The sequence below is a fragment of the Pseudomonas sp. SM4 genome (genome assembly GCF_051913165.1).
Lineage (GTDB): Bacteria > Pseudomonadota > Gammaproteobacteria > Pseudomonadales > Pseudomonadaceae > Aquipseudomonas.
On record NZ_JBODOE010000001.1, the window covers coordinates 284547 to 342217 of the forward strand.

A 57671-nucleotide genomic window follows, 5' to 3' on the forward strand; every position below is an offset into this window, starting at 1 on the left:
GGAAGCCTTCGCTGGCGCCGATGTAGTGGCCGAGGAAGGATTTGGTGATCGCCACCAGCGCAATCAACGGCGCGGCGTAAGCGATGACCGGGGTCTGGAAGTGGTTGGCCAGGTACGACAGAATCGAAATGTTCTGCGCCTTCGCCGCTGCCAGATCCGCCGGCGACAACGCCAGCACACAGCTGAAGCAGAAGAACATCACCGTAACGACCATCATGCCGTGCGCCATGGCGAGGATGCCGCTGCTCTTGCGTTCGGCCTGCTCACCGTAGCGCTGCTTCTGATCAACCGCGAACGCCGAGATGATCGGCGAATGGTTGAACGAGAACACCATCACCGGAATCGCCAGCCACATGGTTTTGAAGAACACCGACATCGGCATCGCTTCCTGAGCGCTGGCGAAGAACGCGCCGTTCCAGTTCGGGATCAGGCTAAGGGCAAGCAGCAACAAGGCTGCGACAAACGGATAAACCAGCACGCTCATGGCTTTGACGATCACCGTCTGGCCGCAACGGACAATCGCCATCAGACCGAGGATCAGCGCCAGCGAGAGGATCGCCCGTGGCGGCGGGGCGATGTGCAGCTGGTGTTCGAGAAAGCTGCTCAGGGTGTTGGTCAGCGCCACGCTGTACACCAGCAGGATCGGGAAGATCGCAAAGAAATACAGCAGCGTGATCAGCTTGCCGGCGCCGACGCCGAAGTGTTCTTCCACCACTTCGGTGATGTTCCCGGAACGCCCGGACAAGACGAAACGGGTCAGGCCCCGGTGCGCAAAAAACGTCATCGGGAAGGCCAGTACCGCCAGAATCAGCAACGGCCAGAAACCGCCGACACCGGCGTTGATTGGCAGGAACAAGGTACCGGCACCGATGGCCGTACCGTACAGGCCCAGCATCCAGGTGGTGTCGGATTTGCTCCAGCCCTTGTGGGCCGTTTCTGTTTTGGTTGTGCGGTCTACAGCGGGATTTTCGGCAGCAGGTGTACGTACATCGGTCATCGGTATCGCCTCGTTATTATTCTTGCTCGGGCTCACGGTTGGCAGACCGTCGAATGCGGTCTGCCGGGGCGGTCAGGGAATGCGCCTCAGCACTCCACCCAGCTCACGGCCAGGCCACCCCGTGAAGTCTCTTTGTATTTGTCATGCATGTCGGCGCCGGTATCGCGCATGGTGCGGATCACCCGGTCGAGGGAAATGAAGTGGTTGCCGTCGCCGCGCAGGGCCATTTGCGTGGCGTTGATCGCCTTCACGGCGGCGATCGCATTGCGTTCAATACACGGCACCTGCACCAGGCCGCCGACCGGGTCGCAGGTCAGGCCGAGGTTATGTTCCAGGCCAATTTCGGCGGCGTTTTCCAGTTGCTCGGGGGTCGCACCGAGCACATCGGCAAGGCCGGCTGCGGCCATGGCGCACGCCGAACCGACTTCGCCCTGACAGCCAACTTCGGCGCCGGAGATCGAGGCATTTTTCTTACACAGAATGCCGACCGCAGCCGCACCGAGAAAGAAAGCGACCACGTCATCGTCAGACGCATCCGGGTTGAATTTCATGTAGTAGTGCAGAACCGCCGGGATGATCCCGGCTGCACCATTGGTCGGCGCGGTGACCATGCGCCCGCCGGCAGCGTTCTCTTCGTTGACGGCGAGGGCGAACAGATTGACCCATTCCATCGCCGACAGTGTTGAACTGATCACGTTCGGCTTGCCTATTTCCAACAGGCTGCGGTGCAATTTCGCCGCACGGCGCGGCACATTCAGACCGCCGGGCAGGATGCCTTCGTGGCGCAGACCCTGTTCGACGCACTCGCGCATCACCGACCAGATGTGCAGCAGGCCCTGGCGGATTTCGGCGTCGCTGCGCCAGGCGCGTTCGTTGGCCATCATCAGTTCCGACACGCGCAGGTTGTTCTTCTTGCACAGTGATAGCAGTTCGGCTGCGCTGGAAAAGTCGTACGGCAACACCACGTCGCCAGCGGGGGCCACACCGGACTCGGCTTCGGCCGCTTCGATGATGAAACCGCCGCCCACCGAGTAGTACGTCTGCTTGAACAGCTCGGCCGTTTCGCCAAAGGCTGTCAGCGACATGGCGTTGGGGTGGTAGGGCAGGCTCTCGTCCAGCAGCAGGAGATCGCGCTGCCAGTTGAAGGCAATTTCTCTTTGCCCGGCGAGGGACAGTTCGCCTGTCTCGCGCAGTTGCTGGATGCGTGGATCGATGGTCGACGGATCGATGCTGTCCGGCCATTCGCCCATCAGACCCATGACGGTTGCGCGGTCGGTGGCGTGACCGACGCCGGTGGCCGACAACGAGCCGTACAGGCGGATCTCTACACGGCGCACATCGTTGAGCACACACTGGTCGATCAACGCCTGAGCGAAGGTCGCAGCCGCCCGCATCGGGCCGACGGTATGGGAGCTGGACGGGCCGATGCCGACTTTGAATAGATCGAAAACACTGATAGCCATGCTAAACCCTTACAAGCAATGGAGTGGGAATCGCTGCCATTTTTTGTAGGACAAGCGCAATGTCGGCGATACTGCCTACCTCAGTCCTACGTGACTAACGAAACTTCCTAAGTAAGCCTTTAGCAGGACTAAACAATGAGTCGTCAATTGCATGCGCAGACCTACGTCTGGCTACAGGTGTTTTCCTGTGCCGCGCGGCATCTGTCGTTCACCCGATGTGCCGAAGAGCTGCACATCACCCCCGGCGCGGTCAGCCAGCAAATTCGCCAACTGGAGGAGCGCCTGGGATTTCGCCTGTTTCATCGGCGTGCGCGCGGTGTGGAATTGAGTGCAGAAGGGCAGCGGCTGGCCATTACCGTCAATGAAGCGTATGGCAGCATCGATGCGGAATTGCGTCGGCTCGATGCCGGGATGATCAGCGGAATCTTGCGTGTGCGCTCGATTCCGTCTTTTCTCAGCAAGTGGCTGACGCCGCGCCTGCCACGTTTGCAACAGCGCTATCCGGACATTCAGCTACGGCTGGTTGCCGAAGACAGCAGCGTGCCGTTGCACGAGGGTGACTTTGATCTGGCGATCGATCTGAACGACGGTAGTTATCCGGGATTGTTATCCACAGCCTTGCTCGACGAGCAGATTTTCCCGGTGTGTGCGCCAAGCCTGTTGCGCGGGCGACCGCCGCTGCACGGGCCGGCGGATCTGGTGCATTTTCCGTTGCTGCACGACATCACCGCCTGGCGCGGCAGTTATGAATACGCGGAGTGGGAGTTTTATTTGAATGCGATCGGCTTTGAAGGTGCCGATGTAAGGCGCGGGCACACCTTCAACCGCAATCACCTGACCATTGAAGCGGCGATTGCCGGCATGGGCGTGGCGATTGCCCGGCGCACATTGCTTAACGATGAACTGGAGCGCGGCACGCTGATTGTGCCGTTCGGCCTGTCGGTGCCCAACCATAAACGCTATGTGTTGCTGTACGCGCCAGGTGCGTTGAGCCATCCGGGCGTGCGTGCGGTGCATGATTGGCTGGTCGAAGAAGCGGGGATATTTCGCAGTCTGCACCCGTTGAACGACGGGCAATTGTGAGCAAATTTTGCCGGATGACGGGGCGACCCAACTCCCGACCTTACCAGCGCTTTGCTCGGTTGTCCGGCTTTTTTTGCGAATGAATATTTATCTTTTTTCAGGGGTTGAAATGTTCGCCGGTCGGGCCGATTGTTGTAACCAAGGGGTCAGGAAATTCAATTCAAGGCCCCTCGCGAGCTAGCTGAAATAAGGGATGAACTATGCAAATCCAAGTCAACAGCGATAACCATATTCAAAGTAGTCAACGACTGGAGGAGTGGGTACGTACAACCATTGAGAGCACGCTCGAACGTTATGAAGAAGACCTGACCCGTGTCGAAGTCCACCTGAGCGACGAGAACGGTGACAAACCAGGTCCGCATGACATGCGCTGCCAACTGGAAGCGCGGCCAAAAGGCCATCAACCGATTTCCGTGACCCATAAAGCCGATTCGCTGGAACAGGCGATCGACGGCGCTGCCGAAAAACTCGAGCATGCTTTGGAGCACCTCTTCGGCAAACTGCGAGGTAAACCACGCGCCGCTGTAGTGCCATTCAGTGGCAAGGCCAACGACAAGCTGTTGGCGGAAGAGTTTGACGAGAATGAACAGGCAGCGATCAACAGTTGATGCGCTGATTTTATAAGCCACCCGATGAGAACGGGCCTGCGAAAGCAGGCCCGTTTTTGTTTGTGCAAGATGATTTCAAGTTGATATCAAATAAACGAATCACCGCATTTGTATCAGCGTGATTACACGATTGTTTTGGTTTTCCCGCGCGTCAGTTCGTTTCAAATGCTAGTTCAGTCAAGTTTATCTAGAAGTTGTACAAATCAAGGATGATTGTAATGGAGTTTGTTCTGGCCCCTTTTCCACGGTTTATTCTTTCGGCATTGGCCGGGGCAGCGATCGGCATGTTCAGCGCCCAGGTTCAAAGCTGCCCGATTGATATCAGGGAACTGACCATTACGCAGATTCAACAAGGTTTCGAGGACGGGCGCTACACGTCGGAGCAACTGACAAAAGCCTTCCTGTCTCGCATTGATCAATACAATCCCTATTACAACGCCTTTACCGTGATGAACTCGAAGGCGCTGGATGAAGCGCGTGATATTGATCGGCGGCGCAAGTCCGGAGAGAAACTTGCGCAGATGGCGGGCGTTCCTGTGGTCGTGAAGGACACTATGGACATGGCTGGATTTGCCTCCACCGCCGGTTATGCCCCTCTCTCCTCCAAAGCCGGTGGCATCGACCTGATTCCGGAAAAAGATTCTGCCGTGGTTCAACGACTGCGGGCTGCCGGCGCGATCATTCTGGCGAAAACCAACGTGCCGGTATTTTCTGGAAGCCCTGCCAACGCCAATGACAGCTGGGCGGGCGTGACGTATAACGCGCTCAATCGCGCGTGGTTGCCGGGTGGCTCTTCGGCAGGCTCTGCCACCGCTGTCGCGGCGAACTTTGCCGTGGTCGGGCTGGCCGAGGAAACCGGCGGATCGATTCAAAATCCGGCAGCAGCGCAGAGTCTTGTCGGGATCAAACCGACGTTCGGTTTGATTCCAAATTCTGGCGTGATTCCGCAAGCGGGTTCAACCCGCGATGTTGTCGGACCCATCGCCCGCACCGTGCAAGACGCGGCCATTACTTTGGACGTATTGGCCGGTTACACCCTGGACGATCCTAAAACCACCGCGGCCTTTGGCAATATCCCGCAGACGGGGTATGCGACCGATTTGCGTCCGGGCGAACTCAACGGCAAGCGTATCGGATTATTCGGCGCGGGCTGGAACAAGGCGTTTGCCACTTTACCGGCAGAAACAAAAACACAGTATCGCAAGGCGATAAGTCAGCTTCAGAAGCTCGGCGCTGTGGTGATTGACGACCCGTTCAGCGGGTCCGGCCTGGTTGACCTGGCGCCGGTTGACGGCAGTTATGACGCGCGCGGATCGGATGCCCATGCGTATGATCTTGATCGTTATCTGCGCAAGCTGGGTGCCAGTGCAGAGGTTCATTCGCTTGAGCAATTGCAGGAGCGAATCGGCGTAAAGCTGTTTGAATCCGATGGCCCGCTTGAGTACTACGTGACGCAGTTGCCCGTGCTGGCGCGGTCATACCAGACACCGGCCATCGCTCCCGACCTGTCCGAGTTTGCCGATCTTCGCGAGCACTATTTGCGCATCATCAACCGGGTCATGCGTGAGCATCAGCTCGATGCGCTGGTATTCCCGCAAATGTTCGAGCCCGTGGGTGATGTATATGGGGGATTCATGGACGCGACGACCTCTTCGGTCATCAATATTGCCGGCATTCCCGGTGTGGTGGTGCCCAGTGGTGCGTACCCCGGAGGACAGCCGTTTTCGCTGATCTTCGTCGGTCGCATGTGGAGCGAGCGCGAGCTGATCGGCTACGCCTATGACTACGAACAGTTCGTCAAAGGCCGACTGGTTGCCGGTGATCTGCAAACGACGCCCGGGCCCATACCTGAATCCTGAATCCTAAGGTGTGCCGTCGAACTCGGCCCATTGCACCGGGCACGGGTTCGACGGGCTATCAATCAAGGTGCCAACAACACTCAGAACGCTACGGATGTCTGCACATACACGGTGCGTGGCTCACCGACATATTTACCCTTGTTGTTGTCATCAAACGAGCGCGTGAAGTACTGCGTGTTGAAGATGTTCTTCACTCCCACCGCCACGTTCAGATCCGCCAACTGCGGCCCGAAGTCATAACCCGCGCGGCTACTGAAAAGCATGTAACCCGGAATCTTGCCGGTACTGCCGTCGGCGCTTTCTTGTGAGGTGTTGGCGTTGTCGGCGAACTGGTCACTCTGGAAACTGCTGTCCAGATTCAACTTCCATGGCCCTTCGGTGTAACCCACGCCGATCGTGCCTTTGTGCTTCGAGGCGAACGGCACCCGATTACCTTTGTTCGGCCCGTCTTCACGAATGGTCGCGTCAACGAAGGCGTAAGTCGCGTAGACATCGAAACCGGCCAGCGCCGGGCTCAAGTCATCCAGCGCGTAATTGACGCTGGTCTCAATGCCCTGATGACGGGTTTCGCCACGGGCGATCACCGAATCGTTGGTCTGGTTGCTTTCGTACTGATTGTCGAAGTTGATCAGGAACGCGCCGATTTCCGCGCGCAACGCGCCATTGTCATAGCGGGTGCCAAGTTCCCAGGTACGGGCCTTTTCCGGTTTCACTTCGCCGCTGCTGACGCGGTTGGGCATCTGGCTGTACTGCACGCTGCCGAACGAACCTTCGGTGTTGGCGTACAGGTTCCAGCTGTCGGTCAGGTGATAAAGCACGTTCAACGCCGGCAGCGCGGTGTTGTAGTCGCCCTTGTATTTGACGTTGGTCAGGTTGTTGGTCTGCTGCGACTCGATCATCTCGTAGCGCACGCCCGGGGTGATTGTCCATTTGCCGATGTCGATGCGGTCGTCGACGAAGAACGCATTGGCCTCGGTGCCGCCACGGGTATCGCGGTCGTTGCGGCTGTTGGTGGTCGGGTATTCGTTGCTGGCGATCGGCGTGCGATAGCGCAGTTCGTGGCCGGCCTCGTTGATGTAGCGGTAGCCGACGCCGACTTCATGGCTGGTCGGGCCGAGGTCGAAGCCTTGGGCGAATCGGGTTTCCAGACCGCGCACCCAGTATTCGCGTGGCGACAGCGAAAGGAAGCTGCCCTGATCCAGATAACCACTGCGCAGGGTTTTGGTGAAGAAAGTATTGGCAGTGAATTCGCGGCGATCTTCCTGATAGCGATAGCCGAAGTTGAACATGGTGCGACGGCCCCAGAACTGATCTTTCGGGCGCGTCGACTGATACGGATCGGCATCGTAATCGGCGACGTTCAGACCGCCGGGCATGTCGGCGTTGCCTTCGTAATATTGGGCCATGGCGTTGAAGCTGTTGGCCTCGTCGAGCTGGTATTTGCCCTTGAGAATCAGGTCGTCGATTTCGGTGTCGCTGTGTTCGCGCCAGTCACCGCCACGGGTGCCGGAGTACAGCAACGCGCCGCCGAGACCATTGGCATTGGTGCCACCGGCCAACAGGTTGGCGCTGGTCTTGAAGCCGTCGTGACTCGACGAAGGGCTGGTTTCAGTCTGGAAGCCGCCCTTGACGGTTGGCTCGTCAGGAATCGCGCGGGTCACGAAGTTGACCACGCCGCCGACGTTCTGCGGACCGTAGCGCACAGCACCGCCGCCGCGCACCACGTCCACCGCATCCATGTTGCCCATGCTGATCGGGGCGAACGACAGCTGCGGTTGGCCGTAAGGTGCGAACGGCACGGGAATGCCGTCCATCAACACGGTCGAGCGTGCGGCCAGGCGCGGATTCAAACCGCGAATGCCGAAGTTCAGCGCCATGTCATGGCTGCCAGTGCCGTTGTTTTCCGGGGCGTTGACGCCGGGGATGCGGTTGAGCACATCGCGCGCTTGAGTCGCGCCCTGACGTTCGAACTCTTCGCGGCGGATCACATCGCGAGCGCCCGGATGTTCGAAGACGTTGACCTGTTCGGCTTCACCGAGCCAGTCGCCGACGACTTTCGAGGTGTCCAGTTCCAGTGCTGCATCGGCCACCGGTTGCAGGCTGAAGGCGTTATTGCCTTCGGCGCGTGCTTGCAGACCGGTGCCTTCGAGCAGCGCATTCAGACCTTGCTCAGGCGTATAGCTGCCTTCCAGACCACGGCTTTGTACGCCGCTGGTGACTTGTGAACCGAAAGAAATCAGCACACCCGCTTCACGGCCAAACTGGTTCAGGGCGTTTTCCAGCGACGACGGCGCGATGTGATAGGCCTTGGCGTCGGCAGCCATCGCGGCGGGCAGGGCGCTGAAGCTCAGGCTGGCGCCGAGGACGAGGTTGCGCAGGGTGCGGGCCAGTGGCGTGAGGCGGGTGGGGTGCATGGTGGGTGATCCTGAGAAGGTGGAATCAAGGGGCTTTCCTTCTCTGTCACGCCAGATCTGAAAAACGGCTCATTTATTTTTCAAGGATCAAAAGATCGCAGCCTGCGGCAGCTCCTACATCTGGAATGCTTATCTCCTGTAGGAGCTGCCGAAGGCTGCGATCCTTTGATCTTGTTCCTTACACCCGCGCCTCAACGGTCACCCAATAGCGGGTAAAACGCTTAACCTTCACCGGCAAACTGATTTCCAACAGATCGAGAATCCGCTCACTGTCGTCCAGCGGATACGTCCCGGAGAGCAACAGGTCGGCGACATCTCTGTCGCACTTGAGCTGCCCACGACGATACCGACCCAGTTCATCGAGAAAATCGCCCAGCCGCATGTGCGCCGCGACCAACATGCCATCGACCCAGGCACCACTGTTGGCGTCCAAGGGTTTGGCTTCACCAACGGCGGTCGCGGTAAAACTCAGCTGTCGAGCGACCGCCAGCAACATCGGCGCACCTCCATCGGCGGTCAGCTCGACCCGACCTTCAAACAGTGCAACCTGCGTGCGATCGGCAAATTGCCGGACATTGAGCCGTGCTCCCTGAGTCCTCAGCATTCCCTGCGCCGTACGCACTTCAAACGCGTGCGATGCGGTCAGGGACATTTCGCCTTCAAGCAAACGAATCAGGCGCTGATCAATCCGCACGTCAGCCGCACTCGCCGTGTTGAGATGCAATTGATCGCCCGCGCCCAACGCCACTTTGCGCCGTTGGCCAACAGGGCTGCGGTAGTCGGCGAGTAACGACGGCAGCGGATTATGTTCGCGCATGCCCCAGGTGGCGGCCGAACCCGCGCCGAGAATCAGCAGCAGTTTCAGTGCGTGACGTCGACTCGCGGACTTCGGCGCGTTCAACGCCGCATGCGCCAATGGCGAAGACACACCGCGCAGTCGCTGGTTGACCCGCTGAATGTGTTCCCACGCCCGACGGTGTTCGCTGTGCGCATCCAGCCACTGTTGCATCGCCATTTGCTGGCGCGGACTCAGTGCGCCTTGCTGCATTTCCATCAGCCAGTGCACCGCTTGTTCGGCGACCTGCGAGGAGAAATCCGGCGCGCGGTTCATAGGGAGAAATAGCAGCGCATCGCCGCCTTGTTCAGATGACGTTTGACCGTGGCCACGGAGATGCCGAGTTCAGTGGCGATCTGTGGATACGTCAGGCCATCGACCTGCGCGAGCAAAAACGCGCGTTTGACCTGACGCGGCAAGCCATCGAGCAGCTCATCCAGTTCGATCAAGGTTTGCAGGATGATGGCTTTGTGTTCTTCCGACGGCGCGACCATTTCCGGCATTTGCGCGAGCGTGTCGAGGTAGGCGCGCTCCAGGTCCTGACGGCGGTAGTGATTGAACACCACCCGCTTGGCGAGGGTGGTGAGAAAGGCGCGCGGTTCGATGATCACCGGCGGCTCGCGCGCGGTCAGTACCTTGATAAAAGTGTCTTGCGCCAGATCCGCCGCGCTGTCCGGGCAGCCGAGCTTGCGCCGCAGCCAGCCGGTAAGCCAGCTGTGATGGGCCTGATAAAGCGATTCGACGCAATGGACGGACGACAACGGTATTACTCCGGGCGCTGTGATGACGCGGTAGAGAGCATGCGTTAGAGAACAAGAACTGTTCGCATTGTAGGGGCTGGTTATACTTCCCGGCAATCAGATGCTTTTGCATATGAGAATATTTATCATTAATATTGCTCGCCTATTGGTTCGGCTTGTCGGCCGGACGTTTTCGTTTCAGGGTCGAAACATGAAAGCCAAACTCGCCGCACTCCCCATGTCCTATCGTCTGGCCGTCACCTCACGGGTGCTGGCCGCGGTGTTTGGCGGTTATCTGGTCGCGGCGCTGGCCAGTGTCACACTGACGATGTGGTTGCCATTGAGCCGTGCCGAAGCCGTGGTGACCGGCATGACCGTTTCGTTTCTGGTCTATCTGGTGGCTGTGCTTTGGTGCTTCGCCTGCCGCACCGCATGGTCGGCGTGGGTCGGTCTGCTGGTGCCGAGCGTGATTCTGGCGACCATCTCCGGCGCCGCGCGCGGGTTGGGTTTTGCATGAAAGAGGGCTTTCGCCAAGCGATGGCCTGGTTGCACACCTGGACCGGATTGGTGTTCGGCTGGCTGCTGTTCGCGATTTTTCTGACCGGCACCCTGGCCTATTTCAACGACGAAACCACGCACTGGATGCAGCCGGAAATCCCGGCGCGGCCGATCAATGCCGAAACAAGCCTGAGCCTGGCGCAAGATTATCTGCAGCAACATGCGGCCGGTGCTTCGCGCTGGTTGATCGACTTGCCCGATGCGCGTGACCCCGGCCTGACCGTGCGCTGGCAACAGGCGCCCGCGCAACCCGGCGTGCGCGGCCGCTTCGAATCGAAAACCCTCGACGCCCAGACCGGCGCCGAAGTGCAGGGCCGCGAAAGCATGGGCGGCGAGTTCTTCTACCGTTTCCACTTCCAGCTGCAGATGCCTTATCCGTGGGGGCGCTGGCTGGCGACCATCGCCGCGATGGTGATGTTTGTCGCGCTGATTACCGGGATCATCACCCACAAGAAAATCTTCAAGGACTTCTTCACCTTCCGTCCGCGCAAAGGCCAGCGCTCGTGGCTTGACGGGCATAACGCGGTGGGCGTGCTGGTGTTGCCGTTTCACCTGATGATCACTTACAGCAGCCTGGTGATTTTCATGTCGATGGTCATGCCGGCGAGCATTTTGGCGTCGTACGGTAGCGACGTGAACAAGTTTTATGATGAGGTTTTTCCTGCATCCAATACCCCGGAACGCGCCAACATTCCGCAGGCGCTGGCGCCCATGACACCGCTGTTGGCCAAGGCCAGTGAGCAATGGTCAGGCGGCCATACGGCGCGACTGTCGGTGAACAATCCGGGCGACGCCAACGCGACAGTGGTGCTGTCGCGTGCCGGCGATCGCGTGGTGCATGATTTCGGCCGTGCGGTGACGTTCAACGGGGTCAGCGGGCAGATGCTCGGCAGCACGCCGGATCAGCCGATGGCCATGGCCGTCGGCGGCGCGTTCTACGGTTTGCACATGGGCCACTTCGCCGGCCCGGTCTTGCGTTGGCTGTACTTCATCTGCGGGCTGGCCGGCACCGCGATGATCGGCAGCGGGCTGGTGATCTGGCTCGGCAAGCGTCAACTCAAACATGCCAAAAGCGGCGTGATGCCATTCGAGCTGCGCTTGGTGGAGGTGCTGAACATCGCCTGCATGGCCGGGCTGGTGACGGCGGTAGCGGTGTTTTTCCTGGCCAACCGTCTGTTGCCGGTGAGTCTCGCCGGGCGTGCGGATTGGGAAGTGAATGCGTTCTTTATCGCTTGGGGTTTGAGCGTGGTGCACGCGCTTTTGCGTCCGGGTCGCAAGGCCTGGGTCGAGCAACTCGCGTGCGGCGCGTTGCTGTTTACGACCGTGCCAGTGATCAATGCGCTGACCACGCCGTGGAATCTCGCTGCGACCCTGATGCAGGGCGACTGGACGCTGGCCGGTTTCGATCTGACCTGCCTCGCCACCGGCGTGTTTCTCGCCTGGGCCGCGTGGAAAATGCAGCGAGCCGGCAGCACCGTCAACGTGAAAAAAACCCGTCGTGAAAAGACTCGACCGATCACCCTTGAGCAGGGAGCAAACTGATGCTGTTGGCGCTGCTGCTGTGTTACGCAGGGTTCACCGCGTTGTGTCTGTCGATGCCGCGACATCACGATGAATTGCTCGGCCACAAACCTTCGGCCGTACGTCGTCAGGCGCTGAAAATCGCTGGCTGGTTGTTGCTATGTTTGTCGCTGTGGGCGGCGGTGACGGTCAATGGCTGGAGCTTTGGCCTGGTCGACTGGTTCGCCGTGCTGATGCTCAGTGCGCTGACGCTGGTGTTGCTGCTGCCCTATCGCCCGCGTCTGGCGTTGGCGCTCGCCGGGCTGAGTCTGTTGGCCAGCCCGGTGGCGGCATGGGCGCAGTGCTGACGTGCTGATCGGTCTCCCTCCGGAATCGCGCGACGACGAACCGCGCGGGGCGCGTGCGCATTTTCTCCAGGTATTTCTGTCCCAGCGTTCGCAGATGGAGGCGCTGGTGAACCGGCGTGTCGGCTGCCGGGCGACAGCAGCGGATCTGGTGCAGGATCTGTTTTTGCGTTTCTGGCGCCGGCCGCTGGTGCAGGTCGAAGAGCTCAGCACTTATCTTTTACGTTGCGCCGGCAACATCGCCATCGACCATTTGCGCAGCGAAGGCACGCGTACGCGGGTCAACGAAGGCTGGCAACCGGATGAACCGGACAGCCACGGCAGCGAACCGCAAGCCGCGCTTGAAGCCGGCAATGATCTGCGCCATGTCGAAGCCGCGTTGCGCGCGTTGCCCGAGCGCACTCGGCAGATCTTCTTGCTCAATCGCATCCACGGTCGCAAGTACGCAGACATCGCCAAGGCCATGGGCCTGTCCCAAAGTGCCGTGGAAAAACATATGATGCGCGCCCTCGAGGCCTGCAAGGCCAGCCTGCGCGAACCCGCGCCACGCACGCCAGGGAAAGCACCGTGACTCACATCGACCGCGTCAGCCCGACGCCCGCTCAGGAACAGGCTGCCTTCGCCTGGCTGAGCCTGTTGCATGATCGGCCAAGCGCGGGCGATCAACTCACCTTCAGCCAATGGCTGCGCGCCGATCCGGCGCACGCCGAGGCGTACGCGCAGGCGCAAGTGGTCTGGGAATTGAGCGAAGGCCCGGCGCAAACCCTGGCCGCTGAAGATGACGTGGCGTTGCAGGGTTACCTCAAGGCAATGGACCGACCGCGTGGTACGCAGTTGAAACGCTGGTCGGCCGCGCTGGCGCTGGCCGCATGCCTGCTGCTGATGGTCAGCCTCGGTACGGGCTGGCAACCGCAGCGCTGGGTCGATGATCTGGGCGCCGATTATGTTTCCGCGCCCGGCGAAATCCGCACGCTGACCCTCGCCGACCAATCGCAAGTGACCCTCGATGCCGACAGTGCGATTGCCGTGGATTTCAGCCGTGGCGAGCGCCATGTGCAGCTACGTCGCGGCGGCGGTTTTTTCAGCGTGACGCACACCGGCGATCCGTTTGTGGTGGCGGCTGATCAAGGTGAAGCGCGGGTGCTCGGGACGCAATTCGAAGTGCGTCTGCAGCCGCATGGCGCGCAGGTCACGGTATTGTCAGGACGCGTTGGCGTGAAGGCGGATCATCTGGGCGAACAGCAGATTCTCACGGCCGGGCAGCAGGTTGCTTATGCCGATGGCACAGCGCAAAAACTCCATGCAGTGGACAGCGAGGCGCAACTGGCCTGGCGTCAGGGCTGGCTGACTTACTACAAGTCGACATTGGCGGAGGTGGTCGAGGATTTGCGCCGGTATTACCCGGGGCGGATTATCGTGCTCAACGATGAGTTGGCGGCGCGCAAGGTCAGTGGCAGTTTTCCGAGCAAGGATCCGCAGGCTGTTCTGAATTCTCTGCAAGGGGTGTTGGGGTTTGAGCAGCATCAGGTGTTGGGGCATTTGATTATTTTGCGTTGAGGCGACGTCAAAAGATCGCAGCCTGCGGCAGCTCCTACATTGAAATGCGATCCCCTGTAGGAGCTGCCGAAGGCTGCGATCTTTTGATCTCGAATAAATATTTTCAAATAGTGATGAGGTAAACCCGAACCCCATCCGTGTAGTGACTGAAACTGCGAGTCATTCGCATCCGTTGCGGTTCTACACAGGTCATTGAGCAATGAAGTCCAGGGCAAAATCGGGTTCGGTCAAACAGTGGTTAAGCGTGTCGGCATTGAGTTTTTCGGCTTTGGCGTTGTTGCCGATGAGCATCGCCCTGGCCGCTGAAACCGTCAGCAGCCCGACGCAGAAGCAGTTCAATTTCGCCTTGGCCGCCAAACCGCTGCCGCAAGCCCTCAGCGACTTCAGCCGCGTCACCGGGCAAAGCGTGGTCTATACCGATGAAGCGCCGTACGGTCTCACCGCGCCGGCGGTCAGCGGCCAGATGAGTGCGGAACAGGCGCTGCAGAAGTTGCTCACAGGTTCCGGTCTGAACTTTCGCCGCACCGACAGCCACACCCTGGCGCTGGAACCCAAACCGACCGAAGGCGCACTGAACCTCGGCGCCACCACCATCACCTCGCTGCGCGACGAATCGACCAGCTACCAACCGCCGCCAACCAGCTCGGTAATGCGCTCGTCGGCCTCGCTGCAGGAAGTCCCGCAGACCGTCAACGTCATCCCGGCGCAGGTCATCCGCGATCAGGCACCGCGCAACCTCGACGACGCACTGGCCAACGTCAGCGGCATCACCCAAGGCAACACCTTGGGCAGCACCCAGGATTCGGTGATGACCCGCGGTTTCGGCGACAACCGTAACGGCTCGATCATGCGCGACGGCATGCCCATCGTGCAGGGCCGTGGCATGAACGCCACGGTGGATCGCGTCGAAGTGCTCAAGGGCCCGGCCTCGTTGCTCTACGGGATTCAAGACCCCGGCGGCGTGGTCAACATGGTCAGCAAGAAGCCGGAACTGACGCCGTACAACGCATTGACCCTGCGCGGTTCGACCTACGGCGACGGCAAGAATGGCAGCGGCGGCACCTTCGACAGCACCGGCGCACTGGGCGATTCCGGGCTGGCCTATCGCATGGTGCTCGATCACGAAGACGAAGATTACTGGCGCAATTTCGGCACCCACCGCGAAACTCTGATTGCTCCGTCGCTGGCCTGGTTCGGTGAAAGCACCAAGCTGTTGTTCGCCTACGAGCATCGCGAATTTCTCACGCCGTTCGACCGTGGCACCTTGATCGATCCGCGCACCAATCATCCGCTGGACATCTCGCGCAACGAGCGTCTCGACGAGCCGTTCAACAACATGGAAGGGCGGTCTGATCTCTATCATTTCGAAGCCGACCACGAACTCAACGACGACTGGAAAGCCCATTTCGGCTACAGCTGGAACCGCGAGACCTACGACGCCAGTCAGGTGCGCGTAACCGCCATCGACACCAAAAAAGGCACGCTGACCCGCAGCATGGACGGCACGCAAAACGCGATCAGCACTGACCGTTTCACCACCGCCAGTCTCGAGGGCAAAGTCAATGTGCTGGGCATGCAGCATGACCTGGTGTTCGGCGTCGACGACGAGTACCGCAAGATCTACCGCGCTGACCTGATTCGCCAGAAAAGCCTGAGCACCTTCAGCTACGTCAATCCGGTGTATGGCCGTGAAGTCGAAGGCACCACGGTCAGTGCCGCCGACAGCGCGCAGACCGATGAACTGCGCAGCGATTCGGTGTTCATGCAGGACTCGATTCACCTCACCGATCAATGGATTCTGGTCGCCGGCGGGCGCTTCCAGGAGTACGACCAGTACGCCGGCAAAGGCGTGCCGTTCAAGGCCAACACCGACAGCAACGGGCAGAAGTGGGTGCCGCGCGCCGGCCTGGTGTATCGCTACACCGACGCCTTGTCGTTCTACGGCAGCTACACCGAATCGTTCAAACCCAACTCGACCATCGCCCCGCTGAGCGGCAGCAGCACCGTGCTCGACGGCAGCATCGCGCCGGAAGAAGCCAAGTCGTGGGAGCTGGGTGCGCGTCTGGATATGCCGGGCCGCATCACCGGTAACATCGCCTTGTTCGACATCAAGAAACGCAACGTGCTGGTGGCCAACGCCGAGGGCCCGACGACGATTTACAGTGCGGCCGGCGAGGTGCGCTCGCGCGGTCTGGAACTGGACTTGACCGGGCAACTGAGCGAGCACTGGAGCATGATCGGCAGCTACGCCTACACCGACGCCGAAGTTACCGAGGACCCGGACTACAAAGGCAAACGCCTGCAAAACGTGGCGAAGAACACCGGCTCGTTGTCGGCGGTGTATGACTTCGGCAGCGTGATCGGCGGCGATCAATTGCGCGTCGGCGCCGGGGCGCGGTATGTCGGTGAGCGGGCGGGTAACGCGGTGAATGATTTCGATCTGCCGAGCTACACCGTGGCTGATGCGTTTGCTACCTACGACACCAAGGTTGAAGGGCAGAAGGTCAAGTTTCAGCTCAACGTGAAGAACCTGTTTGATCGCACTTACTACACCTCGGCGGCGAGCCGGTTCTTTGTGTCGATGGGCGATTCGCGGCAGATCTCGCTGTCCAGCACCCTGGAGTTCTGATTCGCAACCGCGTCATCGTTCATCGCTGGCAAGCCAGTTCCCACAGGTTATTGGTCGAACACAAACTTTGTGAACGACTGAAGAATTTGTGGGAGCTGGCTTGCCAGCGATGAGGCCCTGACAGGCAACAAGAATTCCGCTCTACCGCAAGAACGCCTGCCGATACTCCCCCGGCGTCCCGCCCAACACCTGCTTGAATCGATTGGTAAAGTGGCTGGCACTGGCAAACCCACAGGCCAGCGCAATCTCTCCCAACGGTAGCGAAGTGTTGCGCAACAATTCCCGTGCGCGACTCAAACGTCGCGCCAGCAGGTACTGGTGCGGCGGCAGGCCGAAGCTCACGCGGAACATCCGCGCAAAGTGGTATTCCGATAAGGCACACAATCCCGCCAATTGCCCGAGGCTGATCGGCTCGGCCAGCTGACTGTCGATGAACTCCACCAACTGCCGGCGTTGATGCGCGGCCAGCCCACCCTTCAGACGCAGACCCTGACGCGCGCCGACCTGGCTGAGCAAGGTGTGGCTGATCAGTTCATGCGCCAGGCTGCTGGTCAGCAAGCGTTCGGCGGGCTCTTCCCAGTTCAGGGTCAGCAAATGCCGAAAGCGCTGCGCCTGCTGCGGGTCTTCGAGAAAGGTCTGTTCGCGCAACTGCATTTCCCGTGGCTCGCGATCAAGCAAGGTGACGCAACCAAGGGCAAATTGTTCAGGGCTGAAATACAGGTGCGCCAGACGGATATCGCCATTGATGACCCAACCGGACTGGTGATCAGCCGGCAGGATGCACAGTTTGTCCGGCCCGCCCTTGTTGCCTGGCTGGCCGCGACGAAACGTGCCCGTACCGCCATCGATGTAGCACGAGAGGGTGTGATGGCTCGGCGCTTCGTATTCCTGGGCGTCGTGGTGGTTGGTCCACAAGGCTGCAGACAAGCCGTCACCGAGCTCGGCGCTGTGCACCAGGCGTGCATTCGGCGAACGGTTAAGCGCTTGAAAGACTTGCAGGGTATCGATGGCGGCCATGATCGGTTCTCTTCAACGCCTTGCATCCTACTCCGTAGACGCCGCGCTGCCAGCCTGCCGCCAGACAAAAGCGCAAGAATCTGCAAGCGCGCCGACGCTGGGTGCATCACGCTCAATCCCTATCCAACGCAAAACCTGTAGCGAGGGAGATTGCTCCCGCCTGAGTGCGCAGCGCTCACAACAATGTGCAGGCAGCCAGATTCTTGGGGCCGCTTCGCAGCCCGGCGCGAGCAAGCTCGCTCGCCACAGAAAAGCGTTCGGCGTTATCTCCAGGAGCTTGCACCATGAATCTGTCGTTGTATTTGCTGACCGTGCTGATCTGGGGCACCACCTGGATTGCCTTGAAATGGCAACTGGGCGTGGTCGCCATTCCGGTGTCGATTGTCTATCGCTTTGGTCTCGCCGCGCTGGTGCTGTTCGTCTTGCTGTTGCTCAGCCGTCGCCTGCAGCCGATGAACCGGCGCGGGCATCTGATTTGCGTGGCGCAGGGGTTGTGCCTGTTTTGTGTGAACTTCATGTGCTTTTTGACCGCCAGCCAATGGATCCCCAGCGGTCTGGTCGCGGTGGTGTTTTCAACCGCAACGCTGTGGAACGCGTTGAATGCACGGGTGTTCTTTGGCCAGCGCATTGCGCGCAATGTGCTGATGGGCGGTGCGCTGGGGCTGTTTGGCCTGGGCATGCTGTTCTGGCCTGAGTTGGCCGGGCATCAGGCCAGTCCACAAACCCTTCTGGGGCTGGGTTTGGCACTGTGTGGCACCTTGTGTTTCTCGGCGGGCAACATGCTTTCGAGCCTGCAACAGAAGGCCGGGCTCAAACCACTGACCACCAATGCCTGGGGCATGGCGTACGGCGCGGCGATGTTGTCGGTGTGGTGTCTGGTCAAAGGCATCCCGTTCGACATGGACTGGTCACCGCGTTACGTCGGTGCGCTGCTGTATCTGGTGATTCCGGGTTCGGTCATCGGCTTCACTGCTTATCTGACGCTGGTCGGGCGTATGGGCCCGGAGCGGGCGGCTTACTGCACGGTGTTGTTCCCGGTGGTGGCGCTGAACGTCTCGGCGTTTGCCGAAGGTTATCAATGGACAGCGCCGGCGCTGATGGGACTGGTGTTAGTGATGCTGGGTAATGTACTGGTGTTTCGTAAGCCGAAAAGAGTGGTGGTGCCGGTTCAGGGAAAGTTGGCTTGAAATAAACGAGTGCTGAACTTCAGTGCTCGACTTTCAAACTGATGTAAATCATCACCGGGAACATGAAATCGACAATATGCCGTGCCCAGTCTTTGGCATTCCATGATTGCGAAGTGTCCATGTCAAACCACTCCACTCCCACGGTTTGCAGGCAGACGTAATAAATGAAGATTGCCGCAAGTATGCCCATGATCGAGAACTTTTTTGCCTCGTGGAATACCTCGGCGGGTGCGTTGATATGGCGCAGCAACTGGTAAGTGCCAATCAGGCAGAGCACGGTGTAGGTGACTTCCATGGTGATGATGAACCAGTAGATCCGGTGATGAATCATCGGCGTCTCAATGGCTCGATACTTGATGCTTTCACTGGCCGTGGTGGTGTCCATGCTCAGGATGTGAGCCACGTAGGTGTAGTTTGCATTGTAGTCGGTGAAGTTGTGGATGATCACCAGCAGGCCAAAGAAACTGATGTAAGCCATCAGTATCACTTTGCTGTAGCGGATAAGTTTGTCGGTGTTCAAGATGTTCACAGCTTTAGCTCTCCATAGCGCTTGTCGATCATTCGGCAGCCGGGCAGAGCTTATAATGCTGTTGTTTGATTTTGTCTCTTGTTCGATTTCAAGTTATGTATAGCGATAACGAACGGGCAAGTACGATGTCGCACTTGCCCGTGCTCTTTTATCCGCGCCAGACTTGCGGGTTCACCAAGTCTTGCGGGCGCTCACCGAGCAGGGCGCTGCGCAGGTTGGCGAGGGCGCGGTTGGCCATGGCTTCGCGGGTTTCGTTGGTTGCGGAGCCGATGTGCGGCAGGGTCACGGCGTTTTTCAGTTGGAACAGTGGCGATTCGGCCAGCGGTTCTTTTTCGTAGACGTCCAGACCGGCGCCGCGAATGCGGTTGTTTTGCAGGGCTTCGATCAGGGCGGGTTCGTCGACGACCGGGCCGCGGGAGATGTTGACGAGGATTGCACTTGGTTTCATCAGGGCCAGTTCGCGGTGGCTGATGAGGTGGCGGGTTTTGTCGCTGAGTGGCACCACCAGGCAGACGAAATCGGCTTCGGCGAGCAGTTGGTCGAGGCTGCGAAATTGGGCGCCGAGTTGTTGCTCGAGTTCGGTCTTGCGGCTGTTGCCGCTGTAGATGATCGGCATGTTGAAGCCGAGGTGGCCACGGCGGGCGATGGCGGCGCCGATGTTGCCCATGCCGACGATGCCGAGGGTTTTGCCGTGAACGTCAGAGCCGAACAGCGGGGCGCCGACGCTGGCTTGCCATTGGCCGGCCTTGGTCCAGGCGTCGAGTTCGGCGACGCGGCGGGCGCTGCTCATGATCAGGGCGAAGGCGAGGTCCGCAGTGCTTTCGGTGAGGACGTCGGGGGTGTTGGTGAGCATGATGCCGCGTTGGTTGAAGTAGTCGAGGTCGTAGTTGTCGTAGCCGACGGAGACGCTGGAGACGACTTCGAGTTTGCTCGCGGTTTCGAGTTGGGCCTGGCCGAGTTTGCGGCCGACGCCGATGAGGCCGTGGGCGTGGGGCAGGGCTTCGTTGAATTGGGCGTTGATGTCGCCGGTTTTTGGGTTGGGGACGATGACGTCGAACTCTTGTTGCAGGCGTTCGATCATTGGCGGGGTGATGCGGCTGAAGGCCAGGACAGTCTTTTTCATTGCTGAGGGCTCGACGGGCTTGATTGCAAGCAAGCTAACATTTTCTCGCTTTGATTGTCTCGGGGGGCTTGGCGGCCTTTGGGCCGACCATGTTCTTGGGGTTTTGGGTGTATATCCGTTTTTTGGGTGATGGCGGCTTAGGGTTTCGCCCTTACGGCGAGTCACCTTTTCCAAACGCCGAAAAGGTAACCGAAAAGGCTTTGCTCCTGCGTTCGGCCCGCTCGCTGGGGCTCGGGGTTCCTTCGCTCCGGTATCGATCCGGGGGCAGCGCCTACGGTTTGCTTCGCTGCACCTCCTCTCGCTGTGTTTGGCTGCGCCAAACGGTCGCTGCGCTCCCACCCCCGGATCAATCCCTCCACTCAGCCTTCCGACGTCGCTCATGGATCAAGATCAAGAGCTTTGTCGAGCTTGCGCTCATCCTGTGTAGGAGCTGCCGCAGGCTGCGATCCTTTGATCTTGCTTGTGCTTTTGTAGGAGCAGAGCTTGCTCGCGATAGCGGCCTGACAGCCGACCAATTCCTGCCAGATGTACTCAATCCAACTGTAGGAGTGAGCCTGCTCGCGATGACGTCCTGCCGGCCTACCAATATCTCTCAATTGTACTCAACCCCTGTGGGAGCCTGGCTTGCCAGCGATGGCGGCCTGGCAGCCGACTATCGTCCTGTCGATCGCCCCAATCCAACTGTGGGAGCGAGCCTGCTCGCGAAAGCGGTATGACAGCCGATCATTTTCTGTGAGGTTGCAAAAGGTTTGACTCGGTTTTCCAATTTTTTATCGCAACTCGTACTTAAAAACTGTCATTTATATCAGGTGTTAATTGCCCGAAGAGAAGGAAGACTTCTGTTAATGGTAGGGCCAATTAAATTTCTTGGAAGGGTTAAAACATGGAGCATGACGAGTTTTTTACAAAGGATCATCCCCGGTCGGCGGTACAAGGTACCGGAAATGCGCTAATAGGTGACTTTGCACCGTTTTCCGGGAAAGTCGTAAAATTCATAGTAGGTAGGGTCAATAAACTGGTGGTGCTGAGTGCAAAGCAGGAACTTAGTCCGACTAAGTGGCTGGATCTTAGTCTCTACTTCAGCTTGGATATTGAAAATGGAAGGCATCCATTTGTAAAAGGTGGAAAGGTTTCTCACATGATCTATTCAATCAATGAAAAGGTAGGCGGTGGGCATAGCTTTAAACCTTATTCTGCGCTGCATGGAACTGGATACGTTGACGTGAACTTTGATATTGCCAAGGGGACGTTTGACGGTGGTTTTGAACTATTGTTCGAAGGCAGTACGTCAACTACACGCAAAGATCATGGCGGGTTCAGAGGTGTTGCAGGCTTGGAATACGAGACTAACCCTGATGGTGATCAATTGTAGGATTGAGCCTGCTCGCGATAGCGGAGTGTCAGACACCGTAAATGTTGAATGTGCTGACGTCTTCGCGAGCAGGCTCGCTCCCACAGGGGAATCAGTTGTGGGCTGGGGTTTGGGATATTTCGTGGTTATCCAGCGCGCGATTCACGGCCAGTTCGGCGAGCATGATGATTTGCTGGATCGCCAGAATCGTTCTTCGCTGCGGGAGTTCGATGTAGGCGGCGATGTCGCTGGTCATGAGGCTGGCTTGTGCCAGTGATTCGCAGGCGTGGACCAGCAGGCTTTCGTTGTCCTGATTGGGGGCGACCTGGAACATGGTGCTGGGTTTGTGGAAGCGCAGGGTGAGTGCGTTGGGTTTGAGGTAGTGGTCGAGGGCGCGTTCGGCGGCTTCGTGGAATCTTTTTGAACCGGGGAATTCGTAGGGGGTTGTGTCTTCGAGTTCCGGGGGATTCGGTGTTGGTTTGATCATGGTGAAGCTCCATTCGGGAAGTGGAGTTCGCCAAGCACTGCGACCAAGCAATAGGGTGGCGAACCGTACGCGGGTTGGTCGACCAGGGAATGGAAACCCGGCAGAGCCGAAGCTCTCCCACGCACGGCTCGCCATTAAGCAAGCTTGAAAAGTGCGCCATTCTAAACCCGAGCGACCAAGCCCGGTCGCTGATTCGTCAGCGACACCCAAAGCCTATCCACCTCACTTCCGACAGACAACCGACGCGACCTGTCGGAAACATCCGCGAAATCCTCAATCTGTAGGAGCTGCCGTAGGCTGCGATCTTTTGATTTTTAAACGGCAAGATCAAAAGATCGCAGCCTGCGGCAGCTCCTACAGGGGCGTGGGGTGTTTAAACGTCAGTTGGCGACTCGGGCGCCGGCGAGGGTGCCGCTGAGTTCGTAGGCGGCCAGTTCGGCTTGGTGCGCGGCGAGGATTTCTGGCAACGACCCGCGCAGGTATTCGACCCACGTTTTGATCTTCGCATCCAGATATTGCCGCGACGGGTAGATCGCATACAGGTTCAATTCCTGCGAGCGGTAGTTCGGCATCACCCGCACCAGCGTGCCGTTGCGCAAGCCTTCAATCGCCGCATACACCGGCAGCACACCCAGGCCCATGCCGCTGATGATCGCGGTTTTCATCGCGTCGGCGGAGTTCACCAGAAACGGTGAGCTGTTGATGGTGACCACTTCCTGACCTTCCGGGCCGTCGAACGCCCATTTTTCCAAAGGGATCACCGGGCTGACCAGACGCAGGCAAGCGTGGTTGAGCAAGTCGCTGGGTTTTTGCGCGGCGCCGTTGGCTTTCACGTAGGCCGGGGAGGCGCAGACGATGCTGTAGGTGATGCCCAGTCGCTGCGAAACAAAACCGGAATCGGGCAGTTCGCTGGCGAGCACGATCGACACGTCGTAGCCCTCGTCGAGCAGATCCGGCACGCGGTTGGCCAGGGTCAGGTCGAAGGTCACGTCGGGGTGGGTCTTGCGGTAGCGGGCGATGGCGTCGATGACGAAGTGCTGGCCGATGCCGGTCATGGTGTGCACTTTCAATTGCCCGGCCGGGCGCGCGTGGGCGTCGCTGGCTTCGGCTTCGGCTTCTTCGACGTAGGCGAGGATCTGTTCGCAGCGCAGCAGGTAACGTTTGCCCGCCTCGGTGAGGGCGATGCGCCGGGTGGTGCGGTTGAGCAAGCGGGTTTGCAGATGGGCTTCCAGGTTGGAGACCGCGCGCGAGACGTTGGCGGTGGTGGTGTCGAGTTGCACGGCGGCGGCGGTGAAGCTGCCGGCTTCGGCGACGCAACTGAAGGCGCGCATGTTTTGCAAAGTGTCCATGGGGTGCTCTCAAGGGAGATGGCAAATTGTGACACGAAGTTTCGGGGGCTGAGACCCCCGACCAAGGGATTATCTCGTTAACCGTAACAAAGATTCACAGAAATCCCAGCTTATCGCCGCACAGGGCCTTCCATAGAATTGCGCCGATCCCTGTAGGAGCTGCCGCAGGCTGCGATCTTTTGATTTTGTTTTAAGGGAATCAAGATCAAAAGATCGCAGCCTTCGGCAGCTCCTACATGTCCCCTCTTCTCAGGAATTCGCAGCTGTGCCGCGTCGCATCAACAGAGCGCTTTTGCCGCTCAGTGTTCTGGCTTTTACCCTGGGTCTCAGCGGCTGCATCTCAACTGACGGAATTGCCCCGCAGGGCAAGGCGTTGGAGGCCAATTCACTGGCCACCGACGACGCCATCGCCCACGCTGCCCGTGACGCCAACTGGCCCACCGCGCAATGGTGGCAAGCCTACGGCGACCCGCAACTCAATCGCTGGATCGACCTCGCCGTGCAAGGCAGCCCGAGCATGGCCATGGCCGCTGCGCGAGTGCGCCAGGCGAAAGCCATGGCCGGTGTCGCTGAGGCGGCCGAGTCGTTGCAGATCAATGGCGAGTCGACGTTAAAACGCCACAACTGGCCGACCGATCAGTTCTACGGCCCCGGCGATCTGGCCAACACCACGACCTGGGATAACAACGCCGCGCTGGGTTTCAGCTACGCCCTCGACCTCTGGGGCCGCGAAAGCAACAGCAGCGAGCGCGCGGTGGATCTGGCGCACATGAGCGCGGCCGAAGCGCGACTGGCGCAGCTGGAATTGCAGAACAACATCGTCCGCGCCTACATCGAACTGTCGCTGCATTACGCCCAGCGCGACATCGTCGCGGCGACGCTCAAGCAGCAGCAACAGATTCTTGATCTGGCGCAGAAGCGTTTGAACGGAGGGATCGGCACGCATTTCGAAGTCAGTCAGGCCGAAACACCGTTGCCGGAAACCCATCGGCAAATCGATGCGCTGGATGAAGAGATCGCCCTCAGTCGTAATCAACTTGCAGCGCTGGCGGGGAAAGGGCCGGGGGAGGGTGCGCAGTTGCAGCGTCCGACCTTGTCCCTAGGCGCCGCACTGAAATTGCCGTCGGCATTGCCCGCCGAATTGCTCGGTCAGCGGCCGGATGTGGTCGCCAGTCGCTGGCAGGTGGCGGCGCAGGCGCGCGGGATCGAGGTGGCGCATGCCGGGTTTTATCCCAATGTCGATCTGGTCGGCAGCCTCGGTTACATGGCCACCGGCGGTGGCGCGCTGGAGTTTTTGACCGGCAAGAAACTCAACTACAACGTCGGCCCGGCGATCTCGCTGCCGATCTTTGACGGTGGGCGTTTGCGTGCCGAACTCGGTGAAGCCTCCGCCGGTTACGACATCGCCGTGGCGCATTACAACCAGACGCTGGTGAATGCGCTGAAGAACATTTCCGACCAGTTGATCCGCCGCGAATCGATGGACAAGCAGCAAGGCTTTGCCGCCGAGTCGGTGGCCACGGCGCAGAAGACTTACGACATCGCGATGATTGCTTATCAGCGTGGGCTTACCGATTACCTCAACGTGCTCAATGCGCAGACGTTGCTGTTCAAGCAGCAGCAAGTGCAGCAGCAGGTGCAGGCGGCGCGCCTCAGTGCGCATGCCGAACTGGTGACTGCGTTGGGCGGGGGCCTTGGTGCCGGCAACGACGTACCGACGGCCGAGAAAACTCAGGCCCCGAAAACCCCGGCACTGCTGCGGTGAACCCAAAATCTCTGCTGGGAATTTCCTCCTTTGGAGTTGACCCCAAACCCTGTGGCGAGGGGATTTATCCCCGTTCGGCGGCGCAGCCGTCGCAAAGCCAGTGCATGCGGTGTGACTGTGGGAATCGGGTCACAGGTTTTGCGGCCGCTTCGCAGCCCAACGGGGATAAATTCCCTCGCCACAGGGGCTGTGTACGCCGTAGCAAATTCTTCAATTCTCGATCATTGAGCAGGATTTAATGACTCCCTTGCCCGCACCGCTGCGCTGGCTCTACTCCCTGGAATGGCGCCGTGGATTTTTCGACTGGGCGCGCAGCGATGGCGTGACCTGGGTCTACATTTTCAAGGTGTTGCTCGCCGCATTCCTGACGCTATGGCTGGCCATGCGCCTGGAACTGCCGCAACCGCGCACGGCGATGATCACCGTGTTCATCGTCATGCAGCCGCAGAGCGGCCAGGTGTTCGCCAAAAGTTTCTATCGCTTCCTCGGCACATTGGCCGGGTCGGCGATGATGGTCACGCTGATCGCGTTATTCGCGCAAAACACTGAATTGTTTCTCGGCTCATTGGCGATCTGGGTCGGCATCTGCTCGGCCGGTGCCGCGCGTTGCCGCAACTTCCGCGCCTACGGTTTTGTCCTTGCCGGTTACACCGCCGCGATGGTCGGTTTGCCCGCGCTGGCGCACCCGGACGGCGCATTCATGGCTGCCGTGTGGCGAGTGCTGGAGATCTCGCTGGGAATCCTTTGCGCGACCGTGATCAGCGCCGCGATCCTGCCGCAAACCGCCAGTGCTGCCATGCGCAACGCCTTGTATCAGCGCTTCGGCGTGTTCGCATTGTTCGTCACCGATGGCCTGCGCGGACGCAGCAAAGCCGAGTCTTTCGAAGCGAGCAACGTGCGCTTTATCGCCGAAGCCGTGGGCCTCGAAGGCTTGCGCAGCGTGACGGTTTTCGAAGACCCGCACATGCGCCGACGCAACGGTCGCCTGAGCCGTTTGAACAGCGAATTCATGGGCATCACCACGCGCTTTAATGCCTTACATCAGTTGCTCGAACGCCTGCGCGTCAACGGCGAAGAACATGTGGTCGCGGCGATCAGACCCGGCCTGCAGGATCTCGCCGAAGTGCTCGACGGCTTCAGCGGCCGCGCCCTGACCAGCCCCGATGCCGCCCGTTTGGCAACGGCGCTGGCAACCTACAAAGAAGGTTTGCCGACACGCGTGCGAACCTTGCGCGCGATCTTTCAAGACACCGACCCCAGTGAAGCCGAACAACTGGATTTCCACACCGCGTACGAGCTGCTTTATCGCTTCGTCGACGACCTGCACAGTTATGCACAGACCCACGCTTCCTTGGCCGATCACCGTCACGAACGCGAGCGCTGGGACGAGCCGTTCACCCCGCAAACCAACTGGTGGGCGGCAGCGGCTTCGGGCATTCGCGCCTCGTTCATTCTGGTGGTGCTCGGCAGCTACTGGGTCGCCACCGCATGGCCAAGCGGCGCAACCATGACTCTGATCGCCGCCGCCACCGTGGGCCTTTCGGCGGCCACGCCAAACCCGAAACGCATGGCGTTCCAAATGGCCTGCGGCACCTTCCTCGGTGCCCTGATCGGCTTCGTCGAGATGTTTTTCATCTTCCCGTGGATCGACGGTTTCCCTCTGTTGTGCGTGATGCTCGCGCCGGTGATCGTGCTCGGCTCGTTCCTCACATCGCGGCCGCAATACGCCGGTGTCGGCCTCGGTCTGCTGATCTTCTTCAGTACTGGTTCGGTGCCGGACAACCTGACCATTTACAACCCGTATACCTTCATCAACGACTACATCGCCATGGTCATGGGCATGTTGGTCTGTGCCGCTGCGGGGGCGATTATTCTGCCGCCGAACAGTCGCTGGCTGTGGAAACGTCTGGAGCAGGATCTGCGCGGCCAAGTGGTTTACGCGATCAGCGGCAAACTCAAAGGTCTGGCCTCGAGCTTCGAGAGTCGTACCCGCGATTTGCTGCATCAGGCCTACGGTCTCGCCGCTGGTGAGCCGAAGGTGCAAAAGAACCTGCTGCGCTGGATGTTCGTGGTGCTCGAAGTCGGCCACGCGATCATCGAGTTACGCAAGGAACAGGCGATTTTGCCGGTGCACCCGGCCTATGCCGAATCGCAGCCGTGGCGGCAGGCGATCCGCGTGATGGGCCGCGCGCTGGTGCGACTGTTTCTGCAACCGAACACCAGCAATCTTGAACGCGCACTGGTCGCGGTCGACCATGCAATCAGCCGTGTCGCAGCCACCGATGAGCCGTTCGCGCCGCACTTCGACACCTCCGCATTGCGCCGGGTGAAGAGCTATCTGCACTTCATCCGCACCTCGTTGCTCGACCCGCAATCACCGCTCGCTGCCTACGCCATCGCCAAGCCCGAAGGACTTGCCCATGCCTCGTGAAATCGCCTTCCACGGCGTGTACATGCCGACCATGACCCTGATGTTTTTCATCGCTGCGGCATTGGCCTGGGCGGTGGATCGGTTCCTGTCCGGGTTCGACCTGTACCGTTTTTTCTGGCACCCGGCGCTGCTGCGTCTGAGTCTGTTTACCTGTCTGTTCGGCGCCATGGCGCTGACTGTCTACCGTTGAGAACGTCCCGATGAAAAAGTTTTTCAGCCTGCTCGCGACCCTGCTGGTGCTGGCCCTGGCGCTGTGGATCGGCCGCACGTTGTGGGAGCACTACATGAACACGCCGTGGACCCGCGACGGCCGCGTGCGTGCCGACATCATCAACGTCGCCGCCGACGTCACCGGCGAAGTGATCGACGTGCCGGTGCGTGACAACCAACTGGTGAAGAAGGGCGATTTGCTCATGCAGATCGACCCCGAGCATTACCGCATCGCGGTCAAACAAGCACAATCGCTGGTCGCTTCGCGCAAGTCGACCTGGGAGATGCGCAAGGTCAACGCCCACCGCCGCGCCGACCTCGACAACCTGGTGATCTCCAAGGAAAACCGCGACGACGCCAGCAACATCGCTGACGCTGCACTCGCCGATTACCAACACGCGCAGGCGCAACTGGACGCTGCCGAACTCAACCTCAAACGCACCGAAGTGCGCGCGGCGGTCGACGGTTATGTGACCAACCTCAACGTGCATCGCGGTGACTACGCGCGCATCGGCGAAGCGAAAATGGCCGTGGTCGACATGAACTCGTTCTGGGTTTACGGCTTCTTCGAAGAGACCAAACTGCCCCACGTGAAAGTCGGCGACAAGGCCGATATGCAGTTGATGAGCGGCGAAGTGCTCAAGGGCCACGTGGAAAGTATTTCCCGTGGCATCTACGACCGCGACAACCCGGAAAGCCGTGAGTTGATCGCCGATGTGAACCCGACGTTCAACTGGGTACGCCTGGCCCAGCGCGTGCCAGTGCGGATTCATATTGATGAAGTGCCGGAGGGCGTGCTCTTGGCGGCGGGGATCACGTGTACGGTGGTGGTAAGTCAGGGAGTGGAGTAATCCTCTGAGTTCCCCCCACCTTTAATAGGCGGGGGGCAACGGTGCGACGGGTTCAGATGAGGAAACATTTCATGACGCCGATGCCCTCAGGATTAACCCCGGTGATGTTGGCGCTGACAATGATTCGCCCGTCCTGACGGGAGACCAGTTGAACCGGCGCGCTTTTTATTGTGAAGTCCGCAGGGGTGTAGCCGGTGCTGTTGAAGGTGGTGTCCAGGCTCCCGTCCACATTGAAGCGGGCAAGCAATGGCCACCAAAAAGCAGCAGCAACCACAATTTTGTTATCGGGTTGTACCAGTGCACAGCTCCAATGATTTTCACGCTCGGCATCGAACTGGGTCAGCAGCGGTTTGCCCTGGTTGAACATGAGATGGGGGCTGCCATTGGGCGTCAGCGCAACCAGCAGGCCCAACTGGTGAGGAGCACCTCGGGTAAAGGCTTCGCCCGCAGCGATCAAGCTATGGTCGGCTCTTTCGATTACGGTATTGAACACTGAGCCATGATCGGGCAGATCCACGAAGTGAAAACCTGACGAATCGGCAAAATCCCTGTCAACCTCACCGTTGTGCTTTAGCCGTACCAGCGTCGCGACGTTGTGCGCAGGCTGGGCACGGACATGGCCAGCAATGACCACATTGCCACCCTGAGAAAGGCAGCCATTGATGGCCGTCGCGGCATGGGGATCAGGTATTTTCAGTTCCCAGCGACCATTGCCATTGAACCCCGTGTCAGGTTCTCCATTTGATAGAAGACGAAAAACCACGCCCGTTGTCAGCTGCAACTCATTGTGGCGCAGTAAGTAGTTGGCGGTGACCAACAGCTTGCCATCTGGCTGAATCTGCAAGGTACAGGAGTTTGTCAGCAGTTCCTCGTACACGGGCGTTGCGATGACAACGCTGCCGTTGTTGCCAAAGGAGGGGTTGGGTTGACCGTGCTTATCGACGCACGTAATCGCCAGATCAGCCCAACCTGAAGGGCCTTCCGTCCAGCCCTGCATGTAGATAAGTCCAGGTTCGCTTTGCTGCACCACCAACTTGCCGCCGGAACACGCCGCCCCGGAATTGAAGCTTCCCAATAAAATGCCATTGTTGGCGAACGTCCGATCGAGAGTGCCGTCGCTGTCGGTGCGTCCAATGACATATTTGTACTGTTCTTCGTGATGCACGTAGGCACTGAAGATCGTCTTGCCTTGTAGATCACTACTGAGTCCCATGAACAGGGCTAGCACTTGGAATGCTGGATCGTCATCCAGTAATTTACTCAGGTAGGCAATGCTGTCTTCGTCGCCGAATGCTGGATCTGGCGTGCCGGGTGACCGGTTCGCCTTGGGATGTGAAAGCGTCATCAGTTGTCCGCCGTTGTCGATTGATGTGGTGTTTTGAACGTGGGGTACAAGGCATTCACGACACCATTCATTCGATACTGCGCAGGAAACTGTGGGTGCTTGTTCTGAAAGACTACGGCTGATGTTTTCGATACGTCTACTGTCAGAAGTAACAGGTAGCGACCGACGGCTTCAGCCCTGGCAGAGCGTCTCCTGCAAGTGTCGCCAGATCACTCGCCCGGATGGGTGTTTTTCAAAAACCACCGTCGAGCGCCGATCTGTATACGACCCGCTTGCATCGGTTTGCTGCTCTCGGTAACTCACCGTCGCCCCGCGTTCGTGCAGCGCAATCGCGCGCAGTTCACTGAGCTCAATCCTGAACCCGGGTTTCTTACCTCCAGCCATCCGAAACAGAGCGCTCAACGCCTCGAAATTCAGCATCCGGCCCAGCGGCGAAATCATGGAGAACTCAGGCGAAAACCGCGCTAGCAGTCGCTCCAGTTCAGCGTCGTCTCCCTCCACGGCAAACCATCGTTCGATGGCCTCATGTGCCTGAATCACTTCTTCAAAGTATTCGCTGTAGTCGGTCATATGGATTTTTCCTTCAGGGGATTAGGCGCCAGCAGGGCGAGCACGGTGGTTGAGTCGAAGCGCAGCACGCTGACCATCGGCAGCAACGTGAGCAGCGCGGCAGCGAGGAAGCAGTAGCGAAAACCCTCACCACCCAAAGCCCCCAACAAGGAGCTGAGCAACGCCGCGCCGAGGCAAAAACCAAGCTGACGATTGATATTCCACAGCGCACTGGAGTGGCCCATTTTTTCTGGCGTGATACCGACAAACGCGAGGGTCTGCGCAGTGACGCTGCACAAGCTGCCGCCCAGGCCCATCAGGGCGTAGGCGATGATCAGCGGCGTGCTGGCGGGTTGTTCGATGCGCATCAGCAAGACGATACCGAGGCATTGCAAAAGCATGCCGGCGCTCAGCAACGGTTTGGGGCCGAGGCGGTTGAAGACGCGTTTGCCGAGCATGATCGCCACGCCCGAACCCACTGCCCATGGCAGCATCAACGCCCCGATTTGCGCTGCGCCTAAGCCAAGGATGTGCAGGTACAACACGGCGATCATGTGGGTGCCGGTGAAGACACCGGGCACGCACAGGTAGATCAGCATCGCCAGGCGCAAAGACGGATTCTTGATCAGTTGCAGATCGAGAATGGCGTTGGGTTTACGCCAGCCGTCACGCAGATAAATGCACAGGGTCAGGACGCTGAGCACGAGGACGAAAAGACCGAGGATGCGGGTGTCTGTTTCGCTCAGCATGCTGACGGCGATCAACAACAAACTCAGCGCAGTCGCCGCCAATAGCAAGCCGCGCGCATCCAGCGTCGGGCGTTCACTCGAAGGCTGATCGGCTTTCAGCCAGAACAGACCCAGGCCAAACGCGAGCAGCGTCACCGGTAAATTCAGGTAGAAAATCCACCGCCACGACAACGCCTGGACGATCAATCCACCCGCCGCTGGCGATAATGCAGGCACCATCAGCGCCACCAGCAACACCACACCGGTGAAATGCGCGCGCTGCGTCGGCGGAAACTCTCGATAGGCCAGCGCTTGACCCACTGGCAGCAACAGCCCACCCCCAATCCCTTGCAACAGCCGCCAGCCGATCAGGCTCTCGATCGATCCCGCCTGCGCCACCAGCGCCGAGCCAATCGCGAATAACAGCAGCGAGGCAAGAATCAGCCGTCGTTCACCAACCCGCGCCGCCAGCCACACGCTCAGGGGAATGATCAGCGTCAGGCCCAGCATGTAGGCGTTGGTGATCCACGCCAGTTCGGTCACCGAGGCGTGCAGTTGTTGGGCGATGTCGGGGTAGGCAATGCTGGCGACAAACATGTTCAGCAAGTCGAGGGCGAACCCCAACAAATACACCAGCGCGACTTTTGAGCGATAAGCCATGGCAGCTTCCCTGTGATGAGGCGTGCAGGGTAGGGCGCTTCAGGCCATAGGAAAACGCTGGTTTGCCTGCTAGTTTGTCAAAATTATTTTGACAAGGAGTGCCGTGAACATGGTCAGTCTCGACCGTTTCGACACATTCAAAGCGGTGGTTGAGGCCGGTTCGTTGACCGCTGCCGCCGACACTTTGGGCCAGACGCGGGCGGTGGTGAGCTTCAACCTCAAGCGGCTGGAGGAAGAATTGGGCGTTACCTTGCTCACCCGTAATACCCGGCAACTGGCGCTGACCGACGCCGGCGAGCGTTTTTATCGACGCTGTCTGCGTACGTTGGACGAAGCACGATTGGCGATCGAGGAAGCCCGTTCGGAGCATTCACAGCTCAAGGGTACGTTGCGCATCACCACCACGGTGGAGTTTGCATTGGCCCAGGTGGTGCCGGCGCTGGAGGTGTTTCGTCAGCAGCAACCGCAGTTGAATATTCACCTGTCGACGTCCTCGACCCATGCCGATCTGATCTCCGAACGGTTCGACATGGCGATTCGTCTGGGGCGCATGCACGACTCCAATTTGCGTGCGGTGCAGTTGTCGACATTCGAGGTATTCGCGGTGGCCGCGCCGAGTCTGGTTGAGCGTTTTGCACCGGTTGCCACGCTGGCCGTATTGGAATCAATGCCGACATTGGGCCATGGGCGGGTGCCGGAAATGACCGTGGCCGATCCCTTTGGCACCGAGCATTTTTACCAGCCAAAACCGGGCACCACGGCCATCGTCGCGGACAACTCGGCGACGTTGCGGGCGTTTGCGTTAACCGGGCAAGGCGTGGCGATTTTGCCGCAATGGTTGATTCAGGATGATCTGGACGCCGGACGCTTGCAGCGCTTGTTGGCGGATTACCGGTTTGCTCAGCAAGGGGTGTATGCGTTGTATCCGGACACACGGCATTTGCCGCTGAAGGTGCGCGCGTTCATTGATTTCATGAAGGGCTGGGGGTGAAGGTTTGTGGTGAGGGGCTGGCCTCTTCGCGGGCAAGCCTTGCTCCTACAGGGTTCGGTGTTATTCGAGGTATCAGGGAATAACGCAAAACCTGTAGGAGCAAGGCTTGCCCGCGAAGGCAGCACATGGCCTGTGGGGCCACGCACGCTTTACTTGTAGTACTTGTTCACGACCACCAGCGCTTGCTCGATGGTTTCATTGACCGATAACTCGTCATCTTCCATGAGGGCGACGATGCGCTTGTCATTGGCGATATTGGCGTCCGGTTTTTTCAGCTGAGCGGCGCGATTCACCACGATGTAACTCAGTACATGGCCACGGCTTTTGGTGAACGGCAGGTCAATGGCTTTGTACATGGACTGTTTCACGTAGTCATAACGCTCAGTCGACGACAAGCCTTTGAAGGTGTCCGGGTAGTCTTTATAGATCTCGGCGGAGTAGCGGCCGACGTCTTCTTCACGGGCTTCGGCAAACATGGCTTTCTTGCTCGTGACCTGAGTGCCTAGCTCGTTGAACAGCTTGTCGCCTTCGGCGATTTGCGCAGCGCTCATCTTGGCTTTCAGCGCATCGGTCGCGGTGGTGTCATCAGACTTGGCGAGGATTTTCGTCCAGGCATAAGCGGCGGCCAGGTTGCCTTGGGCTTCGTACTGGCTGATCAGTTCCTTTTGCGCTTCAGGGTAGCCGTGCAGCGAAGAACGCTCCAGCCAACGGCTGGCCAGTGCAGGATCCGCCTTCACGCCATCGCCGCCGTATTGGTAGACCTGGTACAGACCGTATTCAGCGCACCAGTCGTTCTGTGTTGCCGAATAGGCCATGTAGTTGAAGGCGTCGGTGCTGCGTTGCTCCGCGGATTTGCTTTCGTCCTGGCCGGCAATGATCGAGAGATAGCAGAAAGCGCGAGGGTGTTTCGGCGCGGCCAGTTCCAGGCAGCTTTTGGCCGAATCCCATTCCTGATCTTCGTACAGTTGAAAACCAAGACCAAAGAGGATGTCGCTGTCCATTTGTGCATTGCAGTGTTCATTGCTGGTTGGCGTCGGCAGCACACTTTGCAAGGTCAGCTTGGGCAGCGTGTCGTTGAGCGATGACTGTTTCGGCGAGGACTGGTCGGACGTAGCGCTGCAACCTGCCAGCAAAGCAACCAATGCCAGTGGCAGCACGTTGAAAACTTTCAATGGATATTCCCTGATCTGCGATTGAGTAAAAGTCGCATGGAACGGGCAAGGGAGGGCAGGAGGGTCAAGCAATCCGTGCTTCAGTGTTACGCCAGCGATTCCATGCTGCATGAGCCGGGCACAAACGCCGCGAAGGTCTCAAGTGCGCGCATTTTACTGAATGCGCCTGGCTGCACAACCGTCATGGCGCGGATCGGGTTGTTGGCACAGGGCAGGATCGTTATATTGCCGGCCCTTTCCAGCCTGCAAGGAGCAAGCGGATGAAGTACATCGCGGGATTTATCTTCGCATTGATGGCGCTGCTCAGTACCGTCGGCGCTGTTTATCAGGGCTACGATTTTTTTGATCTGAGAATCAGGGGCCTCAAGGCTCCGGCGCAAGTCTTGAGCACCTCAAGCTCAAAGATGACGAATGTCGGCAGCGGCCATAGTTACACCACTACCCGAACGGTTGCCTTTGTCACGGCGGACGGCACACCGGTCATTCATGAATTCAGAGATGAGTTCTCCGGTGCCAAAGCGGGAGACACGGTAAGTGTGTTCTATAACCCTGCCAACCCCCGCGAAATCATCGCTGGCACGTTCTTTGGACTTGGATTGTTTCTGTCATTGATCATCTTTGCACTGTTGAGTGTTTTGGGGATCCAGTTCGCCTGGGAGGATTGAGGGTTTTCCCAGGCTCAGATCTGACGATTCAAGCCGAAGCGCTTCATCAGCGTCTTCTCCAGCAACCCCTTGGGCAGCAACGCCGCGAGCAGCGGCAACGCCCGGCTGCCGTTGCCGATGCGAATCAGTCGAGGCGGTTGGTTTTGCTGTACGGCTTTCAACAATACCGCGGCAAACTCGCTGGCCGGCGTCGGATTGTCCTGCGAGGCCTTGGCCCGTGCGCGGATGCCCTCACGCAGGGGGAACCACGGCGATTGTTCATTGATCAATTGTTCAGCCTCGTGCCCGGCATTCTTGGCGAAGCTTGACTGAATGGCACCCGGTTGCACCTCCATCAGCCGAACGCCGAACGGTGCCAACTCCATGCGCAGGGCGTCGCTCAAGGCATGCACCGCCGCTTTCGAGGCGCAATACGCACCGGCAAACGGAGTGACCAGAATGCCCGAGACACTGCCGATGTTCACCACCAGACCTTTGGCCCGGCGCAGCACCGGGAACAGCGCACGTGTCACGCCGACAATCGAAAACACATTGGTTTCGAACTGCCGCTGCATGGCCGGCACACCGCCGTCGAGCAACGGCCCCATGGCACCATAACCGGCGTTGTTGATCAGCACATCGAGGCCGCCGTGTTGCTGATTGATTTGCTCGGCGAGTTGTTGCAGAGCGGCTTGGTCATTGACGTCCAGCTGCACCGCGGTGAAACCGGCAGCGCTGAGCGCAGCCACGTCCTCGGTCTTGCGCGCACTGGCCCAGACTTCGAAACCGGCGGCTTTGAACGCATCGGCGAGGGCGCGACCGATGCCGCTGGAACAACCGGTAATCAACGCGACGGGCATGGCGCATTCCTTGTGCAAAAAATGAGGGGTTGGGATCAGTCGGAGAAACTACCCTGCAATCGCTCGGCGCGAAACTCCAGGGTTTGCGGACGATAGCCGGGGCGCAGCGGCGGCAGTGGCAAGCAGTCTTCCCAACTGCCGCCGGCCTGTAGTTCGCCGGGGCCGCGGTAGCGTGGAGCGGTGTACTGGTTGTCAGCGAGGTTGACCGTGTCACCCGGCGCATAGGCTGCAATGCGCCAGCGCAGTTCGGTCAGTGGAACGGTATTGCCGTTGTTCATCTTCAACTGCAATGGGCGATCCGCCGGGCATTGCTCCGGCGCGTAGCTGATGCGCAACTCGAGGCGCGCCAGTTGCTTGATCTCGCGGTTGTCCAGCCACACCACCCACATCGCTACCAGACCGAGGCCGATAGCGGCTGCCACTGACACCGGCAAGGCTTTGGCCGGATAGCGCAGCAACAGGATCAGCCAGGTGATGACCAGCAAGATGCCGATGAACATGTGTACAACCTCTAGGAGAGAGAGGGTCATCCTACCTAAGCGTAGGTGAGGTTGGCGATGGGAAGGACAAAGTCAAAAGATCGCAGCCTGCGGCAGCTCCTACAGTTGGAACGCGTTTGCCCTGTAGGAGCTGCCGCAGGCTGCGATCTTTCGCTTCTAAAAAAAAAGCCCCCGCCCAACCCACTGCGGATAGGGGACGCAGCGGGCTGGACGGGGGCTTCTTATTGCAGATCGATCACTGCGCGATGGTTTTCACCGACACGCCACGCTCGATCGGGGTGGAGCGGCCGTAGATATCTTCGAAGCGTTCGATATCGTCTTCACCCAGGTACGAGCCCGACTGAACTTCGATGATTTCCAGCGGGATCTTGCCCGGGTTGCGCAGGCGGTGCACCGAGGCGATCGGGATGTAGGTTGACTGGTTTTCGCAGAGCAGGAACACGTTTTCATCGCAGGTCACTTCAGCGGTGCCGCTGACCACGATCCAGTGTTCGGCGCGGTGGTGGTGCATCTGCAGCGACAGGCACGCGCCCGGTTTTACCGAGATGTGCTTGACCTGGAAACGCCCGCCCATGTCCACCGAGTCGTACGAACCCCACGGACGATAAACCTCGCAGTGGTTCTGGGTTTCGCTGCGGCCCTGCTCGTTGAGCGTGTTGACCATTTGCTTGACGCCCTGAACCTTGTCTTTGTGGGCAATCATCATGGCGTCTTTGGTTTCGACCACGACGATGTTTTCCAGACCGATCACCGACACCAGTTTGCCGTTGCCATGGATCATGCAGTTCTTGCTGTCCTGGATGACCACGTCGCCTTTGGTGACGTTGCCGTTGGCGTCTTTCTCGTTGACTTCCCACAGCGACGACCAGCAACCGACATCGCTCCAGCCAGCGGTCAGCGGCACCACGCAGGCGCGCTGGGTTTTTTCCATGACGGAGTAGTCGATGGAGTTGTCCGGGCAGCAGGCGAACGTGGCTTCGTCGAAGGTCACGGTGTCGTTGTCCTGCTCGCTGCGCTCAAGGGTCAGCAGGCAGGTGTCGTAGATGTCCGGGTCGTGCTTTTTCAGTTCTTCGAGGAAGCGGCTGGCGCGGAACAGGAACATGCCGCTGTTCCAGTAGTAACCGCCGGACGCAACGTACTCGGTGGCGCGTTTGACGTCTGGTTTCTCGACGAAGTGCGAGACGCGGCTGACGCCTTCGGGCAGCAGCGAATCGCCGGTGGACTTGATGTAGCCGTAACCGGTTTCCGGTTTGGTCGCCGGCACGCCGAACAACACCATTTCGCCGTTTTCCGCAGCGACGGTGGCCAGGGCGAGGGCGCGTTGCAGGGCTTTCTGGTCTTCCAGCACGTGGTCGGCCGGCAGCACCAGCATCAGTTCGTCGCGACCTTCATTGACCAGCATCATTGCAGTCAGCGCCACGGCCGGCGCGGTGTTGCGGCCGAACGGTTCCATCAGGATGCGCTGGCATTCCAGCTTACGATTGGCCAACTGCTCGTTGACGATGAAGCGGTGATCCTTGTTGCAGACCACGATCGGGGTGTCCATGCCTTCGAACACCAAGCGCTCGAGGGTCTGCTGGAACAGGGTGTGTTCGCCGGTCAGGGCGAGGAATTGCTTAGGGAACTGCTTACGCGAAAGCGGCCAAAGACGTGAACCGCTACCACCTGACAAGATCACCGGAATCATATTGTTTACTCCATAAAATCGATTGGTTAGAGGCACGAACGCTGTGTCGTTTCACTCTTGTTTTTGTTTCGTACCGAGAGGCGGTCACATGTAGGAGCTGCCGAAGGCTGCGATCTGTTGATCTTGATCCTGAGAAAAATCAAAAGATCGCAGCCTCGTTTCACTCGACAGCTCCTACACGGATCAGCGTCTCCTCGGGAAATGGGTTAGCGAGTCGATACCGGGCGTTTTACCCAGACTGGCGACAGGCTGCTGCCGCTGCCGGTGACGTACAGCACCGCAGCTTCGCCGCGCTCAAGGGCGACCGGTTTTACGTCGCCGACTTTCTTGTCACCTTCGTACAGCGCCAGGCTGACTTTCACCGGGTTGATTTCACGTTCGCCACGGCCTTTGGCGGCGACGTTCGGCACCACGTCGGTCTTGCCGTCGGCGGTCTTCAGGGTCAGCGGTTTGTCGCTGAGGTTCTGCACGCGCACCAGGGATTTCTGCTTGTTCTTGAACGGCGGCTCTTCAATCAGTTGCGGCGCGCCGGAAGCGTTGTTGACCAGGGTGTAGTAGTGGTCACCGGCGAGTTTCACCGGCAGGGTCTGGCTGCCGACTTTGGCGCTGTAATCACCGCCCGGCATGAAGCTGAAGTCGCTGCTGGCCAGTGGCGCAACGTCGCTCAGGTTGGTGCTGCCGACGGTGGCGCTGACTTCAGCGTTGCTGGCGTTATAGACGCGCACGAAGGACGAGCCTTTCGGTGCAGTCGGGCCATAAAGTGCGGCGTCACCACCGGCGAAAGCTTGAACCGACAGCACGCTCAGACCTGCAACCAGTGCAATGCGTTTTGCGAGACGACGAGGAGTAGTAGTGAAAGTCATGGTGTACCTCTCTTTCAGTTTTGCGCCCGATCGGGCGTCTCGGATTTAGTGTTGATTGCTACGTTTTGTTGGCGCGCGCCGGCTTGTTTAAGCTCTGCGACCCACTGCGGGTCGGCGTCGCCGATTTCGTTGTTCACAGGCAGATATCGTTCAGGAAACTCCCAGATCAGCACCTGTGGCGGGCTGTTCTTGAAGTCATCGCTTTTCAGGTAGCTGAGCATCGGCAGGATCGGGCCGTGGCCGTCTTCGGCGTAGCTCACCACGTCGCTGTGCAGCGCTTGTTTCAGCGCACCGACGAAGTTCCAGTTAGGGTTGGCGCTGTAGCTGGTGCCGACCAGTGCCACCGGCACTTCATTGCTGGCGAACAGCGCGTCGTCACCGGCAGGCTGATCGCCAGCCGCGACGGTGTTGCGCTTTTGCAGCGGCTCTTGCGCAGGCATCAGGTTTTCAAAAAGCGGATCGAGCGGCAGGAACAAGCGCAGATCGCCCTTGTGCGTGACCTTCTCGGCCGGTGTGGTGACGAAGCGTTGCGGCTCGCCGCTGAGCGGGAACTTGTCGGCGATGGTTTTCGCCAGCGTGTTGGCAGCGATCTCGGCGCCTTCCGGCGTCCAGTGCGTGTCGGTGCGCAGGAACACTTGCTGACCACTTTGCTTGGCCTGCTGGAACGGCTTGAGCAGGTCAGGGGCGAGGATCTTGTCGGCGGCTACACGAGCATGGAAATCCTGATAGAGATTTTCGTGAATGCTCGCCGGTTTCACTTCCCCCAGATGCTCCGGGTACAGACGAACCTTGGCCGGCACGATCGCCATCACCAGTTTCACGCCTTTCGCTTTCAGGGTCTGGCGCACGCCTTCAACCAGCGCGTAGTTGCCTTGCAGGTTCAGCTCTTCGTTGACGATCGGGTTGAATTCTTCATCGCTGTACAACCACTGATCGCGACCGAGCACCACGCCCGGACGACCTTCGTTGAACAGTTTGAAATCCAGCGCGGCCCAGAGATTGGTGCCCAGACGCTTGATCGGGAATTCATCGTCGTAGTGCGTTTCCACAGCCTTGGTCCAGCGGCCGTTGAGCACCGTTGCCTCGGCATTGGTGCTGAAGCCGAAGAAACTGCGAACCGACCACAGACCCAAGACCAACAGGGTCACCAGGAACAGGGCGATGTAGAAGATGCGTAATGAGCGGGTCATGTCAGATCCCTCAGAACTGGAAGTAAAGGAACGGCGAGAAGCTTTGCGCCGAGAGTTTGAGAATCGAGGCGATGAACAGCAGCAGGATCAGACCGCGCATCACGTAGCGCGACCAGTCCGCGCTCCAGTAGGCCGGTTGCACCTGGGCTTCGACGCCGACGGTGTAGCCAGGCTCGTGGATGCTTGCCGGGTTTTCGCCAGGCGCAGCCTTGATCATTCCCGGAGTCGCGGTGGCAGGGCCGTTGGCCTCGACGTTGACTTCAGGTTTGGTTTTGGCTGGCGGTTGATTGGTGTACAGATCGCGCAGGCCGAAGAAGGCCAGCGTTACGTACGCCACCACCAGAGTTGCCACTTGCAGACCGGTGAGGCTGGCCTGATTGAGTTCCGACAGCGACCAGTCGCCGAAGCTGAACATCGCACCGTACATACGGCCGGCGACATGCAGGTTCTCGGCACGGAAGATCACCCAGCCCATCACCACCAGCAGGAAGGTCAGCGCCCAGCGGATCGGGTTGAGGCTGCGTGGCGAAGTGTTCAGACCCAGCGCTTTTTCAATCGCCAGCCACATGCCGTGCCAGGCGCCCCAGACGATGTAAGTGATGTTCGCGCCGTGCCACAGACCACCGAGGAGCATGGTCAGGAACAGGTTGCGATAGGTCATCAGCGTGCCTTTACGGTTCCCGCCGAGGGTGATGTACAGATAGTCACGCAGCCAGGTCGACAGGCTGATGTGCCAGCGGCGCCAGAACTCGGTGATCGACTGGCTGATGTACGGCTGTTTGAAGTTTTCCATGAAGCGGAAACCCATCATCAAGCCCAGACCGATGGCCATGTCGCTGTAACCGGAGAAGTCGAAATACAGCTGCGCGGTGTACGCCAGCGCGCCAAGCCAGGCATCACCCGTGGTCGGGTTTTGCAGGGCGAAACAATGGTCAGCGACCACCGCGAGGGTGTCGGCGATGAAGACCTTCTTGATGAAACCCTGCATGAACCGCGTGCAGCCCTCGGAGAACTTATCGAGGGTGTGCGTGCGGTTGTTGAACTGGTCGGCGAGGTCGCGGAAACGCAAAACCGGGCCGGCAATCAAGTGCGGGAAGATCGCGACGAAGGCGGCGAAGTCGATCAGGTTGCGCGTGGCCGGGGTGTCGCCGCGATACACGTCGATGATGTAGCTGATCGACTCGAAGATGTAGAACGAGATACCGATCGGCAACAGCACGTGGGTGAGGATGAACGGCGACAGACCGACCGACGTCATCATCGCGTTGATGCTGTCGACGCCGAAGTTGGCGTACTTGAAGTAGCCGAGGATGCACAAATCGACGGCGACACCGAGCAACAGCCAGCGCTGCGCCGGTTTGGTTCGCACGCCAGCGGCACCGACTTTGAGGCCGATCCAGTAGTTCCACAGCGTGACGGCGGCGAACAGCGCGAGGAAGTCCACACGCCACCAGGCGTAGAACACGTAGCTGGCAATCAGCAGCAGCAGGTTGCGATAGCGTTGCCCGCTCAAGTAGTACAAGCCGAGAAAGATCGGCAAGAACAGAAACAGGAACACGTTGGATGAAAATACCATCCCGATCTCTCCATGTTTGAACCAACAGTCAAGGGCCAAAGCCCCCCCAAACCCCCCACGAAAAACCGGCGGGCCAACTCAAATTCGATGCCCCCTGTAGGAGCTGCCGAAGGCTGCGATCTTTTGATCTTGATCTTCAAAGGCCAGATCAAAAGATCGCAGCCTTCGGCAGCTCCTACAGGGTTGTGGTGTTACGAGCCTTTGTTGCCCTTCTCATGCGACGGGTCGTAGACCTTGGTCAGGTCGCCGCCGAGGCGGAAGGTCTTGAACGGCTGCATGCCGCGCTTCTTCTCGATGACATCCGGCGCACAGGTGTAGAGCGTGCAGAAGGGTTCGAGCCAGGCGAATTTCATGTCCTCTTTCAAGTCGGTCATGTCCTGCTCTTTGCCATTCTTCTTCTCGAATTCATCCGGGTCTTTCACCCCCGATAACACCCGATCACCCAGACGCTTCAGCGCACCGTTGTTTTCCTGACGCAAATCAACACCGTTGACCTGAGCGAAGCTGGCGATCATCGCCAGCGGCGGCAGGGCGTAGTTGTGATAGGCGAGGGCGCGTTGCTGGCGCTTGAGTTCGTTCGGCAGGTAACCGTCGGCATCGATCTGATTGGCGCCGACCTTGTATTCCTTCACCGCCCAGTCAAACAGGTCGCGGCGGTTGGTCGCGACCGAGGTCGCCATCACCGACCATGCGGCCCAGTACGAGTGGTTGTTGGTTTTTTCCAGCGGCAGGTTGTCCCAATCGCTGACCACCTGATCGGCCATTTTGCTGAACCATGCTTCGATCAACTGCGCTTCCTGCTGATGCTGCGCCAGCGGATGCGAGTCGGAGAATTTCAGGCGAATGTACGAAGAGGCCATGCTGCCCAACGCCCATTTGCGCATCGACTTGCCGGTGTGGTTGAAGTCTTTCGACATCAACGCATCGGCCTTGGCCCACGCGGTCAGCCAGTTCAGCGTGCAATCGAGTTGCTCCGGACGACCGTCGCGCATGAACTGCATCACCCGTTTGGCGGTGCCGCGTTCCAGCGTGGTGATGTCTTTGGTGGTGTCGCGGAAGGCTTTTTCCGACTGCACGTTCAGCGTCGAACGCGCCTTGTCCGAGCCTTCGTATTTGCTGCGAAATTGCAGCGGCCCGGTGTACGGCGCCGGCATCGCATCGCAGCCTTCGCTGTTATCGCCAGTCTTGAATTTATCCACAGGCGCGAAATAGCCCTGGGGTGGACGCAGTGGCGCGGCGGCCTGAGTCGCCCCGGCGAACATCGCCAGGCTCAACAGCGTCGGTGCCAACAGATTTTTGAGTTTCGGAGTTCGCATAGCAGACCTCATTGCCCGACCTGAGCGGTTTGTTGCCCAGCGCCCGGGAATACGTTGCGTTTGCAGATTTTCGCTTCGACTTTTTGTGGCGCGGTGCCCGCTTCCGGGCCTTGGACTTCGACCGCCAGCAGGTTCTGCGTGGCCCAGTCTTCGTCCGTGCGCAACTCAAAGGCGAAACGACCGTCGGTGTCGGAGGTTTCCGGTTTCTCGATCTTGATGTCCTCGTGGCGACCGTTCATGTACCAGAGGGTGGCTTGCAGGGTTTTCACCGAAGGGTCGGCGAAGCGGATGTCGACCTGATGGCTGCTGTTCTGCAGGTTCAGGTTCTTGCTGTTGACCAGCAGTTCTTGTTTGCCGCCCGGCTTGAGCGTGGTGCTCGCGGTCATCTGTGCGTCTTTGCCTTCGCAGCCGTTGTCGAGAAGAGACATCATCTGGCGATAGATGGTTTCCTGGTCGAGGCGGTACAGCGGCGAGAATTCCCAGATGAGAATTTTCGGCGGGGTCTTCTGGAATTCGTCGCTGCCCAGGTACTGCAACATCGAACCTTCCAGACCGCCGCCAGGGAAGGCGACGTTGAGAATGTCGGCGCCGATGGCTTCTTCGAGGAAGCCGGCGAAGTTGTAGTTCTTGCCGCTGTGCGAAGTACCGACGAGGGTGATTTGCGGATTGCCGGAATCACCGAACAGGTCGCCATCACCGGCCTCGCCCTTAGGCTCGGTGGTGAACTGATCCATGTACTGGATCGCGTAACTGGTGCCGCAGAGTTGCCCGGCCATGTTGTGCAGGGTGCCGGTCTTGCCCATGCGCCCGGAGCGTTTGGTTTCGAATTCACGCTTGGGCACGTCGGCGAAGGCCGGGATCTGCTTGACCTTCTCGGCGACGATTTTCGCCGTGCGCTGTGCACCGTATGGCGTCCAGTGTTGGTCGCCACGGAAGTAGAAATCGTGGGCGGGCAGGGTGTCCGGCAGCGATTCGTTGGTCAGCGGTGACAGGTCCGGTACGACGTAACCCATCTTGGCGAAACGGCCGAGCATGGTCTTGTAGTTGCCCAGCGCTTTCTCGTAATCGAATGCGGCTTTTTCCTGCGGGTTGAGCTTGTTGCGGTTCACCAGGCCACGGGTTGGCTGGTAAACAATCACCAGCTCGACGCCTTTGGCCTTGAACGCATCGTGCAGCTGTTGCAGGCGTTTGTAGCCGGCCGGGGTGGTGTTGAACTCGGTGCGCAAATCTTCCTGAGTTCGGAACAGCCAGTCGCCTTGTGCCTGCACCAGCGTGGTGAAGTTCTGCTGATAACGCGTGGTGTAGTTCTTCGCGTCATGCGCCGCCGGGCACAGGTTGCAGCACGGTTCGGCGCTGAACTTTGGCGGCGTGGCGGCGGCGCCTTCATCGGCGCGGGCGCCGTTGCTGGCCGCGAGAATGCCCACGGTCAGGGCCGACAGGCTGAGTAATTTGATCAAGTGTGGGTGCATAAAATTATCCTCAGTCCTGCATTTCGGTCTGGCGTTCGACAGGGTCGATCAGCACGGCTTTCTGCTGGCGCACCAGCAGGTCGAGAATTTCATCCTGGCGCTCGCCGAGGATGCCGTTGAAGCTGATGCCGCTGGATTTGGTCGGCGCCAGCATCGACACGCGATACAGCTCGACACTCAAAGGCGAATCGATCGAAAGCGGGCCGCTGCCATTGGCCGCCAGCTCACCGCCGACGACGATCAGCGACACCTGCGCATCGAACGGATCGAGCTTGATGTCACGGTCGGTGTCGCTCAGATCCTTGATGTGGCCGTAAACGCCGGTCAGGCCGTTGGCCATGGCGACGTTTTCGTAGAGGCGGATGTTCACGCTGTTACGAATGCGGATGCCGTGGCGTTTGTTGCTGATGACCTTGTTGCCCCACAGCAGATTGTCGGCGGACTCGTAGAGGGTGATGCCGTCGGTGTGGTTCTTGTAGATCTCGTTGTAGGCAATGATGTTGTTGACGCTGTTCCGGTCGATCACCAGGCCCGAGAGGTGGTTGTCGAAGCTCTTGTTGTTGAAGATGAAGCTGTCGTTGACCTCACGGGAAATAATGATCCCGTGCTTCTTCTTCGTGCCGTGCACGGTGTTCTCGGCAATGATCAGGCCGTGAGAACGGTCGTGCGGGTCGATGCCGTAGACGATGTTGTCTTTGTAGGTGTTGCCCTTGACCACGAAGTCGCGGGTCTCGTAGCAGTAGAAGCCGTACCACATGTCGGAGAACTCGGAGCCGACGATCCAGCCGGTCGGCTCAGGGCGCTTGAGCACCTTGGCCATGTTCGGCGTGTACTGGGAAATACTCACGCCGTACGACTTACTGTTGGCGTAGCCGAAACTGGCCATTTTGCTGTTGACGATGTAGGTCTCGGTGCCGCCCCAGGCGAGCAGGAACGGACGGAATTCCTTCGGCGAACGGAAGGTCGCCGGGCCGTTTTCCTTCTCGCGCCAGCCAGTGATCTTGGTGTCACGCACGAAGAGCTGACCGTCGTTGACCAGGAACGAACCGGCCTCTTGCGACAGGCGCAATTCCTGGGTCTGGCCATCGATTTCGAGGATGCCTTTACGGCCAACGACGATCGGCAGCTTCGACAGGTACACGCCCGGCGAGGTTTCGCTGAAATACTGCTTGGGCAGTTTCTGCGCCAGATCCTTGAGGTTCATGTAGCCGTCGTCGACGAAGATCGCCTGCGGGATGCCGTGCTGACGCACCACCCATTCGGCCATCTTGTTGTCACCGCCGATGAAGTCCTTCAGCGCGTCTTCCTGCATCATCCGGCGCACGCTGATCTTGCCCGGTTTGCTGCGGACGATCTTCGCCGCAGCGGCTTCGGCGGTGAAGCCGGAGAGGTCGGGCAGTTTCGGCGCGGCCAGATTCAGCGCGTCGGTTGGCGCGCTGCTGACGGTGTAGGTCTTGGCCTGTTGCAGTTCTTTGGCCACGGTGGCCGGCTTGGCCGGTTGTGGCGCCGTCGGCTCCACATTGGCGAAGGCGCCGGCGCTGGCCAGCAGCATCGCGCCGGCCAGCAGGCTGAGTGAGCCTATCCTGGTGCTGATCATGTCGGGCACTCCCTTGGCGGTTTGCATCAGAAGCGCCAGATCACGTCGATGAACGCGCGGTGCATGTACGAATCAACCTGCTTGCCGTAGGCATCGCCCGGTTTGAACACACCGCCACGGAAACGCACGAGGGCCGAAGGCTCGTCGATCGACTGGCTCAACGCCGCCGGCAACAGGCCTTGTTTGAAGTACTTGGTGACGACCAGGTCCATCTCCTGACCGAGATCCTTGTTGCCGTCTTCAAGCGGCAGCGAGGTGCTGGAAAGAATGGCGCCGGTGGCGTCGTCGGTGTTGTTTTCCACGGCGTTGATGCCGTTGCTGCCCACCGGCTTGTTGCCGTCGACACGCCAGAATTTGTGGTAGATCAGGCTGGCGTCGTACTCGTCGTTGACCATCCACGAACCGAACAGCGTGGCGGTCTGCATGTTGTTCATTTCGCCACGGAACGCTTCGCCGAAACGGTGAACCCGCGAGCGCGTACCGGTGTAGTTGGAGCGGTTGCTCTCCAGACCATTCTGTTCGTAATCGGCGCTGGCGCGGGCGTAGGCACCGCCGACTTGCCATTGCGGATCAAGGCGCAGGCGTACACCGATGTCGGTGGCCCAGCCGTTGACGTCATCGCTGCGCTTGGCTTGTGCCGGGCGCGAACCATCGGCGTTCAGCGCGTTGACCGTGTCGCGGTCGCCGCTCATGCCGGTGATGCTGCCCCAGTAGTTGACGGTGTTGGTGTTGCGCCAGTTGTAGGCGTCGCTGTCGGCGGTCAGGCCGAGCCAACTGATGTCGCCGTTCTCGGTTTTATCCAGCGAGTCGCGCGGCACACCCGGCTCGGCGTAATCGAGTTTGCCGTCGTCGTGGGTATGGTGGCCACGAATGCCGACCCACTGGCCCGGCGTCCACTGGTAAGCGGCGTCGGCGTAGGCGTGCAGGCGATCTTTGTCTTTCGGCGCCAGCTCTTTCAAGTCGGTGCGGTATTCGCTGAAGCGTTCGGCGACACCAGCGTTGGCACGCAACAGGGTGGTGTCGAAGGTCCAGTTCAGCGCTTCGATGTTGGTGTCGCGCCATTGGCCGTCGTCATTGCGCAGGCGCTGGCGACCGAACTTGAGCATCTCGCCTGGGTACGGGGTGAGGCCGCTGTAGCCGACCCAGAACTCGCGCATCGCCAGGTAGTTTTTCTTGGTTTTGCGATCGCCGTTGTCGGTGGCTTGTTCACCGTCGGATTGTTGCAGGGTGTCGGTTTCGATGATGTCGGTCGAGGTCACGGCCTGGCCCATGGCGTAGGCGCTCCACGCGCCGCTTTCGCCGTAGATCCACGGACGCAGGTCGAGGCCGACGCCGTTGACGTCGCCGCCGCTGGCGGTACCGAGGTCACGGTCGTCTTCGGACTGGCCGGTGACTTTCACTTCGAGGCCGAAGTTCTTGGTTTCAGTCATCGCGGCCAGTGTCGGGCAAGACCAGATCAGCGCGAAAGTGAGGCCAATGCCGGCCTTCACGAATGGGTTCAACTTCATAATTTTTCCTCGCCGTCTTCTTCTTGCAGGGCGTGCAGTTGCAGCGTGTTCTGGTTCAGAGCGCCACGGCTGGCTTGCTCCTGTTGCAGCAGACGCTGGGCTTCGGCCAGACGCTCGGGCGGCAATTGCGCGGCGAGGGTGGTCGCCAGCTCATCGGCTTGCGGGGTGTTTTGCGCCTTGGCCAATTGGCTGAAGACGTAGGCGTTGACCGGGTCGGGCTGGGTGCCCTTGCCTTGGGAGAACAGTTGGGCGATGGCGAAATCGGCGCTGTTCTGACCGTTGCGTGCAGCGGTCAGCAAGTGGTCGAGAGCCTTCTGCGGATAGACCTTGCCGAGGTAGCCACGGCGATAGATCTGGCCGAGGTAGTAGTCGGCGGCAACTTCACGGCCAACGGCTTTCTGGAAATGTTCTTCAGCGACTTTGGCGTCGGCCGGGACCATTTTCCCTTCGTAGTAGAGCTTGCCCAGCAACAGTTCGGCGCGCGGCTGGTCGGCGGCGCGGCCGTTGTCGAGGTACTTCATCATCTGGTCGACGTCGCCCAGTTCCGGATAGTCGTAAAGCAATTGCGCGAGGGTCACCCACGACGCCGGGTAGCCTGGAGCGATCGGCTCGAGCAGCGACTGCGCGGTTTTTTCGTCAGGTTTGCCCAGGGTCGAATCGGCCAATACACGGGCCACCGAATCGACGCGCTGCGCGGTGACGGTGCCACGGCTGTAACCGGCCTGCATCTGCTTGATCAGCTCGGCTTGTTGCTCAGGCTGCGCGCGTTTCTGGTACACGGTGGCCAGTTCGACGTAGCAGATGTCGGTGGTGTTGAGCGCGGCCTTGCAGATCTTTTCCACGTCATCCAGGTGCTGGTCGTAGGTGCCTTGGGTGCGATACAGCAGCACTTGGGCCAGACCCGCTTCCGGGAAACCGGATTTGCGCCACTGATCGATCTGCTGCTGAGCGTTGATGTTGGGGAAGCTGTGCGGGTATTGCAGGTACAGCATCGCCAGCGGGATCAACGTGTTGCCTTCGCCGTTGGCGGCGGCTTTTTTCAGCAGGCTTTCGGCTTCCTGATGCTCGGCTTCGGTGGAACCCGGTTTCGCCACCAGCAGGCGACCAAGACGCGCCTGAGCACGCGGCGAAACACTGGCAGCGGCGCGGTAAGTCGCTTCGGCCTGTTTCATTTGCTCAGGGTCGCGGCTGTCGACCTGGATATCGGCGAGACCGACTTGCGCTTCGCTGTAACCCAGATCGGCCAGTTGCTGATAATTCTGCGCAGCAGTGGCGGTGTCGCCACGCTTGAGCGCTTCGTTGGCCAGACGCTGATCGGGCAGGCCGGCGCAACCGGCCAGAGACACTGCCAGCGCCAGCGAGCACACCACATGAACTCTGTGGGAGCTGGCTTGCCAGCGATTCAGTCGACTCGGTATTCCAGTTAAACCACTGTGATCCAATCGCTGGCAAGCCAGCTCCCACAGGGATCGCGGTGTTTTCAGGATGGGTGGAGTAGTCACAGGCATGTCCTCGACTTAAAGACCGGCAGCCATGGCTTTGTCGATCAGCCAGTTCAGGTTCGGGCCACGGTCGCTGTTCACTTCCACCGGGCGACCGGCGAGGCTGCTGTCGAGCGGCTCGTCAGGCTTGATCTGCACGCGGATGTCGGAGGACAGGTCTTCGCTTTTCAGGCTGGTGCTGCTGACGATCTTGCCGGTGCGGGTCTTGTCCTCGCCGGCGATCTGGAAGCTCACCGGCGTACCCGGACGCACGTCGCCGAACTGGCGATAGGAGAAGCGCGCATCAACGTTGGCCAAGGTGTTGCGCGGCACCAGTTGGAAAATCACGTCGCCCTTGCTCGCGTATTGACCGTCAGCCACCAGTTGCTGGGCCACGGTGCAATCGCACGGCGAGGTCAGGGTGCCGGTCATTTGCTTGCCGAACAGTTCTTCAACCTTGGCCGGGGACAGTTGATCTTCTTCCAGGTGGCCTTTGAGCACGTCGAGCATGCTGGTGCTGAAGGTCGCCAGTGGCGCGCCTTTGGCGGCAACGCCGTCGGACTTGACCAGGCTCTGCACGGTGCCGTCGCGCGGCATGGTGATGTTCATCCCCGGCACGCTGACGAGGCCAGCCTGCGCGTGGCTGACGAAGTACATGCCGTACACCGATTTGAAAATGAAGCCCGCCGCGACCAGACCGACCGCGAAGATACCGGCGCTGAAGGTCACGGCTTTCAAACGACCGAACGGGGTCATGCCGGAGCCGCCGTCCTTGACCTTGCGCGCCTTGGTGAAGTTGTCGCGCTGCAGGGTCGCCAGCACTTCGCCGATGCTGACGATGTCGCCGGCCAGGTGCGAAGTGATCAAGTGGCGCAGGGTGGAAATGTCCTGTTGTTCCAGGTTCTGGAACTGGCAGCCGACGCGGCCGGTCTGGCGGTCGTAGGAACGCACTTGCAGTTCAACGTCCATCGCCAGGCCGAGGTTGTCGATGACGAATTGCAGACGCGCCTTGTACACCTCGCCGATGGTCAGCGGCATTTGCCCGGCGTTGAACGCCAGACCACCGGCGGACAGGTCGAGCACCCGCGCTTCTACCGGGGTCCGGTCGGGACCGAAGAAGCGCAGTTTGGCCGGGATTTTCACACGGGCGTGTTGGCGCTGGGCTTCGGATTCATGCACTACGTTGGCGTTGACGGCGGTATTCATAGGGGCGATTTCCTTGTTAATTCAATAGGGGCGGGTCAGACCATCATCAGCAGCACGGCGACAAAAATGCTGCCGGCGGAGAAGGTCATGGTCCGAGACGACCAGGTGTTGAACCAACGTTGAAAGCTGGCGAGATCACGGGTCAGGGATGTGGGTTGGCGCGTCCAGGATTGTTGGTCGAGGCGGAAGAACACGTAGATCTTCACCAGCGCGCCGACGATCTGGTTGTAGTAAAGAATCGCTGGGTAAGCCGGGCCGATCCGGTGACCGGAGCACGACAGCAGCAGGGTCAGGATCAGGCGGGTGATGCCGATCCACAGCAGGTAAACGAGGATGAACGCGGTGCCGTATTTGAAGCTGGCGATGATCGCCACGGTCAGGCCGAGCAGCGAGGTCCACATCGATACGCGTTGATCGAACAGCACCACCGAGGTGAAGGCGCCGAGGCGTTTCACACCCAGGCCCAGTGCTCGCGAGTTCTGGCGCAGGTTGTTGCCGTACCAGCGGAACATCAGTTTGCGGCTGGCCTTGATGAAGCTCTTTTCCGGCGGGTGTTCAACGGTGTTGATCGCTGCGTCAGGCACGTAGAAGGTGTCGTAGCCAAGGCGCATCAGGCTGAACCAGCTCGACTTGTCGTCGCCGGTCAAAAACTTGAAACGGCCCAGACGCCAGTGTTGCAGCGAGTCACTTTCAACGTCGGCGATGAATTCCGGATTGGTGACCACAGACGCTTTGAATACCGACATACGCCCGGTCATGGTCAGTACGCGCTTGGACAGAGCCATCGAGCACATGTTGATGTGGCGCTGGGCGAAACGCAGCTTGTGCCATTCGCTCATGATGTAGCCGCCGCGCACTTCGCAGAATTCGTTGGTGGTCAGGCCGCCGACGTTGCCGAACAGTTGGAACCACGGCACGGTCTTGCGCACGGTGCCTTCGCCGAGCACGGTGTCGCCATCGATCACGGCGACCACGGCGCGGTCGTCCGGCAGGTGACGGGAAATCGCGCGGAAACCGTAGGCCAGGCCATCACGTTTGCCGGTGCCGGGAATGCGCACGAAGTCGAGCTTGACGCGCTCGGGCGGATTCATCCGCGCCCACAGTGCCTTGACCAGCAGCTCATCGGACATTTCGACGATCGAGCAGACCACGGTGGTCGGCAGTTCGCAGTCGATGGCTTCGCGGATCACCGAGCTGTAGACCTGCGCGGTGGTCAGCGCGTCGATACGGAAACTGGTGACCATCAGGAACACATGCGACGGGTCCGCCGCTTTACCCAGCTTGCGCACTTTGCGGCGCAGGTGCGGGTAAACGATGTAGAGGAAAATCATGCCGCGCACAAAGTGCGTTGCACCCATCGAGTAGCGCCAGATACCCACGGCGCCGATCAGGAAAATGAAGTCCTTCGACTCGGAGTCGAATGTGGACGTGGGCAGCATCAAGGCCATGCCCATCAACAAACTTAGGTAAAACAGCCAACCGGCGGCCTGAAGTAGGCCGTGTTTTAGCCTGTGCATAATCTGCATCCGTCTCTATCTCGGGGCGGGCCCGATGGGGTTAAGGCAGGCTTACAAAAACTTGCAAGGACATGTAGGAGCTGCCGAAGGCTGCGATCTTTTGATCTTTCGCTTGGGATTTTGGTGTTCCCGAAAAGATCGCAGCCTCGTTTCACTCGACAGCTCCTACAGGGCTCGCCGCAATCCGTGAGTCCCTGTAGGAGCTGCCGAAGGCTGCGATCTTTTGATCTTTCCGGTTCACTCGGAACTCAAATGTTGCCGGTAAAGATCGCAGCCTCGTTTCACTCGACAGCTCCTACATTTGGGTTCTGTTGCGCGGCGTCGCGAGGGCGGCGCCGTGCAACGTCTGCCTTACCAGCAGATACCTTCGGTACGAGTACCGGCGTCGGTGGCCTTGGCCATGAAGCCGACCAGGTCGATGACCTGTTTGCCATGCGGCGCTTGTTGCGCCAGCGCACGGAATTTCTCGTCACGGTTGCCGAGGATGATCACGTCGGAGTTGTCGATCACCGAATCGAAGTCCGCGTTGAGCAGCGACGATACGTGGGGGATTTTCGACTCGATGTAGTCTTTGTTCGCGCCATGAACACGGGCGTACTCGACGTTGCTGTCGTAGATGCTCAGGTCGTAACCCTTGCCGATCAGCATCTCGGCCAGCTCGACCAGCGGGCTTTCGCGCAGGTCGTCGGTGCCGGCCTTGAAGCTCAAGCCGAGCAGGGCGACTTTGCGTTTGTCGTGGCTTTCAACGATGTCGAAGGCGTTCTGCACTTGCGATTCGTTACTGCGCATCAGCGAGTTGAGCAGCGGCGCTTCGACGTCCAGGGAACCGGCGCGGTAGGTCAGGGCGCGCACGTCTTTCGGCAGGCACGAACCGCCGAAGGCGAAGCCCGGGCGCATGTAGTACTGGGACAGGTTGAGGGTCTTGTCCTGGCAGACCACTTCCATCACTTCACGGCCATCGACGCCGACCGCTTTGGCGATGTTGCCGATCTCGTTGGCGAAGGTCACTTTGGTCGCGTGCCAGACGTTGCAGGTGTACTTGATCATCTCGGCGACAGCGATGTCCTTGCGGATGATCGGTGCGTCGAGTTCTTCGTACAGCGATTGCAGAACGTCGCCCGAAGCCTTGTCGAATTCGCCGATGACGGTCATCGGTGGCAGGTCGTAGTCGGCGATGGCGGTGGATTCACGCAGGAACTCAGGGTTGACCGCAACGCCGAAGTCGACGCCAGCCTTTTTGCCGGAGCAGTCTTCGAGAATCGGGATCACCACGTTGGCAACAGTGCCCGGCAATACGGTGCTGCGTACAACGATGGTGTGGCGGGTGGTTTTTTCACGCAGAACAAAACCGATCTCGCGGCACACCGCTTCGATGTAGTTCAGTTCGAGGTCGCCGTTCTTCTTGCTCGGCGTACCGACGCAGATCATCGACAGGTCAGTGTCACGAATCGCTTCGGCGAAGTTGGTCGTGCCACGCAGACGACCGGTCTGGATACCCTGTTGCAGAAGTTCGCCCAGGCCCGGTTCAACAATGGGGGATTTGCCAGCGTTGATCATGTCGATCTTGTCTTTGGCAACATCGACGCCAACCACGTCATGGCCACGTGCAGACAGGCAACCGGCACATACTGCGCCAACGTAACCCAAACCAAATATGCTGATGCGCATCGCAATTACCTCTGTATATATCAGGCCTTAGAAGGCCGGAGTTAATGGTGTTCAGCGTTCACTAGTGCACTCGAAAGTGCGGCTTACAGGCGCCACAATGCCGTGTGCAGGCATACAAAGTTCCGAGTGTCTAAATAAGTGCACTCAAGATGTGCGCAACCAGGCCTTATAGTTATGACTTGCCCTGTTATGCAGCGGATCTTCTTTCTGGAAGACTCTGGTGCATTCGTCTTGCGCGCTCGATGTCAGGCGAGAAGCCCGTAGATCAAGCGGTCTGGTGCTCAGGCGAGCACGTTTATAGGGGCGCGGCCATGGCCTTGCAGGGGATATTAATGCTGCGTATCTCCTGTCCTTCGTTTGTTTTGAGACTAGTTAGTCATCTAGGCAAGTTGCTGTGACAACTTGGTTACATGGCTATCTGCTCCGCGTAAGTTATCTCGTACAAACTCGGCGAGAATCGTTACCGGTGGTATGAACTACGCATTTGGACATAGTTCCAGTCCGCTCATCGCGCCATCTGAAATTTTTTGAAATATTGGCAAAGATGGCACTGGTCTCAATTTGATAGCACTTTCCGTTTCGCCCTTTATTGATAGGGGCATAATCGCGCTAGATAGTTTTGTGCCACTACTGTGAAAAAAGTTAGGTGCCACTACTGAAAAAAATGATCAGTGTCGAGTGAAACTAAAATTAGAAAAGACAGGGATTATTTTTTGGCGCCATAAAAATGGCGAAACAAGGCGGGGAATTTTTGACAGCGTGCAGGCTGCACGACTCTTGATAGAAAGAGTCGTGCAATAGGCATGCTTTATTCGGGGGCGTGGTCGCGCAGAAAGACCAGATTGTCGGGTTTCGATTGTTCGGCGCTGTAGCGATAACCCTGCACATCGAACTGCTTGAGCTGAGCCGGATCGTTGATCTTTTCCTGAATCACAAAGCGGCTCATCAGGCCACGCGCTTTCTTCGCGTAGAAACTGATGATCTTGTACTGGCCGTTCTTCTGATCCTTGAACTCGGTATTGATGATCCGCGCGTTCAGGGCGGTGCGTTTAACGGCCGAGAAGTATTCGTTGGACGCCAGGTTGAGCAGTACGTCGTCGCCCTGATCGGCCAGCGCTTCGTTCAACCATTCACTGATGCGCGTGCCCCAGAAGGCGTAAAGGTCTTTGCCACGGGCGTTGGCCAGTTTGGTGCCCATTTCCAGGCGATACGGTTGCATCAGGTCGAGCGGGCGCAGCAGACCATAGAGGCCGGAGAGCATGCGCAGATGCTTTTGCGCGTAATCGAAATCGGCTTCGTTGAAAGATTGCGCGTCGAGGCCGGTATAGACGTCACCCTTGAAGGCGAGCAGCGCCTGCTTGGCGTTCTCCGGGGTGAACGCGGGCGTCCAGCTGCCGAAACGCGCGGCGTTGAGGCCGCCGATCTTGTCGGACACGTGCATCAGTTCGCTGATCTGCGCCGGGGTCAGCTCGCGCAATTGCTGGATCAGTTCCTGGGAATGGTCAAGGTATTGCGGCTGGGTGAAGCGCTGGGTCGCCGGCGGTGTTTCGTAATCGAGGGTCTTGGCGGGGGAAATCACCATCAGCATGAAGTCGTCTCCTTTAATCGTGGGGGCGATTCTAGGGGGTTGTCCGAGTTGACTCCAGCTATGAGCGTGATAGGTGATCGACGGCTTGGCGCATTCCCTGTAGGAGTGAGCCTGCTCGCGATAGCGTTCTGACATTCAACAGGGTGGTGACTGATCTATTGCTATCGCGAGCAGGCTCACTCCTACAGGGATCAGCGTCGTGTCTTATCAGCTATAGTGCCGCGCGGGTTTTGTTATGGAGACATCCCTTTGCGCATTGTTCTTTTATTCACCGCGTGGCTATTGAGCTTCGGTGCCGTCGCGGCGCCAGGCGATATTGCGACGCTGGATCGCAGCACCTGGCCGGAGCAACTGACCAGCCCGACCCTGTTCGACGTCGCCTCGCGGGCGGAAATCCTCATGTTCGCCCGTGGCCTGCTCGGTACCGAATCGATGGACGAGGCCGCCCTGGCGAAGCGTCTGGGGTTGCGCACGGTCAATATCGATGCGGTCAACAGTCTGCGCCAACGCCTCTGGCAGCGCCTGTTGGCTAACTATAACTACGCCCAGCAAAGCTGCGATCAGGATGCCTCGTTCTGCTTCCTCGTCGAAGACCTGCCGACCCTGCGCGAGCAGGCCGCCAAGTTCGTGGTCAGCGATGACAGCTATTACACCAAGTGGGCCGAACCTAGCCGGATCTTTCATCTGCAGTATCTGGATGAGTTGATGCGCAAGGCTGCACTGTCGCCGCAGACCAGCAATGAATTCGATCATTTCGGCGACTACGAACGTAATGGCGACGAGATGCACGATCGGCTGTTTCTGCTGACGTTCGACAGCGCCGCCAATGCGCAACCGGACAATACCGGCTGGCTGGCCGAGTACCTGCGCAAGTCGAACCTGAGCGCTACGTTTTTCGTCTTGGGCAAGGATATTCAGGCGCGGTTGGCCGAGCGTTCGGTGAGCAGCCTGCAAGCAGCATTCTCGCAAATGTGCGTCGGCGTGCAGGGTTGGGAGTTCCGGTCCCACAGCCACTGGCAGGACTGGCAGGATTCGGTGCGGCGTAGCGCTGATCTGGTCAGGAACAAATTGCCGGAAAACTACGTGCCGCTGTTCCGTCCGCCAGATGGCCAGCGCCGCAGTGACGCGCAAGACTTCTTCAACAGCCAGGGCCTGCAAGTGGCGCTGTGGGACATCGATGCCCAGGACGGCGCCGGCAAGCTCAAGGGCGCAGCGAGCGCGCAACGGGTGCTGACCTTGATGTTGTTGTGGCGCCACGGGGTGATCAATTTCAACGTCAAGCAGGACGCGGTGAAGACCTCGATGCCGTGGCTGCTGACGCAAACGGCGCAAAGCGGTATCGGTTGGGAGGACTGTCAGGACGCGTTTCGCTGAGAAACGGCAGAAGCCCAGAAACATTGGGCTTGGGGCGAATTTTTCAGAGGATTCGATGCAGGCGGACTTCCGACTCTAACGGTGTCGACGGAGTCCGCCAAGGGCTTTTCGTCACTTTGCAAAATAAACTTAAAAAAACCGTCAAAGTACTTTTTTATGTCATCGGTTTTGGAGTATTACGAAGACAGACCGCCGAAACCTGCAACACAGGTGGCGTCTTCCAAGACCCGTTTGTTTGCAGTCACTTGAATCTCCGCAGGTGAGATTTCGGCAGTCACTTCGAGGCGCAGCACCGCCCAGGTATTGCGTCTACTGGCTCTGACAAAGGTGACCGAGTATGGATGATCACGGACGTAGCCCTTCCTCCAACCAGCCAATCCTTTATGTACTCGATACCAACGTATTGATTCACGATCCAAACGCCCTGCTGAATTTTGAAGAACACCACGTCGCGATCCCGATGACCGTGCTTGAAGAGCTGGACAAGCTCAAGAGCGGGCATCACAGCGTGGCCGCTGAATGCCGTCAGGCCATCCGGCTGATCGACAAGACCCTGGGCGATGCGTCCCCGGAAGATGTCGAACTGGGTGTGCCGATCCAGCGCGGCAAGGGTGGGCCGAAGGGCTTGCTGTCAATTCTGATGAGCAAGCAGGCCGAATCGAACCTGATTCTGCCCGAGCACCTGAACGACAACAAAATCATCAACCAACTGATCGACCTGCACACCCGCGAGCCGAAAAAACCGGTGGTGCTGGTTACCAAAGACATCAACATGCGCCTCAAGGCGCGCGCCTGCGGTATCGCCTCCGAGGACTACAGCACCGACCAACTGGTCGACGACGTGTCGCTGCTGCCCAACGGCTACCACAACATGACCGGCTCCTTCTGGGACCGCGTGAGCAAGGTCGAAACCCGTCAGGACCACGGCCGCACCTGGCACCAGGTGCAACTGATCGACAACCTGCCTGCGGTACACATCAACGAATTCATCATCGATGAACAGGGCTTCGTCGGCTGGATCAAGGAGATTGAAGAAGACCGCCTGCTGATTCTCGACCTGCATCAGGAGCCGTTGCTGCATCAGGAAGCGTGGGGGCTGAAACCGCGCGACATTTATCAAAGTCTGGCGCTGTACGCGCTGCTCGATCCGGACATTCATCTGGTCAACCTGTCGGGTGCCGCCGGTTCCGGTAAAACCATTCTGGCGCTGGCCGCTGCGATCGAGCAGACCATGGTCAGCAAGCGTTATCGTCGCATCATCGCCACTCGCAGTG

General features: G+C 59.3%; 48 protein-coding genes (2 of these 48 cut by a window edge). 19 read left to right on the top strand and 29 right to left on the bottom strand.

Going from position 1 to position 57671, the window contains the following annotated elements; genetic code table 11:
* Both ACQ4MY_RS01265 and ACQ4MY_RS01270 read right to left on the bottom strand, forming a co-directional pair.
* Positions 1-997, bottom strand: partial view of a serine/threonine transporter gene (locus ACQ4MY_RS01265; RefSeq protein ID WP_440093294.1) — the 5' portion only. Its footprint begins 305 nt before the window's first position; only the first 997 of its 1302 coding nucleotides appear in the window; it begins with the start codon at positions 995-997; the stop codon falls past the left edge of the window.
* Between the two features lie 86 nt (positions 998-1083).
* On the bottom strand, positions 1084-2460 hold the full coding sequence (locus ACQ4MY_RS01270; protein WP_440093296.1) for an L-serine ammonia-lyase: 1377 nt from the start codon (positions 2458-2460) through the stop codon (positions 1084-1086).
* Positions 2461-2595: 135 nt separating this feature from the next.
* On the opposite strand from ACQ4MY_RS01270, the gene ACQ4MY_RS01275 reads away from it, so the two are divergent.
* From ACQ4MY_RS01275 to ACQ4MY_RS01285, 3 genes are all read left to right on the top strand, one after another.
* On the top strand, positions 2596-3543 hold the full coding sequence (locus ACQ4MY_RS01275) for a LysR substrate-binding domain-containing protein (RefSeq protein ID WP_007914183.1): 948 nt from the start codon (positions 2596-2598) through the stop codon (positions 3541-3543).
* Between the two features lie 200 nt (positions 3544-3743).
* Complete coding sequence (locus ACQ4MY_RS01280) at positions 3744-4151, top strand: HPF/RaiA family ribosome-associated protein (RefSeq protein WP_008087781.1); 408 nt, start codon at positions 3744-3746, stop codon at positions 4149-4151.
* A 218-nt stretch (positions 4152-4369) separates the two neighbouring features.
* Positions 4370-6010 (top strand): amidase, encoded by a 1641-nt coding sequence (locus ACQ4MY_RS01285; RefSeq protein WP_440093298.1) that lies wholly within the window; start codon positions 4370-4372, stop codon positions 6008-6010.
* Between the two features lie 80 nt (positions 6011-6090).
* Here ACQ4MY_RS01285 and fecA read toward each other — a convergent pair whose 3' ends face one another.
* From fecA to ACQ4MY_RS01300, 3 genes are all read right to left on the bottom strand, one after another.
* Positions 6091-8424 (bottom strand): TonB-dependent Fe(3+) dicitrate receptor FecA, encoded by a 2334-nt coding sequence (gene fecA, locus ACQ4MY_RS01290; protein ID WP_440093300.1) that lies wholly within the window; start codon positions 8422-8424, stop codon positions 6091-6093.
* A gap of 178 nt (positions 8425-8602) precedes the next feature.
* Positions 8603-9535, bottom strand: coding sequence for a DUF4880 domain-containing protein (locus ACQ4MY_RS01295; protein WP_440093302.1), 933 nt, complete (start codon positions 9533-9535; stop codon positions 8603-8605).
* Positions 9532-10020: a sigma-70 family RNA polymerase sigma factor gene (locus ACQ4MY_RS01300; protein ID WP_440093303.1), complete on the bottom strand. Its 489-nt coding sequence runs from the start codon at positions 10018-10020 to the stop codon at positions 9532-9534. The genes ACQ4MY_RS01295 and ACQ4MY_RS01300 overlap by 4 nt, the downstream gene beginning before the upstream one ends.
* Positions 10021-10210: 190 nt before the next feature.
* Between ACQ4MY_RS01300 and ACQ4MY_RS01305 the strand changes: the two genes are divergently transcribed.
* From ACQ4MY_RS01305 to ACQ4MY_RS01330, 6 genes are all read left to right on the top strand, one after another.
* Complete coding sequence (locus ACQ4MY_RS01305; protein ID WP_008087787.1) at positions 10211-10516, top strand: DUF3649 domain-containing protein; 306 nt, start codon at positions 10211-10213, stop codon at positions 10514-10516.
* Positions 10513-12099 (top strand): PepSY-associated TM helix domain-containing protein, encoded by a 1587-nt coding sequence (locus ACQ4MY_RS01310; protein ID WP_440093305.1) that lies wholly within the window; start codon positions 10513-10515, stop codon positions 12097-12099. Before ACQ4MY_RS01305 ends, ACQ4MY_RS01310 begins: the two co-directional genes overlap by 4 nt.
* On the top strand, positions 12099-12425 hold the full coding sequence (locus tag ACQ4MY_RS01315; RefSeq protein ID WP_440093306.1) for a DUF3325 domain-containing protein: 327 nt from the start codon (positions 12099-12101) through the stop codon (positions 12423-12425). Before ACQ4MY_RS01310 ends, ACQ4MY_RS01315 begins: the two co-directional genes overlap by 1 nt.
* 1 nt (position 12426) lies before the next feature.
* Positions 12427-12993 (top strand): RNA polymerase sigma factor, encoded by a 567-nt coding sequence (locus ACQ4MY_RS01320; protein WP_440093308.1) that lies wholly within the window; start codon positions 12427-12429, stop codon positions 12991-12993.
* Complete coding sequence (locus tag ACQ4MY_RS01325) at positions 12990-13979, top strand: FecR family protein (RefSeq protein WP_440093309.1); 990 nt, start codon at positions 12990-12992, stop codon at positions 13977-13979. The genes ACQ4MY_RS01320 and ACQ4MY_RS01325 overlap by 4 nt, the downstream gene beginning before the upstream one ends.
* 199 nt (positions 13980-14178) lie before the next feature.
* Positions 14179-16608, top strand: a complete 2430-nt coding sequence (locus tag ACQ4MY_RS01330) for a TonB-dependent siderophore receptor (RefSeq protein ID WP_440093311.1) — start codon at positions 14179-14181, stop codon at positions 16606-16608.
* 141 nt (positions 16609-16749) lie between these two features.
* Here the strand turns inward: ACQ4MY_RS01330 and ACQ4MY_RS01335 are convergent, their stop codons facing one another.
* Positions 16750-17625 (bottom strand): helix-turn-helix domain-containing protein, encoded by an 876-nt coding sequence (locus ACQ4MY_RS01335; protein WP_440093312.1) that lies wholly within the window; start codon positions 17623-17625, stop codon positions 16750-16752.
* Positions 17626-17909: 284 nt separating this feature from the next.
* On the opposite strand from ACQ4MY_RS01335, the gene ACQ4MY_RS01340 reads away from it, so the two are divergent.
* Positions 17910-18812 (top strand): DMT family transporter, encoded by a 903-nt coding sequence (locus tag ACQ4MY_RS01340; RefSeq protein WP_008087799.1) that lies wholly within the window; start codon positions 17910-17912, stop codon positions 18810-18812.
* A 19-nt stretch (positions 18813-18831) separates the two neighbouring features.
* Here the strand turns inward: ACQ4MY_RS01340 and ACQ4MY_RS01345 are convergent, their stop codons facing one another.
* Both ACQ4MY_RS01345 and ACQ4MY_RS01350 read right to left on the bottom strand, forming a co-directional pair.
* Positions 18832-19341 (bottom strand): DUF2165 family protein, encoded by a 510-nt coding sequence (locus ACQ4MY_RS01345; protein ID WP_008087801.1) that lies wholly within the window; start codon positions 19339-19341, stop codon positions 18832-18834.
* Between the two features lie 148 nt (positions 19342-19489).
* The gene (locus ACQ4MY_RS01350) at positions 19490-20464 is read right to left on the bottom strand and encodes a 2-hydroxyacid dehydrogenase (protein ID WP_440093314.1); all 975 of its coding nucleotides are present in this window, start codon (positions 20462-20464) and stop codon (positions 19490-19492) included.
* A gap of 883 nt (positions 20465-21347) precedes the next feature.
* Between ACQ4MY_RS01350 and ACQ4MY_RS01355 the strand changes: the two genes are divergently transcribed.
* The gene (locus tag ACQ4MY_RS01355) at positions 21348-21836 is read left to right on the top strand and encodes a hypothetical protein (RefSeq protein WP_440093316.1); all 489 of its coding nucleotides are present in this window, start codon (positions 21348-21350) and stop codon (positions 21834-21836) included.
* Between the two features lie 91 nt (positions 21837-21927).
* On the opposite strand, the gene ACQ4MY_RS01360 is transcribed toward ACQ4MY_RS01355, so the two are convergent.
* Positions 21928-22302: a DUF6124 family protein gene (locus tag ACQ4MY_RS01360; RefSeq protein WP_440093318.1), complete on the bottom strand. Its 375-nt coding sequence runs from the start codon at positions 22300-22302 to the stop codon at positions 21928-21930.
* A gap of 380 nt (positions 22303-22682) precedes the next feature.
* Entirely contained in the window at positions 22683-23651 is a 969-nt protein-coding gene (locus tag ACQ4MY_RS01365; protein ID WP_008088899.1) for a LysR family transcriptional regulator, read from the bottom strand.
* Positions 23652-23916: 265 nt separating this feature from the next.
* Between ACQ4MY_RS01365 and ACQ4MY_RS01370 the strand changes: the two genes are divergently transcribed.
* The 4 genes from ACQ4MY_RS01370 to ACQ4MY_RS01385 all read left to right on the top strand — a co-directional run bounded on the left by ACQ4MY_RS01370 (position 23917) and on the right by ACQ4MY_RS01385 (position 28908).
* A complete protein-coding gene (locus tag ACQ4MY_RS01370; protein ID WP_440093319.1) occupies positions 23917-25416 on the top strand; it encodes an efflux transporter outer membrane subunit in 1500 nt (499 codons plus the stop codon).
* A gap of 238 nt (positions 25417-25654) precedes the next feature.
* Positions 25655-27847: an FUSC family protein gene (locus ACQ4MY_RS01375; protein ID WP_440093321.1), complete on the top strand. Its 2193-nt coding sequence runs from the start codon at positions 25655-25657 to the stop codon at positions 27845-27847.
* Entirely contained in the window at positions 27837-28037 is a 201-nt protein-coding gene (locus ACQ4MY_RS01380; RefSeq protein ID WP_007914106.1) for a DUF1656 domain-containing protein, read from the top strand. The genes ACQ4MY_RS01375 and ACQ4MY_RS01380 overlap by 11 nt, the downstream gene beginning before the upstream one ends.
* Before the next feature lie 10 nt (positions 28038-28047).
* Complete coding sequence (locus tag ACQ4MY_RS01385) at positions 28048-28908, top strand: efflux RND transporter periplasmic adaptor subunit (protein ID WP_440093323.1); 861 nt, start codon at positions 28048-28050, stop codon at positions 28906-28908.
* Positions 28909-28960: 52 nt separating this feature from the next.
* On the opposite strand, the gene ACQ4MY_RS01390 is transcribed toward ACQ4MY_RS01385, so the two are convergent.
* The 3 genes from ACQ4MY_RS01390 to ACQ4MY_RS01400 form a co-directional block, all read right to left on the bottom strand.
* On the bottom strand, positions 28961-30253 hold the full coding sequence (locus ACQ4MY_RS01390) for a hypothetical protein (protein WP_440093325.1): 1293 nt from the start codon (positions 30251-30253) through the stop codon (positions 28961-28963).
* A gap of 171 nt (positions 30254-30424) precedes the next feature.
* The gene (locus ACQ4MY_RS01395; protein WP_008085247.1) at positions 30425-30823 is read right to left on the bottom strand and encodes a DUF4440 domain-containing protein; all 399 of its coding nucleotides are present in this window, start codon (positions 30821-30823) and stop codon (positions 30425-30427) included.
* Positions 30820-32190 (bottom strand): DHA2 family efflux MFS transporter permease subunit, encoded by a 1371-nt coding sequence (locus ACQ4MY_RS01400; RefSeq protein WP_440093327.1) that lies wholly within the window; start codon positions 32188-32190, stop codon positions 30820-30822. The genes ACQ4MY_RS01395 and ACQ4MY_RS01400 overlap by 4 nt, the downstream gene beginning before the upstream one ends.
* 109 nt (positions 32191-32299) lie before the next feature.
* Here ACQ4MY_RS01400 and ACQ4MY_RS01405 point away from each other — a divergent pair, with 109 nt between their 5' ends.
* Positions 32300-33181, top strand: a complete 882-nt coding sequence (locus tag ACQ4MY_RS01405; RefSeq protein ID WP_008085243.1) for a LysR family transcriptional regulator — start codon at positions 32300-32302, stop codon at positions 33179-33181.
* Between the two features lie 149 nt (positions 33182-33330).
* Here ACQ4MY_RS01405 and ACQ4MY_RS01410 read toward each other — a convergent pair whose 3' ends face one another.
* The gene (locus ACQ4MY_RS01410) at positions 33331-34353 is read right to left on the bottom strand and encodes a sel1 repeat family protein (protein ID WP_440093328.1); all 1023 of its coding nucleotides are present in this window, start codon (positions 34351-34353) and stop codon (positions 33331-33333) included.
* A 260-nt stretch (positions 34354-34613) separates the two neighbouring features.
* On the opposite strand from ACQ4MY_RS01410, the gene ACQ4MY_RS01415 reads away from it, so the two are divergent.
* Complete coding sequence (locus tag ACQ4MY_RS01415; protein ID WP_440093330.1) at positions 34614-35018, top strand: DUF3592 domain-containing protein; 405 nt, start codon at positions 34614-34616, stop codon at positions 35016-35018.
* Between the two features lie 14 nt (positions 35019-35032).
* Here ACQ4MY_RS01415 and ACQ4MY_RS01420 read toward each other — a convergent pair whose 3' ends face one another.
* From ACQ4MY_RS01420 to yaaA, 15 genes are all read right to left on the bottom strand, one after another.
* Complete coding sequence (locus tag ACQ4MY_RS01420) at positions 35033-35857, bottom strand: SDR family oxidoreductase (RefSeq protein WP_440093332.1); 825 nt, start codon at positions 35855-35857, stop codon at positions 35033-35035.
* A gap of 35 nt (positions 35858-35892) precedes the next feature.
* Positions 35893-36357 (bottom strand): multidrug transporter, encoded by a 465-nt coding sequence (locus ACQ4MY_RS01425; RefSeq protein ID WP_440093334.1) that lies wholly within the window; start codon positions 36355-36357, stop codon positions 35893-35895.
* Positions 36358-36592: 235 nt separating this feature from the next.
* Positions 36593-38044: a mannose-1-phosphate guanylyltransferase/mannose-6-phosphate isomerase gene (locus ACQ4MY_RS01430; protein ID WP_008085232.1), complete on the bottom strand. Its 1452-nt coding sequence runs from the start codon at positions 38042-38044 to the stop codon at positions 36593-36595.
* Between the two features lie 206 nt (positions 38045-38250).
* Positions 38251-38907, bottom strand: coding sequence for an alginate O-acetyltransferase AlgF (locus ACQ4MY_RS01435; protein WP_105705573.1), 657 nt, complete (start codon positions 38905-38907; stop codon positions 38251-38253).
* 14 nt (positions 38908-38921) lie between these two features.
* Complete coding sequence (locus tag ACQ4MY_RS01440; RefSeq protein WP_008077260.1) at positions 38922-40097, bottom strand: alginate O-acetyltransferase; 1176 nt, start codon at positions 40095-40097, stop codon at positions 38922-38924.
* 10 nt (positions 40098-40107) lie between these two features.
* Positions 40108-41673 (bottom strand): MBOAT family O-acyltransferase, encoded by a 1566-nt coding sequence (locus ACQ4MY_RS01445; protein WP_160056008.1) that lies wholly within the window; start codon positions 41671-41673, stop codon positions 40108-40110.
* Between the two features lie 191 nt (positions 41674-41864).
* Complete coding sequence (locus ACQ4MY_RS01450) at positions 41865-42989, bottom strand: mannuronate-specific alginate lyase (protein WP_440093337.1); 1125 nt, start codon at positions 42987-42989, stop codon at positions 41865-41867.
* An 8-nt stretch (positions 42990-42997) separates the two neighbouring features.
* Positions 42998-44458 carry an alginate O-acetyltransferase gene (locus tag ACQ4MY_RS01455; RefSeq protein ID WP_440093339.1) on the bottom strand — a complete coding sequence of 487 codons (1461 nt, stop codon included), beginning with the start codon at positions 44456-44458 and terminating at the stop codon, positions 42998-43000.
* A 10-nt stretch (positions 44459-44468) separates the two neighbouring features.
* A complete protein-coding gene (gene algG / locus ACQ4MY_RS01460) occupies positions 44469-46055 on the bottom strand; it encodes a mannuronan 5-epimerase AlgG (protein WP_053117956.1) in 1587 nt (528 codons plus the stop codon).
* A gap of 26 nt (positions 46056-46081) precedes the next feature.
* The gene (locus tag ACQ4MY_RS01465) at positions 46082-47563 is read right to left on the bottom strand and encodes an alginate export family protein (protein WP_008077270.1); all 1482 of its coding nucleotides are present in this window, start codon (positions 47561-47563) and stop codon (positions 46082-46084) included.
* A complete protein-coding gene (algK, locus tag ACQ4MY_RS01470) occupies positions 47560-49071 on the bottom strand; it encodes an alginate biosynthesis TPR repeat lipoprotein AlgK (protein WP_256677628.1) in 1512 nt (503 codons plus the stop codon). Before algK ends, ACQ4MY_RS01465 begins: the two co-directional genes overlap by 4 nt.
* Before the next feature lie 9 nt (positions 49072-49080).
* Positions 49081-50250: an alginate biosynthesis protein Alg44 gene (locus ACQ4MY_RS01475; RefSeq protein ID WP_158830087.1), complete on the bottom strand. Its 1170-nt coding sequence runs from the start codon at positions 50248-50250 to the stop codon at positions 49081-49083.
* 35 nt (positions 50251-50285) lie between these two features.
* Positions 50286-51767 (bottom strand): mannuronan synthase, encoded by a 1482-nt coding sequence (gene alg8, locus ACQ4MY_RS01480; RefSeq protein WP_371924513.1) that lies wholly within the window; start codon positions 51765-51767, stop codon positions 50286-50288.
* Between the two features lie 351 nt (positions 51768-52118).
* Positions 52119-53435: a nucleotide sugar dehydrogenase gene (locus tag ACQ4MY_RS01485; RefSeq protein WP_008087506.1), complete on the bottom strand. Its 1317-nt coding sequence runs from the start codon at positions 53433-53435 to the stop codon at positions 52119-52121.
* 808 nt (positions 53436-54243) lie between these two features.
* On the bottom strand, positions 54244-55023 hold the full coding sequence (gene yaaA / locus ACQ4MY_RS01490) for a peroxide stress protein YaaA (protein ID WP_440093343.1): 780 nt from the start codon (positions 55021-55023) through the stop codon (positions 54244-54246).
* 249 nt (positions 55024-55272) lie between these two features.
* Between yaaA and ACQ4MY_RS01495 the strand changes: the two genes are divergently transcribed.
* Together ACQ4MY_RS01495 and ACQ4MY_RS01500 are read left to right on the top strand one after the other, a co-directional pair.
* Positions 55273-56397 carry a polysaccharide deacetylase family protein gene (locus ACQ4MY_RS01495; protein WP_440093345.1) on the top strand — a complete coding sequence of 375 codons (1125 nt, stop codon included), beginning with the start codon at positions 55273-55275 and terminating at the stop codon, positions 56395-56397.
* A 337-nt stretch (positions 56398-56734) separates the two neighbouring features.
* Positions 56735-57671, top strand: partial view of a PhoH family protein gene (locus tag ACQ4MY_RS01500; RefSeq protein WP_008080207.1) — the 5' portion only. It continues 458 nt past the right edge of the window; 937 of the gene's 1395 nt are visible here — the first part of the coding sequence; it begins with the start codon at positions 56735-56737; the stop codon falls past the right edge of the window.

What these genes read in the sequence shown, in the direction of transcription:
- ACQ4MY_RS01395 (WP_008085247.1), bottom strand. Translation starts at nt 30,823, where the DNA reads ATGACCGACTACAGCGAATACTTTGAAGAAGTGATTCAGGCACATGAG.
- ACQ4MY_RS01440 (WP_008077260.1), bottom strand. Translation starts at nt 40,097, where the DNA reads ATGACCCGCTCATTACGCATCTTCTACATCGCCCTGTTCCTGGTGACC.
- algK (WP_256677628.1), bottom strand. Translation starts at nt 49,071, where the DNA reads ATGCCTGTGACTACTCCACCCATCCTGAAAACACCGCGATCCCTGTGG.
- ACQ4MY_RS01465 (WP_008077270.1), bottom strand. Translation starts at nt 47,563, where the DNA reads ATGAAGTTGAACCCATTCGTGAAGGCCGGCATTGGCCTCACTTTCGCG.
- ACQ4MY_RS01315 (WP_440093306.1), top strand. Translation starts at nt 12,099, where the DNA reads ATGCTGTTGGCGCTGCTGCTGTGTTACGCAGGGTTCACCGCGTTGTGT.
- ACQ4MY_RS01365 (WP_008088899.1), bottom strand. Translation starts at nt 23,651, where the DNA reads ATGGACACTTTGCAAAACATGCGCGCCTTCAGTTGCGTCGCCGAAGCC.
- ACQ4MY_RS01295 (WP_440093302.1), bottom strand. Translation starts at nt 9,535, where the DNA reads ATGAACCGCGCGCCGGATTTCTCCTCGCAGGTCGCCGAACAAGCGGTG.
- ACQ4MY_RS01385 (WP_440093323.1), top strand. Translation starts at nt 28,048, where the DNA reads ATGAAAAAGTTTTTCAGCCTGCTCGCGACCCTGCTGGTGCTGGCCCTG.
- ACQ4MY_RS01430 (WP_008085232.1), bottom strand. Translation starts at nt 38,044, where the DNA reads ATGATTCCGGTGATCTTGTCAGGTGGTAGCGGTTCACGTCTTTGGCCG.
- ACQ4MY_RS01445 (WP_160056008.1), bottom strand. Translation starts at nt 41,673, where the DNA reads ATGGTATTTTCATCCAACGTGTTCCTGTTTCTGTTCTTGCCGATCTTT.
- ACQ4MY_RS01405 (WP_008085243.1), top strand. Translation starts at nt 32,300, where the DNA reads ATGGTCAGTCTCGACCGTTTCGACACATTCAAAGCGGTGGTTGAGGCC.
- ACQ4MY_RS01375 (WP_440093321.1), top strand. Translation starts at nt 25,655, where the DNA reads ATGACTCCCTTGCCCGCACCGCTGCGCTGGCTCTACTCCCTGGAATGG.
- ACQ4MY_RS01350 (WP_440093314.1), bottom strand. Translation starts at nt 20,464, where the DNA reads ATGAAAAAGACTGTCCTGGCCTTCAGCCGCATCACCCCGCCAATGATC.
- fecA (WP_440093300.1), bottom strand. Translation starts at nt 8,424, where the DNA reads ATGCACCCCACCCGCCTCACGCCACTGGCCCGCACCCTGCGCAACCTC.
- yaaA (WP_440093343.1), bottom strand. Translation starts at nt 55,023, where the DNA reads ATGCTGATGGTGATTTCCCCCGCCAAGACCCTCGATTACGAAACACCG.
- ACQ4MY_RS01270 (WP_440093296.1), bottom strand. Translation starts at nt 2,460, where the DNA reads ATGGCTATCAGTGTTTTCGATCTATTCAAAGTCGGCATCGGCCCGTCC.
- ACQ4MY_RS01380 (WP_007914106.1), top strand. Translation starts at nt 27,837, where the DNA reads ATGCCTCGTGAAATCGCCTTCCACGGCGTGTACATGCCGACCATGACC.
- ACQ4MY_RS01285 (WP_440093298.1), top strand. Translation starts at nt 4,370, where the DNA reads ATGGAGTTTGTTCTGGCCCCTTTTCCACGGTTTATTCTTTCGGCATTG.
- ACQ4MY_RS01275 (WP_007914183.1), top strand. Translation starts at nt 2,596, where the DNA reads ATGAGTCGTCAATTGCATGCGCAGACCTACGTCTGGCTACAGGTGTTT.
- ACQ4MY_RS01330 (WP_440093311.1), top strand. Translation starts at nt 14,179, where the DNA reads ATGAAGTCCAGGGCAAAATCGGGTTCGGTCAAACAGTGGTTAAGCGTG.
- ACQ4MY_RS01305 (WP_008087787.1), top strand. Translation starts at nt 10,211, where the DNA reads ATGAAAGCCAAACTCGCCGCACTCCCCATGTCCTATCGTCTGGCCGTC.
- ACQ4MY_RS01390 (WP_440093325.1), bottom strand. Translation starts at nt 30,253, where the DNA reads ATGACGCTTTCACATCCCAAGGCGAACCGGTCACCCGGCACGCCAGAT.
- ACQ4MY_RS01340 (WP_008087799.1), top strand. Translation starts at nt 17,910, where the DNA reads ATGAATCTGTCGTTGTATTTGCTGACCGTGCTGATCTGGGGCACCACC.
- ACQ4MY_RS01435 (WP_105705573.1), bottom strand. Translation starts at nt 38,907, where the DNA reads ATGACTTTCACTACTACTCCTCGTCGTCTCGCAAAACGCATTGCACTG.
- algG (WP_053117956.1), bottom strand. Translation starts at nt 46,055, where the DNA reads ATGATCAGCACCAGGATAGGCTCACTCAGCCTGCTGGCCGGCGCGATG.
- ACQ4MY_RS01420 (WP_440093332.1), bottom strand. Translation starts at nt 35,857, where the DNA reads ATGCCCGTCGCGTTGATTACCGGTTGTTCCAGCGGCATCGGTCGCGCC.
- ACQ4MY_RS01280 (WP_008087781.1), top strand. Translation starts at nt 3,744, where the DNA reads ATGCAAATCCAAGTCAACAGCGATAACCATATTCAAAGTAGTCAACGA.
- ACQ4MY_RS01360 (WP_440093318.1), bottom strand. Translation starts at nt 22,302, where the DNA reads ATGATCAAACCAACACCGAATCCCCCGGAACTCGAAGACACAACCCCC.
- ACQ4MY_RS01355 (WP_440093316.1), top strand. Translation starts at nt 21,348, where the DNA reads ATGGAGCATGACGAGTTTTTTACAAAGGATCATCCCCGGTCGGCGGTA.
- alg8 (WP_371924513.1), bottom strand. Translation starts at nt 51,767, where the DNA reads ATGCACAGGCTAAAACACGGCCTACTTCAGGCCGCCGGTTGGCTGTTT.
- ACQ4MY_RS01425 (WP_440093334.1), bottom strand. Translation starts at nt 36,357, where the DNA reads ATGTTCATCGGCATCTTGCTGGTCATCACCTGGCTGATCCTGTTGCTG.
- ACQ4MY_RS01400 (WP_440093327.1), bottom strand. Translation starts at nt 32,190, where the DNA reads ATGGCTTATCGCTCAAAAGTCGCGCTGGTGTATTTGTTGGGGTTCGCC.
- ACQ4MY_RS01455 (WP_440093339.1), bottom strand. Translation starts at nt 44,458, where the DNA reads ATGCACCCACACTTGATCAAATTACTCAGCCTGTCGGCCCTGACCGTG.
- ACQ4MY_RS01485 (WP_008087506.1), bottom strand. Translation starts at nt 53,435, where the DNA reads ATGCGCATCAGCATATTTGGTTTGGGTTACGTTGGCGCAGTATGTGCC.
- ACQ4MY_RS01475 (WP_158830087.1), bottom strand. Translation starts at nt 50,250, where the DNA reads ATGAATACCGCCGTCAACGCCAACGTAGTGCATGAATCCGAAGCCCAG.
- ACQ4MY_RS01310 (WP_440093305.1), top strand. Translation starts at nt 10,513, where the DNA reads ATGAAAGAGGGCTTTCGCCAAGCGATGGCCTGGTTGCACACCTGGACC.
- ACQ4MY_RS01415 (WP_440093330.1), top strand. Translation starts at nt 34,614, where the DNA reads ATGAAGTACATCGCGGGATTTATCTTCGCATTGATGGCGCTGCTCAGT.
- ACQ4MY_RS01450 (WP_440093337.1), bottom strand. Translation starts at nt 42,989, where the DNA reads ATGCGAACTCCGAAACTCAAAAATCTGTTGGCACCGACGCTGTTGAGC.
- ACQ4MY_RS01335 (WP_440093312.1), bottom strand. Translation starts at nt 17,625, where the DNA reads ATGGCCGCCATCGATACCCTGCAAGTCTTTCAAGCGCTTAACCGTTCG.